Below are 46,956 nucleotides of genomic sequence, written 5' to 3'. Positions count from 1 at the left end.
GCGCCTTTAGACGCGAGCCCGGGGCCCGTGGGTTATACCCTAAGAGCAAACCACCCTTTTTAAGGGTGGTTCTGATTTCGGTCAAATGAAAATACTTTACTTAGTTAAAGAAAAGCGTTTTATCAGACGCGTACGGGGAGTACAATCTCGTGCATGCGAATCGACGTGCCATCGGCTTTGATGCTGTTCGCGTGTCCCGTCCGGCTCTACGCTCCGGGCGTGCGACGTTGCGACGCGGTCGGCCTCGGTCCTTGCGTGCGGGTTCGCGAGTTTGCAACTGTGTATGTAAGGAGCGACATATGACTGTCGAGAAGAAGGATATCGATTGGGGTAGCCTCGGCTTTGGCTACATGAAGACCGATTACAGCTACGAGGCTCATTGGAAGGATGGCGAGTGGGACGAGGGCGGCCTGACCACCGACCACACCCTGCATGTCTCCGAGTGCGGCGGCATCTTCCATTACTGTCAGGAGGTCTTTGAGGGCCTGAAGGCCTACACCGCCGAGGACGGCAGCATCGTCTGCTTCCGTCCCGACATGAACGCTGAGCGTATGTACAACTCTGCCCAGCGCCTCGAGATGCCCCCGTTCCCCAAGGACAAGTTCGTTGAGGCCGTCAAGCAGGTCGTCTCTGCCAACGCCGCCTGGGTTCCGCCCTTCGGTTCTGGCGCGACCCTGTACGTGCGTCCGTTTATGATCGGCTCCGGTGACGTGATCGGCGTGGCTCCCGCTCCTGAGTACACGTTCCGTATTCTCGTGACCCCGGTCGGTCCGTACTTTAAGGGTGGCCTTAAGCCCGTTAAGCTGCGCGTTTCCGAGTACGACCGCGCCGCACCGCACGGCACCGGCAACATCAAGGCCGGCCTGAACTACGCCATGTCCCTCAAGCCCACGATGGAGGCCCATCGCGAGGGCTATGCCGAGAACCTGTATCTCGACTCCGAGTCCCGCACCTATGTCGAGGAGACCGGTGGCGCCAACGTCCTGTTCGTGAAAGAGGATGGCACGCTCGTCGTTCCGCAGTCGCACACCGACTCCATCCTGCCCTCCATCACCCGTCGTTCGCTCGTTCAGGTCGCTCAGGACCTGGGCATGACCGTTGACCAGCGTCCCGTCGAGTGGGCCGAGGTCAAGGCCGGTACCTTTGTGGAGTGCGGCCTGTGCGGCACCGCTGCCGTCATCTCTCCGGTTGGCGAGATTGACAACAAGGTTTACGGCGCCGACGAGACCGTGACCTTCCCGGCTGGCTACACCGAGATCGGCCCTGTGATGAAGAAGCTTCGCGAGACCCTGACTGGCATCCAGTCCGGTGCTGTCGAGGATAAGCACAACTGGGTTTACACCGTCGCGTAAGCAGTCTTAGCTGTCCGGCCCGAGGGCGGCCTTCCCTCCCGGCGCGTCCTCGGACATGAAAGAACCCCCGCTGCGCACTTCGTGCGGCGGAGGTTCTTTCGTCCTGCGGAGTGCGCCGGGAGGGAACTTGCTCTCCGCCCTGCGGGCTCGGCGTTGCCACAACGGGCAATAATTAATCTGAATAAACATGGCGCGCGGCCTTTTAGGCCGCGCTTGTGTTTTGCTTCGCGCCATGTGGGGGTGGTGGCGACGTGCATTTTTGCGAGTATTCTGCAATCGAAGGTCCCTGCATACCGACCTCGGGCAAAAAATCGGGAGTTCTCGATGTTTTCTACGAATGATGGGCGGGGTTATGGGCTTATAGCGTTTGATTTGCAGGGATATTCGCGGTCTTCGGCATGTATCGTGGCGCCCGAAGCTCTTGGTTATGTTGAATACTCCTAAAAATGCACGGCGCTTAGAGGGGGACCTTCGCGAAAAAAGAAACCGCCCCGTCGAAGTATGCATTCGACGGGGCGGTTTATGCATTTGGCCGATTAAGGATGCACTGCCAAACTACTAGAACTTGACGGTCGGGGCCTGGCGGGCTGCTTCGGCGGCCTCGAAGCCCTGGCGCTCCTTAAACTGAAAGATGCCGGCAAAGATGACAGCCGGGAACGTCTGAATGGCGTTGTTGTAGCTGAGCACGCAATCGTTGTAGCTCTGGCGTGCGTAGCTAATCTTGTTCTCGGTATCCTCGAGCGATGCCTGCAGCTGCGTAAAGTTGGTGTTTGCCTTAAGATCGGGGTAGGCTTCGGCTACGGCGAAGAGCTGGCGCAGTGCGCCGGTCAGCACGTTGTCGGCTTCCATCTTGGCCTCGGGCGTGGTGGCCTTGACGGCGGTGTTACGCGCGCTGATCACGGCGGAGAGCGTCTCCTGCTCGTGCTTGGCGTAGCCCTTGACGGTCTCGACCAGGTTGGGGATCAGGTCGTTGCGGCGCTGCAGCTGCGTATCGATGTTCTGCCAGGCGTTATCAATGCGGTTACGCTTGGTGACCATGTTGTTGTAGATGCCGGCGATGGCGCAGACAATCACAATGACAACAACGATGCCGATGATGACGGTAATCATGATGTCTCCGTTTCGAATGGCCGCGGCGGCATGCGCCAGCTGCCGTTGGTATAACGCTACTAGTATACCCGCAACGTTTTGCCGTGCCGAACTTTCCGGTAAGCGTTGTGTTTTCGTCGGGGTCGGCACCGGGGCAAAGCGCGCGAGGTACAGGTGTAAGATATGCGACAGATTGACGAGTGTTGTCTTTGCCCTGAGGATGGCGATACCAGTGGACCTTCGCATCAAGAAAACCTACCGCGCCCTGTTCGATGCTTTCACCGAGCTTCTCGAGGAGCATCGTTTTGAGGACCTGACGGTTGCCATGCTGTGCGACCGCGCCATGATTCGCCGCACGACGTTCTATAAGCACTTTCGCGACAAGAACGATTACTTTGCCTTTTATATCGATGAGCTCATGTCGGGCTTGCCGCAAAAACAGCCCGATGAGGCCGGCGCAGTGTCTGCCGAGGACGTGCGCGCGCTTCGGCACGCGATTTTGGACGATGCCATGGATTTGATTCTGACGCACGAGCGGCTCATGGATAACATTTTGGCAAGCAGCATGTCGGGCATGTTGACCAACGTTATTTGCGACCGCATTGCCCGCTCCATCCGCGAGCGTGTGATGAACGTGCTTGCCGAGGATGCCTTGGCCCCCGTGTCACTCGAGACGACGTCTGAGTTTGTCGCCGGCGGTATTATTCGACTTTTCACGATATGGTGGGAATCGGGCCACGATCTTGAGCGTCGACCCGAGATGGCCGACGTGGTCGATGCACTGTTCGAGCGGACCATGACACCGGTGCATCACTAAAAGTGGCGGAGAGAGGGGGATTCGAACCCCCGGAACGCTCTCGCGCTCAACGGTTTTCAAGACCGCCGCATTCAACCGCTCTGCCATCTCTCCGTGAGTCGTAATGATAGCATCGTTTTGAATTTGCAACAGGGAAGGCGAACGATGACGATCACCGAAATCGACGAGAAGTTCATGCGTGAGGCGTTGGCGGAGGCGCGAGCCGCCGCGGCGGTGGGCGAGGTGCCCATTGGCGCTGTGGTGGTGCGCGCGGGTGAGATTGTCGCGCGGGCGCATAATCGTCGCGAGCTCGATCAGGACCCTTCGGCTCATGCAGAGTTCGCGGCCCTGTGCGCTGCCGCTCGGTCGCTCGGTCGCTGGCGCCTTTCCGATTGCACGGTCTACGTGACGCTCGAGCCTTGCTGCATGTGCGCGGGTCTTATGGTCAACGCGCGCGTCGGGCGCTGCGTGTATGGCGCGAGCGACGCCAAGGCGGGTGCGCTGGGTTCGCTGTATGACCTGAATGCCGATTCGCGCCTGAATCATCGGTTTAACGTGACGGCTGGGGTCCTGGCGGATGAATGCCGCGAGCTGCTGAGTAACTATTTTGGCGGTCTGCGCGGAGCGGGTGGCAGCGGCTGTGGCTGCGGTCCGAACCTTGAGGCGCATGCTGCTCACGCCGCAGCGCTTGCAGGTGCCGGTGAGGATGCTGGCATGGCGGTTGACTTTGGCCCTGCGTGCCGCCGGCCCCGCCGTGTGCTGCTGGCGATCGACTCCTTTAAGGGCAGCGTGTCGAGTGCACGGGCGGAGGCGGCGGTTGCCGAGGGCATGCGCCGTGTGTGGCCCGATGCCGAGGTGCGCGCGTTGCCGCTGGCGGATGGCGGCGAGGGAACGCTCGACGCCATCGCCGCGTGCGGCGGTGAGATTGTGACCTGCGAGGTGGCAGGTCCCTTGGGCGATCGCGTGTCTGCCCGGATGTTGGTGGACGACGAGCGCGACTCGGCTGTAATTGAGATGGCCGAGGCGGCGGGTATTGGGTATTCGAGTTGTACGGAGTCGGCGGCGTTGGCGGCTTCGACCTATGGCGTGGGCGAGCTTATGCTTCGCGCAGTTCGCACGGGCGCAAGGACACTCTATATTGGTCTGGGCGGCAGTGCCGCCAACGACGGTGGCGCCGGCATGCTGCAGGCGCTGGGCGCGCGCGTGGTCGATGATCAGGGATGCGATGTCGCCCCCGGTCTTGCCGGCCTTGAGCAGGTGGCGAGCGTTGATTTGGCGCCCGCGCTGCAGGCTTTGGATGATGCTCGCATCGTTGTGCTTTCGGATGTCGAGAATCCGCTCGTGGGGCGTCGAGGCGCACTGGCGGTGTTTGGCGGGCAGAAGGGCCTGCCGGCGGATGATGTCGAGGTGCTGCGCAGATACGACGGCTGGATGGTCGGCTACGGTCGCTTGCTCGATGCGGCGATTGCCAGAGCTCGAGCCCAGGGGTTGTTGCGCACACCCGAGGGCGCACGGACATTTGGCTCGGTGCTCGGTGTACCCGGCGCGGGCGCTGCCGGTGGCTTGGGCGCGGCGTTGCTGGCGCTCGGCGCGGAGCTACGCTCGGGTGTGGAGACGGTGCTCGACCTCGTGGGGTTTGACGAGCGCGTGCGCGATGTCGACCTGGTCATAACGGGCGAGGGCAATATGGACGAGCAATCCGCCGCCGGTAAGGCACCGGTGGGTGTGGCTCGTCGTGCGAAGCGATATGGCAAGCCGGTGGTCGCCGTCGTGGGCGGGCGCGCCGTCAACCTGGATGCGGTGTATGAGCAGGGTATTGACTTGGTTTTGCCGATTTGCCGCAAGCCCATGCCTCTCGACCAGGCGCTCGGTGCGCAAGAAGCCACAACCAACCTCATCTGCGCTGGCGAGGCAGCTGCCCAAGCCTACGACCTCGCCCGCCTCTAAAACCCATCCCCTCGATAAGTTGCGGTGAAATACGGAGTGTTTTTGCCTTTAAGGCGCTAATTCAGTCCGTATTCCACCGCAACTTCGTGAATGGTCATCCGAGGCTGGCCGCCTTGGGCCTTGGGTCGGACCGTTTGCCACGAAATGCGGCCATCTACTACGTTTAACCGAGCTACCTCGACCATCCCGGAATTTGCAAAAACAAAACCGCAGGTAGAGAGCTGGCCGATTTTCGAAAAAGTCGGCTATGGTTGACCCCTGCGGCCTAAACGTAGTAGATAGGTCCTTTTCGTGGCGCAGCGTCAGACCAGTCTATTTGGGACGGCTATTTTGACTACATGCCGATCTGATTGCCCAAGTAGTCAAAAAAGCCCCGTCCCAAATTAGCTACCTTGTGGGGCTGTGGGGATAAAGATTGCCGACGGTTTTATCCCGCCGAACCCCTTTGATGGCGCGAATGGTTCGATTTGACGACCGAGTGGCAACCTGACGCGGAATAGTGGGTCGTTTAAATTGCTACAATTTTAAGTATATTGCGATGTCCCGCCTTGCGTTTCTGCGCGGGGGGGGGCGTATATTTGCATCGATGGGGACGACGACACATATATAATGAGCCGCTGCTTGCCGTCCTCATGGATTTGGGGAGGGCCTTCATGAATCGCGTGTGTGCGAGAGCTCGAGAAATGCTAAAGCCTTTTGGCAAGAAAACCAATACCGCCAAGCGTGCCCTGAGGGTTTTGGCCGTCCCGCTGGCGGCGTGCGCGCTCATGTTTGGTGCGACGAGCGCGTCGGCCGACCAGGTTGTTCCCTATAGCAACCATACCGTAAAGACGGTGAATCCCACCGACACCACGGTCAATCTGTTTGACTACTGGGTCGTGGATGGCGACAACGATAAATCGGCAACTGTCAATAATATCAACGGCGGCATCAATAAGGGTCATCAGCTCAAATTTAATAGTGGCGCAGGCACGGGCATTAACAAATGGACGGGCAAAAGCGTTATTGATGGTTCCGGACGCCTTTCTTTTGTGAAGAAGAAGCTGGTAGGCGGTTACCCGTCGATCGATGCCGGTACGTATACCTCCTACGGTTCGAGCGATAAGTACACTGACGAATCGCTCGCATACCTCTTTAACAACGCCAGCCAGGAAAATCACCAGCAGGACGGCAAAGCTGTCTACAACAACGTACAGGGCCTTTTCCAACTTGAGAACGGATACTACGTTTACGACTCGTACGGTTCTAAAGGCAACTATGCCGTGTACAACTCCACAACGAATTCCTTTAACGTCTACGCTAAAGCGGGCGTATATAAGGACAGCGCATCAAGTGAGAATCTAGGTCAGTTCTTCCCCTTTGACTCGGCTGAGAAGGTTTTTGAAGAGCAGAACGGTCAGCTCTCTCCCAAACCGATAACGGACGGAACGAACGATAAGCTCAACCACCACTTTGGCATGTCCATGACCACGGAGTTTGTCCAGCCTGCGAGCGGAAAGACCACCGATAACAAGGATATGATTTTTGAGTTCTCGGGCGACGATGACGTGTGGGTCTACATCGATGGCGTGCTCGTGGGCGACTTGGGCGGCATTCACGAGAAGGCAACGCTCGAGATCAACTTTGCCACCGGCGAAGTGAAAGTCGGCCATATTGACGGTGCGAATGGAACCCGGAAGGACATCGAAAATACCACCATCAAAGCGAAGTTCGACACCGCCGGCGTAAATACCTCCAACTTCCGCGGCAACACCTTCTGTGACAGCAGCAAGCATACGCTGAGCTTCTTCTATCTGGAGCGCGGCGCGGGCGCATCGAACATGTCGCTCAAGTTCAACCTCACTACCCTGCCGTCGTCTGAGGTTGAGAAGGTCAACCAGAACGGCGAGGCGGTCAATGGTGCAACCTTCGCGCTGTATCGGTCAGATGGACCAAAAACTGACTGGAATGAGGGCGAGCTCATTGCTCAAGGCGAGACAAAAGACGGGGGTCAGCTGATACTTCAAAAGTCGGATGACTCCGTTCTCTCGTTCGACCAAGAGCATGCTGAGGGGCACGACTACTTTGTACTCAAGGAGATAGAGCTGCCTGCGGGATATCGCTCGAGTCTGACCTCATCGACCACCGCAACACCAGGTGAGCTGCACCTGCAGTACAAAAAGGCTGCGACGAATGGCTCGGGCGGCGTGGTGGTTGCACCGCAAACGACGGTCACCACGGCCGATAAAAACACATGGATGGGCAGCCGCATGTGGCTGAACGGTGGCTATCTGGCCGCCAAGGAGACCATTTCCCTTTCTCAAAACACAAAAGACAATAAGAACAAACCCATTAACGCGGGTACGACCTTTGCCGTCGTGCTCAAGCGCACCGACGAGACCAAGGAAAACACGGATGAAAACGCGTGGACGGCGGTCACGGGCAATCCGCTCAAAGGCTACAGGCTGTGCTCTGCACACGGCATCGCCGGTGCGGTCGAGGCCGCCAACTCGGCGGACACGAGTGTCTTTGCTGTCAACACCAAGGGCGACTACGAGGTGACGGTCAGGTCGCTGCCCGGCGATATCGAGAAGTACGCTGCCATGATGGAGGACAAGTCGAATGCCGACTATACCGTGGCGGTGTATCACACCACGGCATCTTCTCTGGCGGAGGCAACCACGGAGAACACCTCCATGGTTGAATACCGGTCGACAAACAGGCAGTTCTCAACCGTGATTCACCTCACGAACGTTCAGAACCGTCTGTTTGTGCAGAAGGTCGACGAGCTGGGCAAGCCCGCGAACGGCGCGACGTTTGAGCTGTACAAGGCCGAGGACGTTACCGGCAATAGTCCCAGCACGTACGCCATTAAATCGGGTGCCGAGCCGTATGACACCGTGCAGGCAAACGGCATGAACTATCCGTATGACATTGAGGGTGCTGCATGCTTCCCGCTCGATTCGACAAAGCATGCGCCCCTTATCAAGGGTACGTACTACCTGCGTGAATCGGTGAGCCCGGATGGCTACGAGATTAATTCCACCATCACCAAGGTAATCGTGGACGATTCGGGCGTGTACGTGGACGCCGGCGAGGAGAACGACGGCGTGCGTAGCCTAAGCGGCCCGGGTTCGCTGATTGCCTCGCTGGCACAGTTTGGCTCGCCCGGCTCTATCGATAACACGCTTACGCACATTAAGGGCAAGCTGCAAAGCGCGACTGGTACAGACCCCAACGGCAACCTGACGTGGGACCAGCCTTCTCCTGCGGACGACTTCATGCATATGCGCTACGACGAGAAGACGCAGGGTACCAAGACGATTCTGCAATACGTTGAGAGCGGCGGCGATCGCGACGGCCAGTCGGCGACTATTTATGCCGATACGGGCATCAACCGTATGGCTCTTTACCAAGACGGTCAGCCCACCAATGGCACCGACCTCGGTATGCTCCAGCTCAACCATCTCTTTACCACGGCAACGGCCGTGCAGTATACCGATCGTCGCGTGGCACGCCTGCAGGTGACCAAGACCGTGACGGCAGACAGTGGTCTTACCGCGCCCACCAAGGATGCGAACGACAAAGATCTGACGTTTACGTTTAAGTTCACCCTGCCGGAGTCCCAGAAGGGCTACGAGGCGCATGTGTTCGACGCGAATGGCGAGGCCATGGGCGGCTCTTTCACGCTCAGGAACGGCGACACCCATTCCATCAAGGCCGAGAGACCGTTCGCGTATACGACCTTATGAAGGGCGACAGCTACAGTGTGAGCGAGATCACCACCAAGGGCGAGGAGTCCAATGGCAACGTGCTGGCGAGCATCGTTAACACCGTGACCGGCTCTGCCGGCGAGTCGGTGCTTCCGGCTGGCTTTAGCCTCGTGAGCCGCATGGCCGGCGGCGAGGAGCAGTCCGGAACCGGCAACACCATCGAGGGCAAGATTGTTGCGCTCGTGGACGGGAAGATCCCCGCGAGCAACAAGCTCGAGTTCACCAACAACTACAGCGCCAGCCGCGTAACGCTCGGTGCCCAGAATCGTCTGAGCGCCAAGAAGGTGCTCGAGGGCCGCAATTGGGCCGATGGCGATACCTTTACCGCGCAGCTTACGCCCGAGGACGGCGCCCCCATGCCCGATGGCGCCAAGAGCAAGGTGTCGACGGTCGAGCTCAACAAGAAAACTCAGGAGGCAACGTTTGGCGACATCACCTATGCCAAGCCGGGCACCTACACCTATACCATCCAGGAGGGTATCCCCGAACCCGACGCCAGGGCAGACGGCATAAGCTACTCTGCCGCCGTCTATACCGCGAAGGTCGTGGTGGAGGACAACCAAGCTGGTGCTCTTGTCGTTGCGAGTGTGACGATGAAGCAGGTGCGCGACGACGGAGGCACCGAGAAGGAAGTCGAGGTCGCCGGTAAGGTCGCAACCTTCATCAACCGCTACGATGCGCACGAGTCGAAGATCCCCATCCAAGCTAAAAAGACCCTAGTCGACAACGCGGGGACGTTCCCGCTTGCCCAGAACGCCTTTAGCTTTACGCTCGAGGGCATGGGTGGCTATGCGGATGTCAATGCGGTGTTCAACCCCGATACGGTCGATAAGAGCATGACGGCCCCCATGCCCCAGGGCGCCGAAGACAACACCATGAAAGTTGGCAACGTCGATGGCGCGGTGAGATGGCCGGATATCTCTTATACCGCCAAGAAAGATGCGGGGCGCGCCTACGTGTACAAGTTCGCCGAGGATCCCGGCAGCGTTGCGGGCATGACCTACGACGGATCGGTCTATTACGCCGTAGTACGCAACGCCAAGAAGGGTGCCGGCATCCAGACTTCGATCGAGTACTACAAGATCACAGAAGACGGCTCGGTAAAGCAGCTGGACAACAACGCCACGCCTTCCTTTACCAATATATATAGCGTGGAGCCCGCGAGCGTTACCCTGCAGGGTCAGAAGACCGTGAGCGGTCGCGACTGGAACCAGGGCGAGAGCTATACCTTTAACCTTGCCGCCGCTGCGGACGATGCCAGCGCAACTGGCCTGGGCAAGACCACAAAGCAGGCGGTAACGGATGGGGCCATTGCCATCGGCACTAACCAGGCCGTCGCCAGCACGCCCGAGTCGGGACGCGTTGCCTCGTTCTCCTTTGGCACCGAAGCCGCCCCGACCGTGACATTCAACCGCGCGGGCACCTTTAGCTTCAATATCACCGAGAATGTCGCGCTTGGTGCCCCGGCGAGCATGTCCATGGACAGGCACACCGCACGTGCGACCGTCGTGGTGACCGATCTGGACGAGCGGGGCAACCACACGGGCAAGCTGCACGTGTCGAGCGTGACCTACGCCAACACCGGCGCGTCCGATGCGGACAAGGGCATAATCGATAAGGCCGCCTTCACCAATGCATACCATGCGTCGGGCACCTTTGGCGGCGTGACGGTGAGCAAGACCCTTGAGGGCCGTGCCTCTACCGCGGGCCAGTTTACCTTTGCCGTGACGGGTCTTTGGTACAACGGCGTTCAGACGTTGGTCAATGGCGCCGAGACTAACCTGTCCAACAAGGCGGCGGAGGCCGGTGTGTCCGGTGCCGTGGTGGGCACGAACGGGAAAGAGAAGCTCTTTGCCCGCAAGCTCACGGAGCAGGACCTGGGCCATACGTTTGCCTATCGCATCCACGAGAACCAGCCTGTGGCCGCCGGCTACACCTATGACACCGGCTACACCGGCGACGCCATCGTGCTCGTTAAGGTTCTTGCGAGCGAAAACAACCCCGCCAAGCTCTACACCGTGACGACCGTGCTCAAGGGCGCGGGTGTGACGGAGCTGCTGGGCGATACCGGCGATGCGAGCGCGTTGACGGACGAAAAGATTGCCGAGCTCGACCAGAATCCGAATACCTACGTGCAGCAGTACGATGCAAGCGAGGCCGGCGCCACGACGCCTACCGTCTCGTTTGTGAACAGTTATGAGGCAAGTCTCGACTATGGCGCCGCTGGCGGCCTGCAGATCGAGAAGACGCTGACGTACCCCGAGGGCGCGACGGTGTTTGGCTCGCCCAAGAGCACGTTCCGCTATATCGTCAAGCCTGCCGATAAGGCTTCTGCCAGCAAGGTCGGCCTTTCCACGGACGGCAAGGTCTTTGAGACTGCAAACGTCGAGGCCAATGACCCCAAGACCGTGAGTTTGATACCTGAGGGCGGACTGAAATTCAATCAGAATGATGCCGGCAAGACGTTTACCTATACGGTGAGCGAGATTGACGACAAGGCGACGGGCTATACGTACGACAGCACGGTCCATACGGTTAAGGCTGTCGTGGCGGATAACGGCGACGGCACGCTCAAGGTCACGACATCGGTAAGCAAGCCGGGCGACGGCGGCGACGAGCTCGAGGGCCAGTGGATCTACCCGTCGGATGCAACGTCCACCGGTGTCGCGACGGTCAAGTTCAAGAACACCTATACGGTCACCGAGGCAGCGACCTACACCCCGTCCGTGACGAAGGTGGTTGTCGGCCGCGATGCTGAGGACAAGTTTACCTTTGCCATGACCGCGGCTGACGATGTTACCCGGGCTGCCATCGACGGCAAGCTCATCACTGGCTCTTCGATGAGTGCGGACAACGGCTACACCGAGCAGAGGCAAACGAGGGACAAGCTTGCCGACGGCGCGCACGATAAGATTGACTTCTCGACGCTTACCTTCAACAAGCCGGGCACGTATACGTTCGCCATTAACGAGGTGGCTCCGAACAGCGGCCTTGGCGAGTGGAAGTATGACCAGCACGTCTATACCGTGACGGTTACCGTAACCGATGAGGGCGGCAAGCTTGTGGCCCGCCCCGATGGCACGACCGGCTCGGAGGGCTTCATCTTTACCAATAGCTACAAAACTTCGACGAGCTACGAGCTCCAGGGCGGTTTGGAGATTGCCAAGACGCTCAAGGGTAAGGATCTGCATGCCGGCATGTTTGGCTTTACGGTGACGGGCGAAGACGGTGCCTCAACTGCAAAGCTCGAGGCACTGCTGCGCGCGGATAAGGGCAAGCTCACCGTTACCAACGATGAGCCCGAGGCTGACGGTGCGTCCCATACCGGTATTTTGGGCGGACTGACCTTTACAACGAACGAAGCGGGCGAGACGTTCACCTACAAGGTGGTCGAGAACAACGACAACAAGGTCGGCTATTCCTTCGATACGTCCTATTGGACGGTGGCGATTGCGGTTAAAAAGCGCACCGACGGTTCGCCCTATACCGTGACTACCGTCAAGCACTTTGACGCCAATAAGAAGGAGCTTTCCGCGGATCTAAAGGTCTTTAACTCCGAGAGTGGTACCGAAAAGGCTCAAGTGTTCTTTACGAACAGCTACGTCGCGACCGGAACGTTTGAGGGCCTCACGGCCGAGAAGGTAATGGACTCCGGCGACAAGATCGAGGTCGGCCAGTATACGTTTGACGTGTATGCGCAGAAGGCCGATGGCACACTCCAATGGATAGATGAGGGCAAGACTCAGGCGGGCGAGAACGGTAAGGCAAAGGTCGACTTTGGTAAGGTCAACTTTAAGCTTGGCGATGCTACCAGCGAATCTTATGAGTCGGCAATTGATCTTGCCGACTACGTGAAGAATGGCGTTGCCACCAAGCAGCACAATGCCGACCACACCACTACCTACAGCTTTAACCTGGTAGCAAAGGAACGTTTCGCCAGCCTGCCCGATGGCGTGCGTCCCGTGGACGCGTCCGCGACGTGCCGAGTGCTGCTCGAGGTGACCGACAACAACAACGGCACACTTACGTCCAAGGTGACCTATCGCGATGGTACCGAGAACGGCAAAATCGTCTTCCACAACACGCGCGATAAGGTCAAGACGATCGGCACGGTCGCAAAGCCCAGTGTGGATATCGACGGGCAGCTGCTCTCCGTGGGCGATTCCTATGTCTACACCATCAACTGGGTCAACACCGAGGCCGATGCCAAAGACAATCTGGTTCCGTCCAACGTGACCGTGACCGACGAGCTTCCTGCCGGCGTTATGTTCGAGGCCTTTGAGGGCGAGTATGCCGATAAGGGCGCCGCGAGTGGCCAATTGCTTTCCTGGAACCTGGGTGAGCAGCCCGCGGGCAGCCACGGTTCGGTACGCGTGCGTGTAAAGATTACCGAGGACGCTGTGAAGGGTGTCCAGGGCGCTGTCGGCACCGTCAACAACGCCGCTACCATTAGGGTCGGCGACAAGAGCTATACCGGCACCACGACCAACTACGTGCCCAAGAAGTCCGAGAGTGATGCCCAGGATTCGAATGGGTCGGGTGTGGCGCTGGGCGACGAGCTCACCTACACCATCGGCTACAAGAACACCGAGAGCGAGCCGGCAACGGTGACTATCACTGATACCGTTCCCGCGGGGACCAAGTTAGTGGAGTTCGCCGGCGACCATAAGGATGTCGGCTCCAGGGACAATGACGGCAACCTCACCTGGACGCTGACGGACGTTCCCGCCGGCAAGGAGGGCACGGTTCAGTTTAAGGTCCGCGTGACCGAGGACGCGTTTAAGAGCGGTGGCGCTTCGGGCAATATTTCCAACCAGGCGTCGGTGACGGTCGGCAACAACCCTGCCGTCAAGACCAACACCACTACCGATGAGGTCTCTGACGGGCGCCTGACGTTGAGCAAGACGGTCACGGCCGCCGAAGGCATCACCGCGCCCAACAAGGCATTTACCTTTAAGGTACTGCTCTACCAGGCCGATGGCACAACGCCTCTGGCCGGCACCTTTGCGTACGCCGGTCGCCCCAGTGGCACCAATGGCACTTATGTAAGCGGACAGATCAAGAGCGGTGACACCATCGCGCTCAAGGCTGGCGGCTCCGTCACGGTTACCTTGCCCATAGGTGCGCACTACGAGGTGCAGGAGCTCGACTCCAAGGGTGAGCTCATGACGAGCGAGGACGGCTTTGCGGTTGTCGATAAGGCGAACTCCCAGAAGGGTACCGTCGGACAGGCGACGCAGGCGAGCTTCACCAACGTCTACAGCGTGGAGCCCACAAAGGTGGAAAACGCTTTTAAGGTGCAAAAGAAGATCTCCGGACGCAACTGGACTAAGGCGGATGCCTTTACCATGACGCTGTCTGCCGAGGGCGAGGCGCCCATGCCCAAGAATGCCAAGGGCGGCGTGGCGACGATTACGCTGAACAAGGACGTTCAGGTCGGCAACTTCGGTGCCATCGAGTACACCAAGCCCGGTATCTATACCTATGTGATTGCCGAGCAGACGGGTGGCGAGACGGCGCTCACCTTCTCGAAGGCCACCTATCGTGCCACCGTCACGGTGACCGACGACGGCGCCGGCAAGCTGTCTGCCAAGACCAAGATTGCACAGCTGACCGACGACGCCGGCAGCGCTGTTGAGCGCACGGTCGAGGCGGCGGTCTTTACCAACACCGCTAAGACCGGCGCCCTCACCGTCAAGAAGACGGTCGTCGGCGGCGACAGCCAGCGCGAGTTCGGCTTCACGGTTGCGCTGGCTGACGGGGACGGCGAGCCCGTCTCCGGCACCTTCGGCGAGGGCGAGGACGCCGTGACGTTCACGGACGGCAAGGCGGCCTTCACGCTCAAGCACGGCGGGGAGAAGACCGTCGCCGGCCTGCCCGTGGGCGCGCGCTACACCGTGACCGAGGACGCCGCCGAGGGCTATGCGACCACGGTCGACGGGACCGACGGCTCCAAGGCCGAGGGCACCGTGACCGAGGCCGGCGCGACCGCGGCGTTCACCAACACGTACGGAACGGCCACCGAGGGCAGGGACGTCTCCACCGCGGGGCTCTTCACCAAGACGCTCAAGGGCCGCGACTGGGCGGAGGGCGACAGCTTCCAGTTCACGCTCACGGGCGAGGACGACGCGCCCATGCCCGAGGGCTCCGCCGACGGCTCCAAGACCGTCAGCGTGACTGCCGCCGGCACCAAGGCGGGCGATAGGGTCGCCTTCGATTTCGGGTCCATCCGCTACACGCTCGACGACCTCAAGGACGCCGGGTTCGCCGAGGTCGGCGGCAAGCGCGTGCGCGCCAAGACCTTCACCTACACGGTGAGCGAGGCCAGGCCCGCTGACGGCTCGGCCCTCGCCGGCGTGGCCTACGACGGCCATGCCGCCACGATGACGGTGACCGTGACCGACGACGGCTCCGGCAACCTCACGGCCTCGACGCCCGCGATCGCGCAGGCGAGCGGCGGCGACTTCGTGAACACCTACACGACCGAGCTCGACTACTCGGCCCGCGCGGGCGTGCTCCTGTCCAAGACGCTCTCCGGCCGCGCGATGGAAGCGGGGCAGTTCGCCTTCACCGTGACCGCCGATGCCGAGACGGTCGCCAGGCTCGGCCTCAAGACCGGCAAGGACGCCTATACCGTGTCCGCGGCCGATGATGGAGAGGCCGCCGTGGTCGACCTCATCGGCGGTGCTGCGGGCAGCGACGTGACGTTCACCGACGCCGACGCGGGCAAGACCTACAGCTTCACCGTCGCCGAGACCAAGCTCGGTGGCGACGGCTACACCAACGACGCCGCGCCGCGCACGGTTACCGTCGCGCCCGGCTACGACGCGGCGACGGGCAAGCTCACGGTCACGACCACGGTCGTCAAGGACGGCGTCGAGGTCGCCCGCAGCGAGGTCTCGACGGCCGATGACATCGCGTCGCTGCCCGTGCCCGTGACGGTCGCGTTCCAGAACTCCTACGAGGCCACCGGCACGCTCGGCGGCGAGAGCAGCGCGTCCATCGAGGCCACCAAGACGCTGACGGGCCGCGCCGCGGCGGCGGACGAGTTCTCGTTCTCCGTCCGCGATGCCCAGGGCAACGTGGTCGCGACCGCGTCCAACCGGGCCTCCGGCGACGGCGAGGCCGCGGAGCTCGCGTTCTCGCCCATCGCCTACACCACCGGCTCGCTCGAGCAGATGGTGGCGGACGGCGCCGCCACCAAGACGGCCGACGGCTCCTGGACCATCCCCTATACCGTTTCCGAGGACACGGCGGCGCTGCCCGCCGGCGTGACGGCGACCGCCTCGAGCTTCGACATCACCGTCAAGGTGACCGATAACGGCAAGGGCGGGCTGGATGTGGTCGTGACCTACCCCGAGGGCTCCGACGGTACGCTGTCGTTCGTGAACGGCTACGGCACCAACGAGGCGACGGTCGACCTCGCGGGCACCAAGACGCTGGCGCTCGGCCAGGCCGGACTCGGCCTGACGCAGGCCGACATCGAGGGCAAGTACACCTTCAAGATTGAGCCGCTGGACGGCGCGCCCGCACCGGTCGACGCCTCCGGCAAGACGGTGACCGAGGCGGTCAACGATGCCGCCGGCAACGTCGAGCTGGGCCACGTCACGTTCAAGCAGCCGAGTGACCTCGACGATGCCGCGATCGACGGCGATGGCATGCGCACCAAGACGTTCGCCTACCGGGTGAGCGAGTCCGGCTCGGTCGACGGCGTGGTCAATGACGCGGTGGCGTCCAGGACCTTCACGGTCAAGGTGGTCGAGGACACCAACGCGGGCACGCTCGCCGCGGAGGTCCTGCCCGCCGAGGGCACGCCCGAGGGTAAGGGCGCGTTCGAGTTCACCAATACCTACGGCGTCGGCCCCGCCCCGAGCACCGTCACCGACCAGATCAAGGTGGGCAAGAAGCTCAAGGGCCGCGACCTGGCCGAGGGCGAGTTCGAGTTCCAGCTGGTCGAGATTGCCGCCGACGGCAGCGAGAGCGTCGCGGCAACGGGCAAGAACGCCGCCGACGGCACGGTCGCGCTCAGCCCCGTCACCTACACCGCGCCCGGCACGCACAGCTACGAGCTGCGCGAGGTCGCCGGCACGGCGGGCGGCGTGACGTACGACAGGGCGACCTACCGCGTGCACACGACGGTCACCGATGCCGGGAACGGCACGCTCACCGTCGAGCACGAGCTTGTGGATGCCGAGGGCAACCCCGCGGGCGACGACTCGGTGACGTTCACCAACGGCTACGAGGCCGCGCCCGTCACCCTCAAGCTGGGCGCCGCCAAGGTGCTCAAGGGCGCCGAGCTCAAGGCGGCGCAGTTCGGCTTCGAGCTCAAGGGCCGGGACGGCAAGGTGATGTCGACCGCCAGGAACGCCGCCGACGGCAGCGTCACGTTCGACGCGCTGACCTTCAAGCAGGCCGGTACCTACACCTTCACGGTGAGCGAGGTCGACGATGGCCAGGCACACGTGACCTACGACAAGGCCGTGCACAAGATTGTCGTCACGGTGAGCGACGAGGCGGCCGACGGCTCCAAGACGGGCTACCTGTCGGCGAAGGTCTCCTACGAGGGCGACGCCAACCTGCCGCCGGTCTTCACCAACAGCTACGCCGAGGAACCCGGGACCCCCGGCACCCCGGAGAACCCCGGCACGCCGGGCGGCGGTTCGGGCGGCGGTTCCGATAGCGGCTCCGGCGACAGCTCCGGCGGCGGCTCCAAGGGCGGCATGCCCGACACCGGCGACCGCAGCCTGCCGGCGACGGCACTCGGCGCCATGGCCGGCATCGGCGCGCTGGCCGTCGCGGGCGGTGCGGCCCTGTACCGCAGGCGCCGCTAGCGATATGCACGAGTGGGGCGGATCCATCCGATGGGTTCGCCCCACTTGCCCTGTTGGGCGGGAGCGGGTAAGATATACCGAGCGCCTAGCGCGTTCGATGGGTTCGGATGACGACATGTTCCGAATCTGGTCAGGTCCGGAAGGAAGCAGCCATAAGGAGCCTCTGTCGGGCATCCGAATCCATCGAGCGCACGGGCGCTTTTTTGGTGCCGCGACATGGTCCGGGAGGCGGCGAGGTATTTGGTGTCTCGCTGGTCCTCGGCTGCGCCTGCGGGATCGCTCGACTACCAAATACCTCGCCGCCTTCCGGACCCCGTCGTCCAAAAATCACCCGTAAAGGCGCATTTATCTGAATAATTTAATCCCGTGCTTTGTGCTGCTTGCTGGCGTTGCCGGGAGCGCGGTGGCCACGTGGTTCATGAGACGGCGGTGCTGTCTCCTTTTTTGCAAGTAAAGAGGTCCGTTTGCGAACGAGCTTCGACTACTGAAGATGCGATGTTCGCACTAACGACATAGCGTAATTACGGCATTGTTGGTTTACGCACAAATTGAAGAAATCTAAAAGATGCGTCGATTTCACTTCGCCCGCAGCGTTACGGTGCGAGAACGTCCAATGGAACAACTTGGACGCCGCGGTCGGTAACATAGGCTTGTGAACCAAATCCAATAATCGCTACTTTAGAAACCGGCGGGGTGTTTCCGGCAGCAACCATCCGCTCTTCGACGGCAACAAGATTGTCAGATGCCTCTTCGATTTGAGCGGAACTGAGCTTGACCTCAACGGGAATCCACATCCCACCTGGAGCCGCTATGACAGCGTCGACCTCAAGATCGCGGGAATCGTGATAGTGATAAAGGCCCATTCCGTTTGCCCTCGCATAGACCCATAGATCATGGAGCGCCAACGATTCGAAAAGCAGCCCAAGTGTCTTGAAGTCTGACAACAACGTCTCCACAGTCGCCCCGAGCGCAGCCGCTGCAAGCGACGGGTCGGCAAGATGATGCTTACGCGCCTCCCTCAGATGCACCGGAGATCTCATCGCGGGATTCCATGCGGGGATATCGCAGACGAAACTCAATCTGCTAAGAAGGGATATGTATGATGCCGCTGTTTGTCTCGATACGTCGCCACCCAAATCGGCCACAAGCGTCTTGAGCGTCGCAAGAGTGGATTCGTTGCGCGCCAACGACGCGATGACGGCTTTCACTTTCTCAGGATCTCGTCGAGAGCCATCGACGCGGGGGATGTCTTCCTCAGCGACTATCTCGATATATCGTTTTGCCGTCGCGGACGCAATTCGCGCGTCACGCCCAATCGACGCCGGCCATCCACCGCAAACGATGCGCTCGGCGATCTCGGCAGAACCCATCGATCCGAAGGCGCCCCTGAACTTTTCGCCAGAAATGATGCCCGACAGCTTAACCGCACCGCTAGATTTCCCAAGTTCGAAAAGCGTCATGGTGTCCATGCGCAATTTAGCGAACCTTCCAGCGCCACTGTGCATCGGCCGCTCATTGTCTCGCGGTGTCGCCGACCCCGTAAATATGAACTGGCCAGGCTCGCCGCCGCGGTTGTCGCACTCAAACCGTGCCGCGTCCCAAAGTTTCGGAACCTCCTGCCATTCGTCGATCAGCCGCGGCACCTCGCCAGAAACGGCAAGCGCCGGGTCCGTCTCGGCACGGAAGCGATTCTCGAAGTTGCGCGACGGGTCCATGAGGAGGAGCCTGGACGCCGCACGGGTCCCGGCCGTGGTTGTCTTCCCGCACCATTTAGGTCCTTCGATGAGAACGGCACCGAATATCCCAAGCATCTGGTCGAGCTCATTTTCGATAATTCTAGCGTAGTACTTTTTTGGCATAGTTTTCACCATTGTTTACCAGCGCGTTTAACCAAATTTACAGTTTTCATTTAACCAGATTTCAATTATTTGATTAACCAGATTTGCATATTTCGGTTAACGAGACAGATTAAACATGAACGAGCCAAGTCGGATGAGAATCATCTACTCGACACCGCGCATGAGCTCCGAAATGGTGATGTGAAAGCCGTCGGTAATCTTCTTGAGATTTGAAAGGCTGACATTGCGCTGCCCGACCTCAATGCTCGCGTAGTAGGAGCGATCCATCTCAATCAAATTAGCGGACGGAGTGCCCGGGCTCGTTGCGCCTAGGGCGCGGCGGGGTCGGCGACGTCGGAGGTGTCGATCTCGCCAAGAATGGCGAGCCGGCTGATGAACGGGATGCCCTCGGGTTCGTCCACCTCGACGCCGCCGAGCACGATGGTGTTGTCACGCATGTCGATTTGGGTCGTGAACACGGCCTGATCGCGGCCCGAGGCGATAAAGCCGATGCCCGCGAGAACGATGCCCGCGGCAATAAGCCCGCCCGCCACGGCGAGGTAAATCTTCTTCGCGCTGGTCATGGTACTCACTCCTTTCTACGCCGCGAGATACGCGGCAGCAGCCCGGAGAGCGTCGCCCCCGCCGCGAACTCCTCATCCTGGACGAGCAGGGCTACGTGCCGCTGGACATCGAGGGCGCGAGGCTGCTGTTCCAGGTGATGTCGGTGCCGGAGGGCAGGCAGAGCATGATCGTCACGGCCAACATAGAGTTCAGCAAGTGGGTGACCGTGTTCGGCGACGACAAGATGGCGGCGGCTGTCGTGGACAGGCTCGTCTGCACGGGCAGGCTCGTGGAGTTCAACGGCGCAAGCTGCAGAATTGAATCCCGTGTTTTGTGCTGCTTGCTGGCGTTGCCTGGGCATTGATGGCTACGTGGTTCAAGAGACGGCGGTGCTGTTGCTTGGATTTTGCAGTTAAAGAGGCCCGTTTCCCTGGGTTGGGGAAACGGGCCTCTTTTGTTTCTGGGCTTGTAGATTGGCGAAAGCAGAATGCTTTGGCGGCTATTTTGAGTTCTTGATGCGGCGGGTGGCTGTGGCGGTTATTCCGAGCCCCATGGCGGCGATTCCTGCGAGTACAATTGCGCTTGGCGTTGTGTCGCCTGTGTTTGCTAGCTTGCCGGCGGCCGTAGTTGCTTGCTTGCCGTTGCTCGAGTTCGCTTGCTTGGTGGAGCTCGGTGCGGCGTCTTTGCCGGTCGTGGACGAGCCGGCGGGCCGTGCCGTCTCGGCCGGTTGCGCCGAGTCGGAGGGAGGCGTCGTCTCGGTGGGTTTCGTTATCTCGGGCGAGGTGGCCTTGTCTGCCGCGGCTTTTGCCTCTTCGTATGCCTTGCAGGCGTCGTCATAGGCCGCCTGTGCCTTTTCCAAATCGTCGGTGAGCGCATTTCGCTTGGCTATGTCCTCGTCGATGCGGGCTTTGGCTTCCCCCGCCTCACTTTCGAAATGCTGAACCTGTTTTTCCTGGCTTTCGAGCCGGCGTTGGTAGTGGTGAAGATCATCTTCACAAGATTTTTCTCGCGTTTTTGCCGCCATGATCTCACTGCGCAACTGCTTAATATGCTCCTTAATAGCTGTGCTGGGCTCCTCGTCGCCGAGTGCTTCAAGTGCCTTATCTAATTCTGCCTGAAGGCCGCTTGTCCGGTTGTGGGCCTCATCGTATTTGGCTTGGGCTGCATCGACGTTCGCTTGCATGGCGGGAAGGGGTTCCCTCCATTTGGCGGCTTCCGCCACTATCATGTCGTAGAGTTCTTGAAATGCGGCAATGTCATCATCGATTTCCGCAAGTTTCTCGGGACTTGCGGCGTCTTTTGCGGCTTCGAGGTTTTTGAGCGCTTCCTGCATGGCTGCATACGCTTTTTCTTTTGCGGCGGCCGTGTCTTCCGTCTGTAGGGCAACTGCATCGACAGGGGAGCTGGTTTCTGCCGCGATCGCCGTTACGGGGGCGATCCCCGCGGCAAGTGCCACGGAAAGGGCGATGCCCATAGTTGCTCTTCTTGCTCTTCTTGCGAGAATGTCGTTCATCTCGGCACCTCATTTCAAGGGTCGGAGGCTATTTTGAGTACTTGATGCGGTGGGTGGCTGCGGCGGTTATTCCGAGTCCCATGGCGGCGATTTCTGCGAGCGCGATTGCGCTTGGCGTTGTGTCGCCTGTGTTTGCGAGCTTGCCGGCGGTCGTATTTGCTTGCTTGCTGCTGCTCGAGTTCGCTTGCTTGGCGGAGCTCGGTGCGGCGTCTTTGCCGGTCGCGGGCGAGCCGGCGGGCCGTGCCGTCTCGGCCGGTTGCGTTGAGCCGGAGGGAGGCACTGTCTCGGCAGGTTTCGTTATCTCGGGCGAGGTGGTCTTGTCTGCCGCGGCTTTCGCCTCTTCGTATGCCTTGCAGGCGTCGTCATATGCCGCTTGCGCCTTATCCAAATTGTCGAGGAGCGCATCTCGCTTGGCTGTTTCCTCGTCGATGTGGGCTTTGACTTCCTCCGCCGCACTTTCGAATCTCTGAACCTGTCTTTCCTGGCTTTCGAGGCGGCGTTGGTAGCTGTCAAGCGTCGTTTTGCAAGACTCTTCTTGCAATTTTGCCGCCATGATTTCGGAGCGCAACTGTTTAATAGCTTCGCTGGGCGCCTCGTCGCCGAGTGCCTTAAGTGCCTCTAATTTTGCCTGAAGGCTGCTTACCAGGTTGCTGGCCTCGTCGTATTTGGCTTGGGCTGCATCGACGTTCGCTTGCATGGCGGGAAGGGGTTCCCTACATTCGGCGGCATGCGCCAGCATAATGTCGCGGAGCTCTTGATCACTGGCAATCATATTATTGATTCCCGCAATTCTCTCGGGACTTGCGGCGTCCTCCGCTGCTTTGAGTTTTTTGAGCGCTTCCTGCATGGCCGCATGCGCTTTTTCTTTTGCGGCGGCCGCATCTTCCGACTGCAGGGCAACTGCATCGATGGGAGCGCTGGCTTCTGCCGCGATCGCCGTTGCGGGGGCGATTCCCGCGACAAGTGCCGCGGAAAGGGCGATGCCCACAGTTGCTCGTCTTGCTCTTCTTGCGAGAATGTCGTTCATCTCGGCACCTCATTTCAAGGGTCGGCGACTAACTTGGTAGCACTAATGTAAATATACCATGCTAGTTGACCCGACACTGGCTGGGTGTGCGCGTATACCCCTCTGAAAACTGAATCCCGTTAGAAATGACGAGTTGTTTACGCTTCTTTTGGGGTGGCGGTACTATCATGGTTCGAATTGAATGTGGATGATGATAGGGAGCGCCTATACATGATTGAGCTGCTCAGGCGTTTTGGTGGTAAGTTTCGCCGGTATATGGTGATTGGCCCTGCGTGTAAGCTGATCGAAGTGATCTTTGACCTGCTGACGCCGCTGGTGATTGCCCAGATGATCGATAAGGGTATTGGCGCACACGATGTCAACGCCGTCGTCCACTACGGTATGCTGCTTGGCGCCATGGCTGTGATCGGCATCTCGTTTACGCTCGTCTGCCAAAAGATGGCGGCGCTCACCTCGCAGGGCATGGGCACCGATATCCGCGGTGCGCTCTACCAGCACATCAACAAGTTGAGCTATGCCGAACTCGACCGCTTTGGCACGCCGTCGCTTATCACCCGCATCACCAACGACGTCAACCAGGTGCAGCTCGCTGTGGCGCTGGGCGTACGCATGCTCATCCGCTGGCCCTTCTTGGCGGTGGGCTCTATGTGCGCGGCCCTTGCCATCGACCTTAAGCTCGGCATGATCTTTTTGATTTGCACGCCCGCCATTGGCCTGGTGTTTTGGTTTGTCATGGCGCGCTGCATTCCGTACTACAAGCAGCTGCAGGCAAAGCTCGACCGCATCGCGCTCATTTGCCGCGAGGGGCTTTCGGGCGCCCGCGTGGTTCGCGCCTTTGTACGCGAAGATCACGAGCGCGAGCGCTTTGCCCAAGCCGCCGATGACCAGGCCAATACCGCCATCGCGGTGGGCAAGCTCTCGTCAATCCTTAATCCCGTCACGTTTTTGGTGATGAACCTGGGCGTGTGCGCCATCCTGTGGGTGGGCGGCATCCAGGTCAACGTGGGCGAGCTTACGCAGGGCCAGGTCATGGCGTTTGTGAACTACATGACGCAGACCCTCACCTCCATCGTCTACGTGGCCAACCTGGTCGTTGTCTTTACCAAGGCGAGCGCCAGCGCGTCGCGCATCAATGAGGTGCTCAATTGCGTGCCGAGCATCACCGACGAGGGCAATCAGCCGGTTGCGCTGCCCGAGCCGGGTGCGATGGGCGATGCCGCCCCGGTGCCCGCCTTGAGCTTTAGCCATGCGAGCTTCTCCTTTGGCGCGGGCGCGGCCAACGCCGTCAACGATGTGACTCTGGAGTTGCCGCTGGGCAAAACGCTCGGCATTATCGGCGGCACGGGCAGCGGCAAGTCCACGCTCGTTTCGCTCATCCCGCGCCTGTACGACGCGGGCGTCGGCAGCGTGAGCGTGATGGGTGCCGATGTGCGCGTCTGGCCGCTCGATCAGCTGCGCCACGTGGTCGCGACCGTCCCGCAGCGCGCGTCACTCGTGAGCGGCACAATCCGCAGCAATCTGACCTGGCGCGGCGAGTCGGCAACCGATGAGGAGATCTGGGCGGCGCTCGATATGGCGCAGGCCGGCGAGTTCGTGCGCAACAAGCCGCAGGGCTTGGATGCCCCGGTCGAGGCGGGCGGCAAGAACTTCAGCGGTGGCCAGCGTCAGCGCCTGACCATCGCGCGCGCCCTGGTCGGCTCGCCACAGATCCTGGTCATGGACGACTCCGCCTCGGCGCTCGACTTTAAGACCGACGCGGCGCTTCGCCACGCTATCCGCGAGCGCAGCGTGCGCGGCGCCGCCGAGGGCGGGCTGCCGCTGACGACCGTTATCGTGAGCCAGCGCGTCTCGACCGTGCGCGATGCCGACATGATCTGCGTGCTCGACCACGGCTCGGTTGCGGGTCTGGGCACGCACGACGAGCTGTATGCAAACTGCCAACTCTACCGCGAGATTTGCCAGTCGCAGCTCCGCCGCGAGGAGCTCGAGGGCCAGCAGGGGAGTGCGACGCCCGCTTCGGACTCCGCCCCTGCATCCACCCGCGCAAAGGAGGGCTGCTAAATGAATCCGTATACTTCTTCCGGTTCGGTCGCCACGATGACGGCCAATGTGTCCGGTAGCGATAACCTCAACGATCTGGGTGACGGCCCGCGCCAGCCCGGCGACCCCGAGCGCTACCCCGTGGGCGCGGTGACTCGCCGCCTGATGGGCTACGTCCGTCCGCACCGCATCTCGTTTGCGGCGTCGTTTGTGAGTGCTGCCATCTCGGTGATTCTGCAACTCTATACGCCCATCCTCGTCGGCGAGGGCATCGATCTCATCGTTGCCGCCGGACAGGTGGACTTCGATGCGCTGCTGCCGCTTGTCACCAAGCTCGCGATTGTCGTGATGGGCGCTACGGCGTTCCAGTGGCTGCAGGGCTACTGTGTTAACCGCCTGTCCTACGAGACGGTGCGCGACATGCGCGTGGAGGCGAGCGACAAGCTCAGCCGCATGCCGCTCAGCTTTATCGACAGCCATGCCCACGGCGACCTTATGAGCCGTGTGGTCAACGATGTCGACCAGGTGGGCGACGGCCTGCTGCAGGGCTTCACGCAACTCTTTACTGGAGTCATCACTATCGTGGGCACGCTCGCGTTTATGCTCTCCATCAACCTGACCATGACGCTCGTGGTGGTGCTTGTCACACCTCTTTCCATCTTTGCGGCGGGCGCCATCGCCAAGCTCTCCAACAAGAGCTTTACAGCGCAGCAGCGCATTCAGGGCCAGCTGGGCGGCCATATCGAGGAGTATGTGGGTGAGCAAAAGCTCGTGGACGCCTTCGCCTATGGACCGAACGCGCAGCAGCGTTTCGACGCCCTCAACGCCGAGCTCTACACCGCGGGTGAGCGCGCGCAGTTTATGGGTTCGCTCTCTAACCCCGGCACGCGCTTTATCAACAACATCATCTATGCCGTGGTGGCCGTGATCGGCTGCGTTGGCGTGATTACGGGCGTGCCCGCGGCGCTCACGGTGGGCGGTGTGCAGATCTTCCTGTCTTACGCCAACCAGTACACCAAGCCGTTCAACGAGGTCACCAACGTCATCACGCAGATCCAGACGGCCTATGCCTCGGCGCGCCGCATGTTTGCGCTGCTCGATGCACGCGAGCAGGAGCCCGATGCCGCGGATGCCGTTGAACTCACAGCCCCGCAGGGTGAGGTCGCCTTTGAGCATGTGGACTTTAGCTACGTGCCCGACCGCAAGCTGCTGCAGGACATCTGCATCGACGCCAAGCCCGGTATGCGGTTTGCCCTCGTTGGCCCCACGGGCTGCGGTAAGACGACGCTCATCAACCTGCTGCTGCGCTTTTACGACATCGATGCCGGGCGCATCGTGGTCGACGGGCATTCCTCGCGCGACTACACGCGTGAGAGCCTGCGCCGCGCCTTTGGCATGGTGCTGCAGGACACCTGGCTGTTCGAGGGCACGGTGGCCCAGAACATTGCCTACGGTTGCCCCGATGCCACGCGCGAGCAGATTGTCGAGGCCGCCAAGCGCGCGCACGCGCACAAGTTTATCGTGCAGCTGCCAGGCGGCTACGATACGGTGATCGGCGAGGACGGCGGCACGTTTAGCCAGGGTCAAAAACAGCTGCTGTGCATCGCGCGCGTCATGCTCACCGATCCGGCGATTCTGCTGCTGGACGAGGCAACGTCGAGCATCGATACACGTACCGAGCTGCAGGTGCAGGCGGCATTCGACGAGCTCATGGCCGGTCGCACAAGCTTTGTCGTGGCGCACCGCCTGAGCACCGTCCGCAACGCCGACTGCATTCTGGTGATGCGCGACGGGCAGATTATCGAGCGCGGCACGCACGACGAGCTGCTAGCGGCAGGCGGCTTCTACGCCGAGCTCTACCGCAGCCAATTCGCCCAGTGAGCAAGACGCGGGACATGTAACGCAGCGCTAGGGCGCGAGCGTGTCAACGGGGGCAACGATGATGCCCTCGGGCGTTGTGTGGACCGGCATGCCGAACCCGATGACGATGAGTTTGGCCGCGGGAGGCCTCTCGCCGCGTTCGACCAGCTTGCGCTCGAGTCGAAGCAGGTTTGCAGACGCCTCGGGGATCTGCGGGCTTCCGAGTTTTACTTCCACGGCAATCCAAGTTCCATCGCGCCTGTGTATAACGGCATCGACCTCGAGATCGTCGGCGTCGTGGTAGTGGGACACCGATGAGTCATTTGCGGCGGCATAGACCTTAAGGTCGTGCAGGACGAGGGATTCGAAGAGCAGCCCCAGTGTCTTCGGGTCGGATGCCAATGACTCCGGATTTGCTCCGAGCAGCGCAACGGCAAGCGAAGGGTCGGCGAGGTGCCTTTTCGCACTTTGCCGCAGCTTTACCGGCGACCTGAGCGCCGGATGCCAAGCCGGGATATCGTCGATGATATTGATTCGTCTCAGAGCATCCATGTATCTGGAGACCGAATTCTTCGAAACGCCGGTACCGATATCTTTATCGATGGACTTCGATCCAGCAAGTGTCGACTCATTTCGCGCAAGCGATGTCAAAAGAGACCTGACCTTGACCGGATCACGTTTGACGCCGTCAGTTCTAGAAACATCCGATTCGCATACGCCATCAACATAAGCAGCGGCAATCCGCATAGCATTTTCAGTTGTTTTCCCCATCGCTTGAGGCCAACCACCGCGACACAGCAAATCGGCGATGCCGGCGACACCAGCGATCGATCCGACCGCCTGCTTGGCGGGGTGGCCGGAAAGCAGCGCTCTAATCGAAGCCGCGCCCGAAGAAACGCCGAGCTCAAACAGCGTCATGGTATCCATTCGCAATCTAGCTATTCGCCCAACGCCGCTATGCATTGGCTGCTTCGAATCTTGCGGCGTTGCTGAGCCCGTAAGAATAAACTGTCCGGATTCTCCCTGTCTTGCGTCACACTCGAAACGTATGGCATCCCATAGTTTTGGTTCTTCCTGCCATTCGTCGATGAGTCTAGGCGACGGTCCTGCTATTGCCTGCGCTGGGTCGATCCGAGCCAACTGGAGAGCGGAAAAATTTCCAGCCGGATCGGAAAGAGACAAGGATGATTTGGCAAAACGTCTGGCCGTAGTGGTCTTTCCGCACCACTTCGGGCCTTGAATGAGAACCGCACCGAAGATATCGAGATTATGCCTGATTGCCTTGTCGATGCATCTGTCTACATACCTATCCATACCGTCACCTTCTCAACTTGCCTTGATTATGTATTTTACCAGCTGCGTGGTGACGATTGACGGTAATCTGTGGTGACGATTGATTACGAACTATGGTGACGATTGGCGGGTATCTGTGGTGACGGTTGTCATCGATTCGGGGCATAGGGCAGCTTAGCTGTCTCAAAGCTTATAGATTTCGGGGCTTGCGCTGCGGGCGTTTTTGTCCATTGATGTCGCCTGCGTCGCCAATCGGCAGACGGTGGTTTACATCTGCGTTGTTAGTACTAAGATATTCATCTAATAAATTGCATTAGTGGCTTTAGTTTTGGGGGAAACGAGGCAACGTGACTATGACGTGCTCTCTGGTGGTTAACAGCAAGAGCGGTAATACCAGGATGGTTTCGGGCGCGATCAAGCGCGCTCTGCAGGCTGCGGGTGTTGAATTTGTCCATGCCGCGGCGTTGAGCGACGATGCGGATGCAGATCAGGTTGCGCTCGAGGCGCAGGGCGCCTGCGTGGCCGACACGTTGCTCGTCGGTTTTTGGTGCGACAAGGGCGCGTGCACGCCTTCGGTCGCGGCGTTGCTTTCCGCCTTGCACGGCAAGCGCGTCTTCCTGTTTGGCACCTGTGGCTTTGGCGCCGATCAGAGCTACTACCAGCAGATTATCGATCGCGTGACCTCCAATTTGGCCGATGACGCCGAGCTTGCGGGCTGGGCGATGTGCCAGGGCAAGATGGGCCCCGCGGTCAAGCAGCGTTACGAGGCCATGCTCGAGCAAGATCCCGACAATGCCCGTTTTAAGATGCTGCTCGACAACTGGGTAGCCGCAAAGGATCACCCCACCAAGGAGGATCTGGACAACATGGCGATGGCGGCCAAGAAGGCCGTTCTGGGGGAGTAGGTCCATCTTCTAAATGCAATGCCCTCCCGGGTGGCGGCCCTTTATCGATGGAAGGCCTCATAAGCTGAAGTTCAATCCCCGGGATGCGTCCAGAGTGGGACGTGCTTTCCCGATGGGTGGGGTTTCGGAAAGTGGGGACTGGATTTTGAGCCTAGAGTGGGACATGCTTTCCCAAAGGCCGCTCAACGGGAAACCGCATCCCACTATTAGCCCGAGAAACGGGATGCACTTTCCCAAAGAGAGCCAACGGGAAACTACGTCCCACAATCAGCTTCCAAAGTGGGACACACTTTCCCGTTGAGGGTTGTTCCGGAAAGTGCATCCCGGAATTGATACTCAGAATGGGACGTCGTTTCCCGTTGAGGGTCTCGGCGGAAAATGCATCCCGGAAATGGGCTTTGAGCTTGGACGATGCTCCCCCAGTACCTCCGCTTTTAAAAATGAGACACGCCGTTGGCGAAAATGAGACACGTGATATCGGGCATCGGATGTATCATTTGCAAAAATGAGTCCACTCCACTCGAATAAAGCGAGGTCCCTCATGTACGTTCCACACCCCCGTATCCGTAGGCTGTCGAAAATCCCGCTTGTTGGGACGGCGGCGCTTGCTGCGTTGATCGCCACGAGCGTCGCCTGCTTCACGGCCACGCCCCAGGTTGCCCAGGCGGCAGACGCGCCCGCAATCACCGATATGACCGAGCAGGATTATCAAGCCCTGGGTCTGGGCACGAGCGAGGACATTCCGGCCGATACCGTTGGCCCCTATTCCACTGATACCCCCACGACGTTTGCCACGCGCAGCGAGGTCTATATGGCAGCTAACGGTAGCCATGGCAATCGCTACACTCTGCGCGACAAGCTCGAGAACGTCGAGCGCGGTGACATTGGCGGCAGCAGCAAACTCACCGATGGCTATGGAAGTGTGTGGGGCGCCGCAAAGTTCTGGCAAAACGTCAACAACTTCGATACGAACAGCGATCTCTACAAGCATAGCGACTACGGTGGCGGCACCTGGTCGTACCTAAGCAACAATGAGTCCTCAACAGTACTCGCCAACGACAACAACGGTTTCTCGGGCATTCACGCCACGAGTGTTGAGTTCTGCAGCGACGCCAGCACGGGCAAAAAGAGCCGCGTTGCCGAGCTCCGTGCCTACGGCGACAGTTCCTCCACGACGATTGACGGCAAGTCATACGCCGGAAAGGTTGAGCTGGTCCTCTATTCGTTTAGCAACGGGCGCACGCGCAGCCTTGATACGCGCCTGCCGGTGACGGTCAACACCAATATGATGGACGGAGGCCGTTTTAAGTATCTGAACGCCGGCTACCTGCAAGAGCACGACGCCGTCTTTGATGTCGAGGCGGGCGATGTCGATGGTGACGGCGTGGACGAGCTTTTTGTCTATGCGGGCTGCTATGTCGACGAGAGCGGCGTGCGTAAGGCTGTAGTCGATATGTACGACCTGGAGGGCGGCAACTGGAGTCAGAGTGTCGTCAAAATCGAAGCCGGTAACGCCGCGGACTACACCACGCACAACGAGGGCGGGAACGACTCTTGGACGCAGCTGCAGTCAGCTCCTGTCGTTTCGCTGGCTGCCGGAGACCTCGACCGCGATTTTTGCGATGACCTCGCCATCGTGGTCTCGGCACCCTACGGCAAAAAGAATATCGCCAAGTCAACGCATTGCGAGCTGTTCTCGTGGGATGCATCCAAGGGTGCACTCGTCCATGTCGATGCTCTGGGTGACGCGGGCGCAATCTCCCTCTCCTCGAACGGCAAGACCATGGTCGCTGCGAATGCGACGTTCGGCACGTTTGCCGCCTACGATGAAGAAGGAAAGAAGACGGGTGAAACCGTCACGGGCCTTATTCTTGCGGGCTATGACTGGCAACGCAGCGCTTTTGATTACGACGCCTATGACGGCAGCAAGGGGCTGTACGGCGCGCTGTACCGCTACGCGTATTTTGACTCGGAGTCTGGCGAGTTCAAACTATCCGATTGCAAGGAATACAGAGACGGGCTCCTTGCCTCCTATGGACTGATGCATGTGCCCAGCAGCGCATGGAAGGATAGTGCTCAGGATAAGCGCTATCCGTGCACCTTGGCGCCTATTGCCCTTGCCACTGCCAACCTTGACGGTCTGTCTGAGCAGCCGGCGGTCGACGAGGTGCTCGTGGGCGGCGATGTGTTCCGCGACTTTGCCTGCAACACGGCGCAGAGCGGGGCCCAGGGCTTGGGTTCCATGGTCGGAACCATGAGCATGAGCGGTCAGCAATACAACAGCAGCAACAAGCATGACCACAAGGGTATAGAGCAGGTGTGGATCAGCGACGTCAAGGCGGGCAGCGTCTCGGGTTCGGACCGCTATAACGAGAGCTTTATCGCCGTGGTGGGCAAGCACCGCGACGAGGACCTGCGCAAGAACGATGACTACTATTGGATGACCGCCTCGCATTTTTCGCTCGACGAGAACGGAAAGGTGCGCCGCGGCGAGGAGCAGGTGATTAGCGAGAGCAACCGTCGCGGCACTACCTACGGCACATTTATCTCGCTCGCGCTGCCCGATGTCGACAACGACAGCGTCAAGATCACGTACAAGGACCGCTACAAGGTCTATACCAACCCGCGCGTGCTTGCCGTGCTGCAGGATGCGCCCTATGTTGAGGATCTGGAGCAGGCATACGGCTATCTGGTGTTGGGCGGCACGTCATACGGAGAGGAAAAGGGCACGGGGACATCCCAGGGCTATACCATTGGCGCCGAGTTGGGCGTTGCCGTCGAGGTGCAGACCGGTCCGCCCCTGGTCGCGATGAATGCTTCAGTCGATTTTGCCGCCGAGGGATGCTATGACTACCGGAGCGAGCGCACGGTCAGCGCAAGCGTAAGCTATGAGTCGCATGCCGGCGAGGGTGACAAGGCCGTGCTCTACACGATTCCGATGGTCTATTACGAGTATGAGATCGAAAATGAGGAAACTGGTGGCAAGGGCGTGATGGCGGCGCCCGTGTCGCTCGGCGCGCAGACCTCGGTCGTTAATGTCGAGGCCTATGACCGCGTTGCCAAGCAGCACAACATGACGCCGCTCAGCTACTTTTTGACCAACCGGTCGGGAGAGCCCGACAGCTATTACACGGCGCTCAACGGTACGACTCCCGTGCAAGATTCCTTTGGTCTGGGCAAGCCCGGCGTGACGCGCGCTTACACGTACGATGGGTATAGCGGTGCTGTCGCGCAGTCGGGGGCGAGCACTACGCAGACCATCGAAGTCGAGGAGGGCGAGGAGCAGGAGTTTGAGTACGGCTTTACGCTGAACGGCAGCGTTGTCATGGGCGCGAAGCTTGCAAAGCACGAGTTATTTGGCGGCCTGTGCTTTGGTGCCAACGCCGGCTTTACTACGGGTAACTCCTCGAGTGAATCGACCGAATACGGCGGCACCGTCGACAACCTGCCCGAGGCCGCGAAGGATAAGTACGGCTTTGCGTGGCGCCTGGGCGTCAACGCGGTGGATGTCAACAAGTTCGAGGACGGCTCGGGCGACAAACTCGGCACCAAGGACACCGATCAGTTTTGGATCGTGGGCTATGACGTCAAGGATGTCGAGATGCCCGAGGCACCGGCCGTGACGGGCTTTACGGCAAACGCCGTTGATTCGACCAGTGTCGCGTTTAGCTGGGACGACGTGCTCGCAAACAGGGGTGGCTTTAGCTACGGCGTGGGTATGCTGCAGAGTAACGCGGCCGACGCCATCGTCAACAGCTGGAAGATCGCCGACAATACGCAGACCTCGCTTACCTGGGACGGGTTGCAGCCCAATACGGAGTATCGATTTGCCATTGCCGCCGTTAAGAATGGATCCACGACCGAAACAGGTATTCGCTCGGCAATCATCACGGTCAAGACCATGCCCGATGGCATGACGATGACCGTGAGCGGACCTGCGGCGGATGCTGCGGAGGGGTTGGATCTTGGATACGACTCTTCGGTTGAGCGCACGGCGGGAAGCCACCTGACGCTCTCGGCGATTGGCCATGTGAAGCAACTCGGTGCCGACGATAGCGAAACAGGGCTGGCACCGACCTATATGTGGTACCGCAAGGGCCGCGGCGAGACAGAGTTTAAGCTCGTGGGTGCCGATGGCAACCTCGCGGCTGGAACGGCCTCAAAGCTCGAGATTGACCTGACCGCAGACGATGACGGTGCGCAGTATTACTGCCACGTGGGATACAACGACGTGGGCCTCGACACCGGCACGACGCTCGTGAATATCGAGGCTGAGGAGACGGCGCCCACAACGGTGAACGCCACCCCGATCCGCACGCGCCGCCTGTTCTCACAGGCAAGTGCGGGCGCCAAGAAGTTCCTGGACCATACGCTGGTAAACACCGCCGGCCCAACCGATTCCGAAGGCTCAAAGGACCCCGAGACTCCTGAGACCCCGACGAACCCGGACAAGCCCAAGTCCGACAACGGAGCTAAGACCGACACCAAGGTCAAGACTACGACCACAGCGAAGAACCTCGCAAACACCGGCGACCAAACATTCGCCCTAGTCGCCACCGCAGCAGCAGCGGGTGTAACGCTCGTAGTAATAGCCCTCATCATGCTGATCAAGCGCCGCAAGAACCACTAGGAGTCAGTCGAACATATCGACAAAGTAAAACCCGGGTAGCCAAACAACTGGCTACCCGGGTTTTCTCTTTATTAGAAATCAGAGTCTTCAAGGCAAGAGCCCGATTCAACCAGAGACACTCCGAATACTCCCCATGACAAGCCGCGCTCCAACAACAAGGCGTCTGCCCGGGCGGCGCGGAATGTAAGGTTCATCGCGAGTTCCGCACGAGCCGGAGAGCACTTAATGTGCTCTCCGTGCGAGCAGGACTGCCCGAGCAGGGAACCTTACATTCCGCGCCGCCCGGGCAGACGAACCGGGATAGACCCGCAGCGACCCGCTACTTGATCTTGGTCGTACCCGGTGCCAGGTTGGGGTCGGTCTCGTTGGCCTCGGTCTGGAAGTGCTCGGTGTACACGTTCTTGCCGTCGCGGAACATCTCGTAGTACTGCATCTTGGCGTAATCCTCGCGCGCCTTGGTTGCGGCAGCGGCAGCGGCGTCGTCACCGGTGACGTTGGAGGAGAGCGCCCAGCGCAGGCTGGCGTCCTCGTAGCCCACGGAGTTGATGGCGGGCAGCGACTCGCGCAGCGTCATGTGCGCCTTCTGGTAGTCTGTCAGCGGGGCGCCGATCAGCTGCATAAGCTGCGTGGACAGGTAGTTGGTGGACAGGTCGTCGACCTCACTCGTCTGGTTGCAACCGGCAACGTCGTAGTTAGCCCAGATGATGTAGTCGGTCTGCCACAGACGTTCCTGATGCGTAGCATCGTCTTCGCCGGTAAACCACTTGTCATTGAACTTGGACGGGAAGAACGGCTGGTGGTCGCCCCAGAACACCACGACCACCTTACGGTCGAGCTTGCTCAGGGCGTTGAGGAAGTAGCGAAGCGCCTGGTCGGACTGCTCGATGCACGAGACATACTCGTCGACATCGGACAGCGTGCCGTCCTCGACGGTCTTGGTGTCCAGGTCGGTCGTGTCGATGTTCAGGTGCATTTGCTTGTCGACCGGCACCAGACCCGTATCGTAGCCCGAGTGGTTCTGCATGGTCACATCGAAGATGAACTGCGGGTCGGCGTTCTGGTCGAGCAGCTCAAGAATCTTGTCGTAGGTAGCCTGGTCGGTCACCATGCCGCGCAGGGTGTCGGCTCCCTGGAAATCGTTGATGGACAGGAACTGGTCAAAGCCAAAGTCCTTGTAGACGTTCTCGCGGTTCCAGTTGGTCGCGTGGTTGGGGTGCATGGCCGTGGTGGAATATCCGAGCGACTTGAACTGCTCTGCCAGATTCCCGGTCGTCTCCATGTTGTAGATGGTGTAGGGGTACACGCCCGAGCCCAGGTTGGCCATGGAGTTGCCAGTCATAAACTCAAACTCGGTATTGGCGGTGCCGCCGCCGTAGGCGCTCACGTAGAGCTTGCCGCGGCTGAGGCAGTTGGACAGGCTCTTAAAGTACTGCGGGCCCTCGTAGCCGGCGCGCATGTTCTGGTAGATCGACAGATCCGAGAACGTCTCGTTCATGATGGCGATGACCGTGGGCTTCTCGCTGTCGAACTGCTCCTTTGCGGCGGCGCGCTCGTCGCTCTTGGCCGCGTCGGACTTGTCGTAGGCCTTGGCGTACTTTTTGAGCGTGGCCTTGGCATCGTCGACGGAGTAGTCGGCGGGTTTGGGCGGCTTGATGGACTGCGCCGCACTAATAAAGGCAGGCAGGTAGCCCTCGCGCCAGTAGCTCTCGAGCGGGCGCCACGTGTAGACGGTGATGCCGAGGGTGTTGTAGTAGTCGATGAGCGTGACATGCGCGGTCACACCACCCAGGCACAGCACCGCCACGAGCAGGTTGGTGAGCAGCATGCGTTTGGCGTTGGCGGTGCCCTTCTGGCGATGCGGCGCGACCAGGCCGGCGTACTCGCACAGCAGCATGGCGATGGCGGTAAAGCCCATGGACAGCACGCAGAACAGCGAGATCGAGAAGGTGTAGCCGTTGCCGGCGACCGCGGCGGCGGTGGAGATTGCCGAAAGGTCGCCCGGCTGGATGGGCATGGATTTAAACGTGATAACGAAGAACTCGGCAATGCCCAGGACAAAGAGGGCAAAGGCCAGGACCGCGGGAGCTGCGCCGTGGCGCTGGAACAGGAAGAACAGGCCGACCATGAGCGTGGTGATGATGGCCCACTCGAGCAGGATGCACAGGGGGTAGACCCAGGTAAAGTCGTGGTTGGACGAGACTTCCATTCCCAGCAGCGCAAAGACGCCGGCGAGCAGCAGGCACAGCACGGCGGCGACGAGCGGCTTGCCCACAAAGGCGCCGCGCAGACGGGCGAGCTTGCCGGTGGGGGCGGGGGCGTCGGGCCTGGCGAACGCAAAGACGCGCGGGGCGATGCGGTCGCGGGCGATGCTGGCCCAAGCGCAGCCGGTGAGGATGGCGTTGGTCAGGATGAGCATCACAAAGGCGAGCGGCTCGTTTTGGGCGACGAGGCCAATGACGCCCCAAATAGTCAAAAAGACCTGGAACAGGCCGAAGACGACGCTCCACCCAAGAGCGCTTTTGGCAACGGTGCCCGACTGAGCGCGAATGGCCTTGGCCTCGCGCAAGACAAGGTAGACGGTCGCCGCAAGACCGACGAGCGAGATGGCGGCAGCGAACATGCTGAGACTCCTCACAAACTAAAACCTACGAAAGCGGGGGTTTACCCGATTGTTACCAAAATATGCGCTGCAATTGGTGGCTGCGCACAACAACCAGCCATATTAACGCGCACGTGTGGCGGTGTGGCGCAATGTAGTGGCGACCTGCGCGATAATGGACGGGAATTACACGGAAACGTAAAGGCTTCTTAAAGAATTAGCGAGGATAGAGCTATGGGCGAGCAGGTTTGTATGACGGGCGCCGAGTACTGCGGCGGAGCTGTGGGCGTGGACGCGGGCGGCTATCCGGTCGAGACTACGGGCAACGCGGCGCTGGACATCTTGGAACACCGCTCGTCCACGCGTGCTTTCGCGCGCGATGACAGCGACCGTCCCGTAGCGGTGACCGACGAGCAGCGGGCGGCGATCTTGCATGCGGCGAGCCGCGCACCGTCGGCGGGCGCCATGATGATGTATTCCATCGTGAGCATTCGCGAGCAGGCTACGCTGGACCGTCTGGCCGACCTGTGCGACCACCAGCCTATGATCGCCAAGGCGCCCTGGGCACTAATATTTGTGGTCGACTATGCCAAGTGGATCGATCTGTTTGAGCACGTGGGCTGCTTTGAGCCCGAGTTTGTCGAGCGCACGGGCAAGTCGCCCCGCCGCGCACCGGGTCTGGGCGACTTTGCCATCGCGGCGCAGGATGCCGTGATCGCTGCGCAAAACGCCGTGGTTGCCGCCGAGGCCCTGGGCCTGGGGAGCTGCTACATTGGCGACATCGTGGAGAACGCCGAGGAAGTTGCCGAGCTGCTCGATCTGCCGCCCTATACCATGCCGCTGTCGATGCTCATCATCGGTACGCCCCGTAAGGAGCGCCTGGCCATTGCACATCCCGTGGTGAACCTGGTGCACGAGGAGCGCTACTGCCGTGCGGACGACGCGACTATGGATGCGCAGGTGGCCGAGATGGATGCGATGTTTCGCCCGCACGCCCGCGAGGTGGGCGAGCGCGTGGTGGATATCTACACCCGCAAACACACCAGTCCCTTTATGGCCGAGATGAGCCGCTCCATGGAGTGGTGGTTCAAAAACTGGCTCGGAAAATGACGAATGTGACAAGGGGATAGTCCCTTTGTCACATTCCATATCGCCGCGGTAGCCTAAAGACTGTATAAATCTTTATCTAGCTGGGAAAACAGTGCATTAAAACATGGGCCGATTACCTATAATCCCTTCGAACATTAAAGTTGGGAGGAAACCGGCTTATGGAACAAAAGGCCAAGGAGGCAGCCTCGCACGCTGCGATTCCTGTGAGCATCTCGGCGATGCTCGTCACGCTGGGCGTGGTGTACGGCGATATCGGCACCAGCCCTATGTATGTAACCAAGGCGCTCGTTGCCGGCAACGGCGGCATCGGAAGCGTCACGGAGGAGTTCGTGCTCGGCGCGCTCTCCCTTGTCGTGTGGACGGTCACGCTGCTGACCACCATCAAGTATGTGCTCATCTCGCTGCGCGCCGATAACCATGGCGAGGGCGGCATCTTTGCCCTGTACAGCCTGGTCAAGCGTTGCGGCAAGTGGCTTATCATCCCCGCCATGCTGGGTGGCGCCGCGTTGCTCGCCGACGGCATCCTGACGCCGGCCGTTACCGTTACCACGGCCATCGAGGGCCTGCGCACTATCCCGGCGGTCCATGCCGTGCTGGGCGATGATCAGGGCCGCGTCGTCGCCATTACGCTCGCCATCATCATCGTGCTCTTCTTGGTACAGCGCATCGGTACGGCCAAGATCGGTCACGCCTTTGGCCCCATCATGACGCTGTGGTTCCTATTCCTGGGCGGCACGGGTCTGTTCTTTGTCTTACAGCACCCCGCCGTGCTGCTGTGCCTCAACCCGCTCCGCGGCATCGCCTTTTTGTTGAGCCCCAACAACCACGCGGGCATCATGATTCTGGGCAGCTGCTTCCTCGCCACCACCGGTGCCGAGGCGCTCTACTCCGACATGGGCCACGTCGGCCGCGGCAACATCTACGCTACCTGGCCGTTCGTTAAGTGCTGCCTGCTGCTGTCCTATATGGGCCAGGGCGCTTGGCTTATGAACAACGCTGCCAACCCCGAGCTCATGGGCATTGCCGATCTCAACCCGTTCTACCAGATGCTCGCCCCGGGCCTGCGCCCGTTTGCCGTCGGCCTTTCCACCGTCGCGGCCATCATTGCCTCGCAGGCGCTCATCACCGGCGCATTCTCGCTGGTGTCCGAGGCCAGCCGTCTGGACCTCATGCCGCACATGCAGGTCTTCTACCCTGCCGAGACCAAAGGCCAGCTCTACATCCCCATGGTCAACAACGTCATGCTCGTGGGCTGCGTCATCGTGGTGCTGCTGTTCCAGAACTCGGCGCATATGGAAGCCGCCTACGGCCTTGCCATTACGCTGACTATGATGTGCACCACGCTGCTGCTCTTCTTCTACCTGCACGAGGAGCGCAAGCTCAAGGTCGCGCCGTGGATCTTCGCGGCCTTCTTCCTTTTGCTCGAAGGCTTCTTCTTCGTGAGCTCGCTCACCAAGTTCTTCCACGGCGGCTATTTCACCATCCTCATGGCCGCGCTCATCATGGGTATCATGGTGTGCTGGTACAACGGTACGGCTGTTGAGCAGCGCCAGTTTACGCTGCTGCCGCTGCGCAGCTACCTGCCGCAGCTCAAGCGCCTGCGCGATGACGATCGCTACGAGCGCCTGAGCGACAACATCGTGTACCTGACCAAGGACACCCATACCGACTATATCGATCGCGACATCGTCTACTCGATTCTGGACAAGCATCCCAAGCGTGCCCGCGCCTGGTGGTTTGTGAATGTCGAGACCATGGACGAACCGCACACCTTTGCCTATTCAGTCGAGACGTTCGGCACCGACTACGTGTTCCGCGTGCATCTGTACCTGGGCTACAAGATCAACCAGCGCGTCAATGCCTACCTGCGTCAGGTTGTTCAGGACCTGGCTGCCACTGGCGAGCTGCCGCCGCAGACGCATGACTACTCGGTCTACAAGGACCCGGGTAACATCGGCACGTTCAAGTTCGTCCTGATCCGTAAGCTTCTGGCGCCCGAAAGCGATGTGGAGCCGAGCGAGCGTACGGCCATCACGCTCAAGTACATCATCCGCCGCGCCGCCGGCACGCCTGCGCGTTGGTATGGCCTGGAGAACTCCAACGTGAGCTTTGAGTACGTGCCGCTGTTCACCAAGTTCAAGGCCGTGAACAAGATGCAGCGCCTGGCCCCCAACGAGCGGCCGTAGTCGACGCTCGAGGTTTGTCTGCCAACGAGCGGGCTTGTAATGACGGGGATTGAGTCCTGGGAGGAAACCATGGATGCAAAGGTGCTTGACGGTCGCGATCTTGCGACCGAGCTGGTGCGTGAGGCGCGCGTCGACGCCGCCGAAGATCGGTTCTTTACGAATCGTGCCAACATGGACATGGCCGACCGCGTGATTTCGATCGTGGCGACGGTGCTTGTCGCGGCGTGCGTTTGCGCGCTGCTTGCGCACGTGCTGTTTGTCTAACGACCGCAGGTTGCAAAGGCTATACACTTGGAACCACCACAAGGGAAACCACCACAAAGGTGCCTGTCCCTTTGTGGTGGTTTTTGTTTTTGAGAGAGGGGCGGGGCGCTGATGGACGTCCGTACGGACAGCGATATTGCCGATAGCTTTTGGTGGCGGCGCACAACGCTGGCGCGCCGCACTCCTCTGTATGACGCCTGCGTATCGGTGGGGCTGCTGGTCGCGGCGACGATTGTGGGCGCGCTGCTCGACCATCCGGGTCTCGCGCCGAGCATCATGATCGTCTATGTGTTCGCCGTTCAGCTGTGCGCATTCTTTACCTGGAGTCGCCTGTATTGCTTGCTGAGCTCGGCTGCCGCCGTGGCGCTCTACAACTTCTTGTTTGTCGACCCGCGCTACTCGCTGTCGCTTATCGACCGCGTCTATCCCGGCATGTTCTTCATCATGTTTGTGGTCTCGCTCGTGTCGAGCTCGATTGCCTTGGCCCTGCGCCGTGCCCTGGCGCAGGCCGCTGCCAGCGACCGCCGCACGCATATGGTGCTCGAGACCAACCGCATGCTGCAACGGTGCGCCGACCAGCAGCAGATTGTCCATGCCATGGCCACGCAGCTGGCGCGTCTTTCGGGCTGTCCGGTCGTGTGGTACAGCGCCGACGCCGAGGGCGATGACCTGCTGCCGCGTGCGACGTACACGGCCGTGGGCGATGCCGCGCCGGTGCACGAGTTGGCGCCGCAGATGCCGCCGCGGCTCTCGGCGTCCGCCTATGTGGGGACGCCGCTCGATGCCACCTATGGCGGCTCGGCGTTTTATGGCATCTACCTGACGGTTCGCACGGGCGACGGCTTCGTGCGCTCGGGCGACCCCGCCTCGGTGGTGGGCGTGCTGGCTATCGTTGCCAAGCCCGACGTGCTGACGCACGAGGAACGAACACTTGCCGATGCCATCGTGAGCGAAGGCGAGCTGGCGCTCGATCGCGCCCGCGCCATGGAGGCCCGCGAGGAGGCGGCGGTGCTCGCCAAAAACGAGCAGCTGCGCGCCAACCTGCTGCGTTCCATCTCGCATGACCTGCGCACGCCGCTTACCAGTATTTCGGGTAATGCCGACGTGCTGCTCGACCAGGGCTCGACCGGCACGGCCGTGCTCGACGCCCAGACGCGCCGCGGCTTGCTCCTGTCCATTCGCTCGGATGCGCAATGGCTCAACGCCACCGTCGAGAACCTGCTTGCCATCACCAAGCTCGAGGGCGGCGGTATGCATCTGTCGACTACGCTCGAGCTCATGGACGATATCGTCGAGGAGGCACTGCGCCACGTAAATCCGGCTGTGCGCGAGCACGACCTTAAGGTGGTGGCGTGCGATGAACCGGCGCTCGTTAACGTCGATGCGCGTCTGATGGTACAGCTCGTGGTGAACCTGGTGAACAATGCCATCACCTATACGCCCGCAGGCTCGCATATCGTGATTTCGATTGGCGTCGACGATGAATGCGTGACGTGCTCGGTGGCCGATGATGGCCCGGGCATCGCGCCCGAGGATCGCGAGCGAATCTTTGAGTCGTTCTACACCGCCAACCACGGTCTTGCCGACAGTCATCGCAGCGTGGGCCTGGGTCTTTCGCTCTGCCGCTCCATTGCGCTGGCACATGGCGGTAGCATAGAGGTTGCCGCGGCGGACCCGCACGGCTCGGTCTTTACGATTGAGCTTCCCGTCGCTGACGTTTCGTTTGATAAGGAGTAGCGCCGTGCCGAACTCTGCCGTAAAACCGCTCATCTTGGTCGTTGAGGACGACCCCGCCGTTCGCAACCTTATCGTTGCCGCGCTCGAGGCGCACGGCTTGCGCCATATGGCTGTGGAGACCGCCCATGCCGCCATCGCCGCCGCCTCGTCGCAGGCACCGAGCATTGTGCTGCTCGATCTGGGCCTGCCCGATATGGACGGCGTCAAGGTGGTGGAGTCGGTGCGCGCATGGTCGGGCATGCCGATCATCGTGGTCTCGGCGCGCAGCGAGGATGCGGACAAGATTCGCGCACTCGATGCCGGCGCCGACGACTACCTGACCAAGCCGTTTTCGGTCGAGGAGTTGCTCGCGCGCATTCGCACGACGCTCAGGCGCCTTTCGTATGCACAGACGGGCGGCGTTGCCTCCGAGGGCTCGTTCGATACCGGTGAGCTGCATATCGACTTTGACGCCGGCATCGCCACGATGGATGGCGAGGAACTGCATCTGACGCCGATCGAGTACAAGCTCTTGTGCCTGCTGGCGCATAACGCCGACAAGGTGCTGACGCACCAGTTTATCCTGCACGAGATTTGGGGCACGGCAACTAAGAGCGACCTGGCGAGCCTGCGTGTCTTTATGGGCACGTTGCGTAAGAAAATCGAGTCCGACCCCGCGCATCCGCGCTATATCCAAACGCACGTGGGCATCGGTTACCGACTGGTCACCCAAGGCTAGATCGCCAACCACCATCTCAATATGAGTTGCGGTGAAATATGGTCTAAATTTGCCTAATTCCAGGCAAAACAGTCCGTACTCCACCGCAACTTTGTTATTTGCCCTTGGGCTTGCTGGCGTAGAACTTCTTCTTTTTGGGCTTGCCGGCGGGGGAGGGTTTGTCGGCAAAGTTCGACTTGCCGTTGCTGGCCTGCGCGTGCGCGGGTGCTGCCGCGCGAGGCTTGCGGGCCTCGGGGTTACGCAGCTCCTCGGTTCGCTCGGCAATTTCCTCGGCGCTAAAGCCGACCTCTGCCATGGCGTCCTCGATGGGCAGGCGGCGCACGATATAGCAGTGGTGCACCTTCTGGTTGCGCGCGAAGTCCTCGGGGATGGTCTGCGCCGTAATGTCCTGTAGCACCACGCCTGCGCGTGCGAGCTTGCGCGCCTCGGGGCGGAAGCCGCGCAGGTTGCAGCTAAAGATGGCATGTCCGCCCTGTGTGAGCAGGCGCGACACGCCGGCCAAAAGCTCAACATGGTCACGCTGGACATCCCAGGTGCGACGGCCCATCTTGGACGAGTTGGAGAACGTGGGCGGGTCGACAAAGATCAGGTCCCAGCGGTTGCGCGTCTGGCGCTGGTCGCGAATCCAGGCGAGCACATCGTCACGCACAAAATGGTGCTGCGGGCCCACAAAGCCGTTCTGGCGCATGTTGCGCTCGGCCCAGTCCAGGTAGGTGTTGGAAAGGTCGACCGTCACCGTCTCCTCAACGCCGCCGTCGGCCGCATAGCAGGTGGCGGTGCCGGTGTAGGCAAACAGGTTGAGAAAACGGCGCGCCTGCTTGGCGTGCTCGCGGACCAGGTCGCGGGTGACGCGGTGATCCAGGAAGATTCCCACGTCCAGGTAGTCGTCAAAGTTGACGGCAAAGGTGAGCCCGCCCTCTTCGATGAGCGGCAGACGGCGGCGTGCGATGTTGGCGCGCTCGTCCGATCCGCCCTTGCCGGCGCCCTGCTTGCCGTACTGCGAGCCGCCGCGTGAGCGCATGCGGGCCTTGGCGTGCACATGCTCGGCCGGAACATCCAGGATGCGCGGCGCGATGGCCAAGATGTCAAGCATGCGGGCCTGGGCCAGTGCGGGGTCGATGGTCTTGGGCGCGGCGTATTCGGCGATGACGAGCCAGCGCCCCGGCGTCTGCGGGCAGCCCTCGTACAGGTCGATGGCGGCGGAGTAATCGGGCAGGTCGGCATCGTAGACGCGGTAGCAGCTCACGCCCTCGCGCTTGGCCCACTTGCGGCGCAGACGGGCATTCTTGCGCAGGCGGTTGGCGAACTGCTCCGACTCGGGGATGAGCACGGGCAGCGGCTTGCCGTCGCCCAGGTCGAGCGTGGCAGCGGGCTCGGGCATGGCGGAAGCGACGGCTTCGTCGTTGGCTTCGTTGGCATCCGCAACTTCGGCCTCGGCATCCGCACTGGTCGCAGCCTCAAACGCTGCGGCGGCGTGGTCGAGCGAAGGCCAGACTTCGACGGTCGCCTCCTCGTTATTGGGCATGACGGCGACCGAGCGCTCGGGCTCGGCGTGGAGCGCGCGGGCCAGCAATCCGTCGCGGGTGAGCGCGGCGACCGGCGCCGCGGCAAGCTCGGGCGCGCGGCGCAGCTCACCGACCAGCGTCATGGCATCATGCATGAGCGAAAGCGGGGTCTCGGTGGTGTCTGCGACCACGGCGGCACCGGCGACGGCGCCCGCGTGGTCCAGTACGGTTGCGGACTTGGCGGCGCAAAAATCGACAAAGCGCTTGTAGCCGGCGCACTTGACCATGCGCTCAGCGGTCTTGCGGGCGGCGGGGTCAACATCCGCAGCAACGATGCGTGCCTGGCGCTCGCGTGCTGCCGCCTCGCGCTCGCGTGCCTCGGCAAGCAACTGCTCCCACAGGGCGGCGTCGTGCAGCTGCCAGCCCTCAAAGCCCCAGCGCTCGCGTGCGGCGCCCGGGGCGCGGTCGGTCAGAATATTCACGGCCTCCAACAACAGACCGCCGCCGGCGCACGAGGCGTCGATCAGCGTAGGAAGGGCTTCGTCCTCGTAATCGTCGGCCGTTAGCTCGCGCTCGCACAGTGCGGTCCAGCCGACTTGCGCCAGCACCAGGGCGGCGTAGTCGGGGCGCAGCACGTGAGTGCCCTCGCCGGCGCGGGTCGCGGCGGGCGGCAGGCGCTTGAACAGCGGGTCGCCCGAAAGGTCCAGGCTGATACTCGCGCGACGCTGACGCAGCGAAAGCAGTAGGTGAACGTCGGGATCGGCGGCGTCGACATCGGCGCGACGGCCCGTGGCCTCGGCCAGACGGTCGCACAGCGCGTCCTTGGCGCGCAGGGCCGAGAAACGCGTGTTTCGCAGCTGCTCGGTCACGCCGCGGGCTGTGATGGCGATGGTGGCGCCGGGGCGGATGATGCTCTCCCAGGCAATGTCGTAAACGCCGTCGTACAGCTCATCGGCATCCTGCGCCTCAAAGCGCCCGAGTACCACGAACACGCGGCTCGCCAGGCGTGACCACAGACAGGCGCGGTAGCCTTCTTCGAGCTCGCCCTCAAATGTAGCGCGGCCCTTCAGCCGGCGAACATGCGAAAGCCCGAGGCGTTTAAGCTCGTCGGCGAGTGCGGACTCAAAGCCCTCGGGGCAGCTTGCGTAAAATTCCATGGGTGACCTCTCTGGTTGCGTCGCTCCATTATATGATGGATACTTCGTTTGCCCTTATCCTCGAAAGGAACCCATATGATTGATGCGTGCCCCGATTCCGCCGTTCTCTTTTTTGACGTGGACGGCACGCTGACGTCGTTCGATCCCGACGATATGACCGATAAGGACTTTTCGGCGGTTCGCCCCTCGCAGACGGTGGTTGAGGCGTTCCGTGCACTGCGCGATGCAGGGCACAAGGCATTTATCTGCACGGGCCGCCCCCTGTGGCTTATCGCCGATAGCCTGCGTGCGCTCGACCCCGCGGGCATCGTTGCCATGGCGGGAGCCACGCTCGAGGTCGAGGGACGCGTGGTACACGAGGACTGCTTTGGCGAGGGCGTTATCGAGGAGCTTGCACGCCGTATGGCCGCGGCAGGGATTGAGGCCTTTTTCGAGACCAACGTGGCTACTTTTGCCCTGGAACCCGCGGGTGTTGAGCAGTCGTCTCTGATCGGCACTTCTGTGGCGCACAGCACCGAGGAGATGCGCGTCGACGGCAGTCTGTGCGTGGGCAAGGTAGGCCTCACTGCGCCCAGTTTGGCTCGCGTAGCCAACGATGACGGCTTTATCGATCGCGAGTTTGAGCTGTGCAATACCGGTGGTCAGAATCGTGAGCTGAGCCCCAAGGGCATTGACAAGGGCGTGGGCGTGGCGCGAGCACTGGCGTATCTGGGCCGCGAGGGAAATGCGCGCACCTTTGGCTTTGGTGATTCGGGCAACGACCTGGGCATGCTCGCTGCCGTCGAGACAGCCGTGGCCATGGGCAACGCCATGCCCGAGGTCAAGGCGGTCGCCGACTACGTGACCGACGATGTCGCGCACGACGGTACCGTCACAGCGATGCAGCATTTCGGCCTCATCTAATGAATCCCGCGTTCTGACGTTTGCTCAAACTGCGACTCTTTGCTTTTGCATGCTCAATCGATTTATCAATCCAAACACTGAGGTGTTTATACCGTTCGCCGAGAAGATAAAAACCCGCAGTTCACGCCTTGATAAACATAGGTAAAGTGTTTAGCAGCTTACCGGCTGTATGCAGACGAAAGGAATCAGGCAGATGGCAATCAAGGTGTTCGCTGACGGCGCAAACCTCGAGGGCATGCTCGACATGTACGAGAACGGCAACGTTCAGGGTTTCACGACCAACCCGTCCCTTATGAAGAAGGGTGGCGTGACGGATTACCGCGCGTTTGCCAAGGAGGTCCTGACCCACATCACCGATGTGTCCGTGTCGTTTGAGGTCTTTGCCGACGACGTCGAGACCATGGAGGTCGAGGCGCGCGAGATCGCTACCTGGGCCGACAACGTCTACGTCAAGATTCCGTGCGTGACCACCAAGGGTGAGTCCACCGCCGAGCTGGTTCGCAAGCTTTCGGCCGATGGCATCAAGGTTAACGTCACCACCATCTTTACGCCTACGCAGGTCGACGAGATGGTCGAGGCCGTTGACGCCGAGACGCCGTCCATCATCTCGCTCTTTGCCGGCCGTATCGCCGATACCGGCGTCGATCCCATTCCGTTTATGACGGAGTCGGTTAAGAAGGCCGCCGCCAAGCCCAACTGCGAGGTCCTGTGGGCGTCCACGCGCGAGCTCATCAACATTTACCAGGCCGAAGCCTGCGGTTGCCAAATCATCACGGTGCCCAACAGCATCCTGGCCAAGCGCAAGAACATCGGCCGTGATCCGTACGAGGTCTCGCTCGACACCGTCCGCGGCTTTGCCAAGGATATCGCCGCGCTCGGCTTCCATATCCTGCCGTAGCACGAACACTGGCTGCGCCTCGGGTTGATCGCCCCGGCCTTTCCTTTCCCTATCGCTCACGCGCTTCGCGAGGGTCGCGCTAGGCAAAGGAAAGGCCGGGGCTGCCGACACGAGCTTGCCGGTAGGTTGGTGATTGGCTTCCATATTCTGCCGTGGGCAAAGGTACCCCCGCCTGCGACGTGCAAAATTGAGAGTATTCAGCAAGGTAAAGTTTTTACCAGCTGGTTGAAGCACGGAACAGCCCCCGTTTTGGCTCTGACGACGCTAAAACGGGGGCTGTTTTTGACTTTATTTCCTCTGAGGGGCGTTCGGAGCGGCGGAAATTGCAGAATACTCGCGATTTTGCACATTGCGAGAGGGGGGACGGTCGCGCGCGCAGACGTGGTGTAAGGGCGTCCTGAGGTCCGTCGCTGCAAGTCCCGATGTTACTCCTTCTTGAGGC

Annotated in this window: 25 protein-coding genes, 1 tRNA gene, 1 other RNA gene and 1 pseudogene; 18 read left to right on the top strand and 10 right to left on the bottom strand. The window is 60.8% G+C overall.

Annotated features, from left to right (window positions below; translation table 11 throughout):
* Positions 1 to 299 precede the first annotated feature (299 nt).
* Positions 300 to 1,352 carry a branched-chain amino acid aminotransferase gene (locus I2H19_RS08230; protein ID WP_035138743.1) on the top strand — a complete coding sequence of 351 codons (1,053 nt, stop codon included), beginning with the start codon at positions 300 to 302 and terminating at the stop codon, positions 1,350 to 1,352.
* Between the two features lie 558 nt (positions 1,353 to 1,910).
* Here the strand turns inward: I2H19_RS08230 and I2H19_RS08225 are convergent.
* A complete protein-coding gene (locus I2H19_RS08225) occupies positions 1,911 to 2,462 on the bottom strand; it encodes a LemA family protein (RefSeq protein ID WP_082421874.1) in 552 nt (183 codons plus the stop codon).
* 211 nt (positions 2,463 to 2,673) lie between these two features.
* On the opposite strand from I2H19_RS08225, the gene I2H19_RS08220 reads away from it, so the two are divergent.
* Positions 2,674 to 3,258 carry a TetR/AcrR family transcriptional regulator gene (locus I2H19_RS08220; protein ID WP_195622330.1) on the top strand — a complete coding sequence of 195 codons (585 nt, stop codon included), beginning with the start codon at positions 2,674 to 2,676 and terminating at the stop codon, positions 3,256 to 3,258.
* A 3-nt stretch (positions 3,259 to 3,261) separates the two neighbouring features.
* Here I2H19_RS08220 and I2H19_RS08215 read toward each other — a convergent pair.
* A tRNA-Ser gene (locus tag I2H19_RS08215) sits at positions 3,262 to 3,351 on the bottom strand.
* A gap of 51 nt (positions 3,352 to 3,402) precedes the next feature.
* Here I2H19_RS08215 and tadA point away from each other — a divergent pair.
* The 4 genes from tadA to ffs all read left to right on the top strand — a co-directional run bounded on the left by tadA (position 3,403) and on the right by ffs (position 17,957).
* Positions 3,403 to 5,184 (top strand): tRNA adenosine(34) deaminase TadA, encoded by a 1,782-nt coding sequence (tadA, locus tag I2H19_RS08210; protein ID WP_195622329.1) that lies wholly within the window; start codon positions 3,403 to 3,405, stop codon positions 5,182 to 5,184.
* Between the two features lie 683 nt (positions 5,185 to 5,867).
* Complete coding sequence (locus tag I2H19_RS08205; protein ID WP_195622328.1) at positions 5,868 to 8,915, top strand: SpaA isopeptide-forming pilin-related protein; 3,048 nt, start codon at positions 5,868 to 5,870, stop codon at positions 8,913 to 8,915.
* 17 nt (positions 8,916 to 8,932) lie between these two features.
* Complete coding sequence (locus I2H19_RS08200) at positions 8,933 to 17,767, top strand: Spy0128 family protein (RefSeq protein ID WP_195622327.1); 8,835 nt, start codon at positions 8,933 to 8,935, stop codon at positions 17,765 to 17,767.
* Positions 17,768 to 17,861: 94 nt separating this feature from the next.
* Positions 17,862 to 17,957, top strand: an RNA gene (gene ffs / locus I2H19_RS08195) — signal recognition particle sRNA small type.
* Positions 17,958 to 18,360: 403 nt separating this feature from the next.
* Here ffs and I2H19_RS08190 read toward each other — a convergent pair.
* The 3 genes from I2H19_RS08190 to I2H19_RS08180 form a co-directional block, all read right to left on the bottom strand.
* Entirely contained in the window at positions 18,361 to 19,626 is a 1,266-nt protein-coding gene (locus I2H19_RS08190; RefSeq protein WP_195622326.1) for an ATP-binding protein, read from the bottom strand.
* 144 nt (positions 19,627 to 19,770) lie between these two features.
* The gene (locus I2H19_RS08185) at positions 19,771 to 19,893 is read right to left on the bottom strand and encodes a helix-turn-helix domain-containing protein (protein WP_229089856.1); all 123 of its coding nucleotides are present in this window, start codon (positions 19,891 to 19,893) and stop codon (positions 19,771 to 19,773) included.
* A gap of 41 nt (positions 19,894 to 19,934) precedes the next feature.
* On the bottom strand, positions 19,935 to 20,189 hold the full coding sequence (locus I2H19_RS08180; protein ID WP_195622325.1) for a hypothetical protein: 255 nt from the start codon (positions 20,187 to 20,189) through the stop codon (positions 19,935 to 19,937).
* A gap of 71 nt (positions 20,190 to 20,260) precedes the next feature.
* Here I2H19_RS08180 and I2H19_RS08175 point away from each other — a divergent pair.
* Positions 20,261 to 20,533, top strand: a pseudogene (locus I2H19_RS08175) (ATP-binding protein); the annotation flags it as partial.
* 135 nt (positions 20,534 to 20,668) lie between these two features.
* Here the strand turns inward: I2H19_RS08175 and I2H19_RS08170 are convergent.
* Both I2H19_RS08170 and I2H19_RS08165 read right to left on the bottom strand, forming a co-directional pair.
* Positions 20,669 to 21,682 (bottom strand): LPXTG cell wall anchor domain-containing protein, encoded by a 1,014-nt coding sequence (locus I2H19_RS08170; RefSeq protein ID WP_195622324.1) that lies wholly within the window; start codon positions 21,680 to 21,682, stop codon positions 20,669 to 20,671.
* Positions 21,683 to 21,710: 28 nt separating this feature from the next.
* Positions 21,711 to 22,709, bottom strand: a complete 999-nt coding sequence (locus I2H19_RS08165; RefSeq protein ID WP_195622323.1) for a hypothetical protein — start codon at positions 22,707 to 22,709, stop codon at positions 21,711 to 21,713.
* 210 nt (positions 22,710 to 22,919) lie between these two features.
* Between I2H19_RS08165 and I2H19_RS08160 the strand changes: the two genes are divergently transcribed.
* Positions 22,920 to 24,770 carry an ABC transporter ATP-binding protein gene (locus I2H19_RS08160; protein ID WP_195622322.1) on the top strand — a complete coding sequence of 617 codons (1,851 nt, stop codon included), beginning with the start codon at positions 22,920 to 22,922 and terminating at the stop codon, positions 24,768 to 24,770.
* Positions 24,771 to 26,630, top strand: a complete 1,860-nt coding sequence (locus I2H19_RS08155) for an ABC transporter ATP-binding protein (protein WP_195622321.1) — start codon at positions 24,771 to 24,773, stop codon at positions 26,628 to 26,630. It begins immediately after the preceding gene.
* Positions 26,631 to 26,657: 27 nt separating this feature from the next.
* On the opposite strand, the gene I2H19_RS08150 is transcribed toward I2H19_RS08155, so the two are convergent.
* Entirely contained in the window at positions 26,658 to 27,923 is a 1,266-nt protein-coding gene (locus I2H19_RS08150; protein ID WP_195622320.1) for an ATP-binding protein, read from the bottom strand.
* Positions 27,924 to 28,255: 332 nt separating this feature from the next.
* On the opposite strand from I2H19_RS08150, the gene bilS reads away from it, so the two are divergent.
* Together bilS and I2H19_RS08140 are read left to right on the top strand one after the other, a co-directional pair.
* Entirely contained in the window at positions 28,256 to 28,807 is a 552-nt protein-coding gene (gene bilS, locus I2H19_RS08145) for a flavodoxin family protein BilS (protein ID WP_195622319.1), read from the top strand.
* A 541-nt stretch (positions 28,808 to 29,348) separates the two neighbouring features.
* Positions 29,349 to 33,437, top strand: a complete 4,089-nt coding sequence (locus I2H19_RS08140) for a fibronectin type III domain-containing protein (protein WP_195622318.1) — start codon at positions 29,349 to 29,351, stop codon at positions 33,435 to 33,437.
* Between the two features lie 319 nt (positions 33,438 to 33,756).
* Here the strand turns inward: I2H19_RS08140 and I2H19_RS08135 are convergent, their stop codons facing one another.
* Complete coding sequence (locus I2H19_RS08135) at positions 33,757 to 36,057, bottom strand: LTA synthase family protein (protein WP_195622317.1); 2,301 nt, start codon at positions 36,055 to 36,057, stop codon at positions 33,757 to 33,759.
* Between the two features lie 213 nt (positions 36,058 to 36,270).
* Here I2H19_RS08135 and I2H19_RS08130 point away from each other — a divergent pair, with 213 nt between their 5' ends.
* The 5 genes from I2H19_RS08130 to I2H19_RS08110 all read left to right on the top strand — a co-directional run bounded on the left by I2H19_RS08130 (position 36,271) and on the right by I2H19_RS08110 (position 42,051).
* On the top strand, positions 36,271 to 37,146 hold the full coding sequence (locus I2H19_RS08130) for a nitroreductase family protein (RefSeq protein ID WP_195622316.1): 876 nt from the start codon (positions 36,271 to 36,273) through the stop codon (positions 37,144 to 37,146).
* Between the two features lie 158 nt (positions 37,147 to 37,304).
* On the top strand, positions 37,305 to 39,332 hold the full coding sequence (locus tag I2H19_RS08125; RefSeq protein WP_195622315.1) for a KUP/HAK/KT family potassium transporter: 2,028 nt from the start codon (positions 37,305 to 37,307) through the stop codon (positions 39,330 to 39,332).
* A 69-nt stretch (positions 39,333 to 39,401) separates the two neighbouring features.
* The gene (locus I2H19_RS08120) at positions 39,402 to 39,596 is read left to right on the top strand and encodes a hypothetical protein (RefSeq protein ID WP_195622314.1); all 195 of its coding nucleotides are present in this window, start codon (positions 39,402 to 39,404) and stop codon (positions 39,594 to 39,596) included.
* Between the two features lie 111 nt (positions 39,597 to 39,707).
* Positions 39,708 to 41,333 carry a sensor histidine kinase gene (locus I2H19_RS08115; RefSeq protein ID WP_195622313.1) on the top strand — a complete coding sequence of 542 codons (1,626 nt, stop codon included), beginning with the start codon at positions 39,708 to 39,710 and terminating at the stop codon, positions 41,331 to 41,333.
* 4 nt (positions 41,334 to 41,337) lie between these two features.
* Entirely contained in the window at positions 41,338 to 42,051 is a 714-nt protein-coding gene (locus I2H19_RS08110; RefSeq protein WP_117648427.1) for a response regulator, read from the top strand.
* 94 nt (positions 42,052 to 42,145) lie between these two features.
* Here the strand turns inward: I2H19_RS08110 and rlmKL are convergent, their stop codons facing one another.
* Positions 42,146 to 44,713 carry a bifunctional 23S rRNA (guanine(2069)-N(7))-methyltransferase RlmK/23S rRNA (guanine(2445)-N(2))-methyltransferase RlmL gene (gene rlmKL, locus I2H19_RS08105; protein WP_195622312.1) on the bottom strand — a complete coding sequence of 856 codons (2,568 nt, stop codon included), beginning with the start codon at positions 44,711 to 44,713 and terminating at the stop codon, positions 42,146 to 42,148.
* Between the two features lie 75 nt (positions 44,714 to 44,788).
* On the opposite strand from rlmKL, the gene I2H19_RS08100 reads away from it, so the two are divergent.
* Positions 44,789 to 45,616: an HAD-IIB family hydrolase gene (locus I2H19_RS08100; protein ID WP_195622311.1), complete on the top strand. Its 828-nt coding sequence runs from the start codon at positions 44,789 to 44,791 to the stop codon at positions 45,614 to 45,616.
* Positions 45,617 to 45,809: 193 nt separating this feature from the next.
* On the top strand, positions 45,810 to 46,514 hold the full coding sequence (locus tag I2H19_RS08095) for a transaldolase (RefSeq protein WP_229089855.1): 705 nt from the start codon (positions 45,810 to 45,812) through the stop codon (positions 46,512 to 46,514).
* Positions 46,515 to 46,956: the final 442 nt, after the last annotated feature.

The sequence above is a fragment of the Collinsella aerofaciens genome, from assembly GCF_015560135.1.
Taxonomy (GTDB): domain Bacteria; phylum Actinomycetota; class Coriobacteriia; order Coriobacteriales; family Coriobacteriaceae; genus Collinsella; species Collinsella aerofaciens_AN.
This window is presented reverse-complemented; position numbering and strand designations above follow the sequence as displayed.

What these genes read in the sequence shown, in the direction of transcription:
- I2H19_RS08230 (WP_035138743.1), top strand. Translation starts at nt 300, where the DNA reads ATGACTGTCGAGAAGAAGGATATCGATTGGGGTAGCCTCGGCTTTGGC.
- I2H19_RS08225 (WP_082421874.1), bottom strand. Translation starts at nt 2,462, where the DNA reads ATGATTACCGTCATCATCGGCATCGTTGTTGTCATTGTGATTGTCTGC.
- tadA (WP_195622329.1), top strand. Translation starts at nt 3,403, where the DNA reads ATGACGATCACCGAAATCGACGAGAAGTTCATGCGTGAGGCGTTGGCG.
- I2H19_RS08205 (WP_195622328.1), top strand. Translation starts at nt 5,868, where the DNA reads ATGCTAAAGCCTTTTGGCAAGAAAACCAATACCGCCAAGCGTGCCCTG.
- I2H19_RS08190 (WP_195622326.1), bottom strand. Translation starts at nt 19,626, where the DNA reads ATGCCAAAAAAGTACTACGCTAGAATTATCGAAAATGAGCTCGACCAG.
- I2H19_RS08185 (WP_229089856.1), bottom strand. Translation starts at nt 19,893, where the DNA reads ATGGATCGCTCCTACTACGCGAGCATTGAGGTCGGGCAGCGCAATGTC.
- I2H19_RS08180 (WP_195622325.1), bottom strand. Translation starts at nt 20,189, where the DNA reads ATGACCAGCGCGAAGAAGATTTACCTCGCCGTGGCGGGCGGGCTTATT.
- I2H19_RS08170 (WP_195622324.1), bottom strand. Translation starts at nt 21,682, where the DNA reads ATGAACGACATTCTCGCAAGAAGAGCAAGAAGAGCAACTATGGGCATC.
- I2H19_RS08165 (WP_195622323.1), bottom strand. Translation starts at nt 22,709, where the DNA reads ATGAACGACATTCTCGCAAGAAGAGCAAGACGAGCAACTGTGGGCATC.
- I2H19_RS08160 (WP_195622322.1), top strand. Translation starts at nt 22,920, where the DNA reads ATGATTGAGCTGCTCAGGCGTTTTGGTGGTAAGTTTCGCCGGTATATG.
- I2H19_RS08155 (WP_195622321.1), top strand. Translation starts at nt 24,771, where the DNA reads ATGAATCCGTATACTTCTTCCGGTTCGGTCGCCACGATGACGGCCAAT.
- I2H19_RS08150 (WP_195622320.1), bottom strand. Translation starts at nt 27,923, where the DNA reads ATGGATAGGTATGTAGACAGATGCATCGACAAGGCAATCAGGCATAAT.
- bilS (WP_195622319.1), top strand. Translation starts at nt 28,256, where the DNA reads ATGACGTGCTCTCTGGTGGTTAACAGCAAGAGCGGTAATACCAGGATG.
- I2H19_RS08140 (WP_195622318.1), top strand. Translation starts at nt 29,349, where the DNA reads ATGTACGTTCCACACCCCCGTATCCGTAGGCTGTCGAAAATCCCGCTT.
- I2H19_RS08135 (WP_195622317.1), bottom strand. Translation starts at nt 36,057, where the DNA reads ATGTTCGCTGCCGCCATCTCGCTCGTCGGTCTTGCGGCGACCGTCTAC.
- I2H19_RS08130 (WP_195622316.1), top strand. Translation starts at nt 36,271, where the DNA reads ATGGGCGAGCAGGTTTGTATGACGGGCGCCGAGTACTGCGGCGGAGCT.
- I2H19_RS08125 (WP_195622315.1), top strand. Translation starts at nt 37,305, where the DNA reads ATGGAACAAAAGGCCAAGGAGGCAGCCTCGCACGCTGCGATTCCTGTG.
- I2H19_RS08120 (WP_195622314.1), top strand. Translation starts at nt 39,402, where the DNA reads ATGGATGCAAAGGTGCTTGACGGTCGCGATCTTGCGACCGAGCTGGTG.
- I2H19_RS08115 (WP_195622313.1), top strand. Translation starts at nt 39,708, where the DNA reads ATGGACGTCCGTACGGACAGCGATATTGCCGATAGCTTTTGGTGGCGG.
- rlmKL (WP_195622312.1), bottom strand. Translation starts at nt 44,713, where the DNA reads ATGGAATTTTACGCAAGCTGCCCCGAGGGCTTTGAGTCCGCACTCGCC.
- I2H19_RS08100 (WP_195622311.1), top strand. Translation starts at nt 44,789, where the DNA reads ATGATTGATGCGTGCCCCGATTCCGCCGTTCTCTTTTTTGACGTGGAC.
- I2H19_RS08095 (WP_229089855.1), top strand. Translation starts at nt 45,810, where the DNA reads ATGGCAATCAAGGTGTTCGCTGACGGCGCAAACCTCGAGGGCATGCTC.